We start from the raw sequence: 57,671 nt of genomic DNA, 5'->3' as shown, positions 1-57,671 counted from the left end.
CATAGTTCCTAATCTCATCCTTCTCATTTTCCAGCAGGGAGTGAAGTCGTTTGTTCTATGTCAATGCCCGCGCCATCGTAGAGCGCGAACGGGACGGAATAACGGAAATTATTATTCAAACGCGGAAAAAGCCGAACCAGCCGAAGCAGTTCGAGCTGCCCGGAGGGGGCGTAGAGCTGTTCGAGTCGCTTACGGCCGCACTGCGCCGCGAGGTGAAGGAAGAAACCGGTCTTGAGGTGACCTGGATCGAAGGGGAAGAGACGCGGATCGATACGACGGGAATCAATCCGAATTTCGCGGTCGAATGCATCCGGCCTTTCGCCGCCTATCAGACGATATTGGGAGGAATCGATTCGGTCGGCTACTATTTCGTTTGCCGGGCGGAAGGCGAACTTGTGCAAGAGGGCGACCGCACGCAAAACCCCCACTGGATTAACGTGGACGAATTGTCCAAACGGATCCTGGAAGATCCGCTGCAGTTTATTAACATCGACTGTGCCGCGATCAAGTTTTATTTGAAGCACCGCATGAACTGGCCGGGGCATTGAGACACACGGCTCCTTCCGGCTTGCAACCGCAAAACGAAAGGACCTTGAGCTTCCGCTTCAGTGGGGGCCGAGGTCCTTTTTTCGAGTTACCGCGATCGCTACGCTCGCTCGGCAGACGGCTTTGGGCGACAATTTTGCCTTAAACGTTTTTTACATACTTCTAGCCGGGTTATCATGAGATACTGATGGAAATAAATACTGCGGCAGGAGGAAAAGCGATGGTAGACGTGTTTGCCGTTGCCGGTGTGATCGTCAAGCAGATTGAAGTCCGTTACCCGGAGGATATCGCCATTGTCGGTTATTACGGCTCGTACTTGCAAGGGAGAGCGACCGAACGCTCAGATTTGGATTTTTTCTTTATACCGTCTACGGAGAGAGGAAGGCAGGCGGAGCTGCAATTTCTAATCGGCGGCATCAGCTTTGATTTTTATCCCATCAGTTGGGAGCGGGCCGAACGGATGGCGCGCTTCGAGGATTGGAACACGACGATCATAGCGGATTGCGAGCTGTTGTATGTTCGCTCGGAGGAAGATCGCACAAGATTCATGCGGCTTCGTGACACGATAGCGGACATGAAGCACCCGTCCAAGATGCCGGCCATGATGAATAAAGCCGAGCTCGCGCTGCGTGAATGTTTTGCCGGCCTGGACCGATTCCGGCTTGCCGGGCTTCGATTAGATCTGTCCTATTGCCGGACCATTGGACAGGACATCGCCGGACATCTGTTCCGATGTCTCGGCTATTTGAACCAAACGTATTATACACGAAGCTGGGGCCATTACCGGGAGCAGGTCCGGAAGCTGCCGCTGAGTCCGGATACCCTCGAATCCTGCCTCGATACGATCATGTTCAGCCGTTCCGCGGACGAAATCCGGTCCGCTTGCGAGCGGGTGACGCTCGATACGCACAGGCTGATCTCGGAACGAAGAGAAGGCTTGGAAGGCCGCCGCTCTTATGCGGACCGTTTGAAAGGGTACTACGAAGAAGAACGGGGCATGCTGAACAAGCTATTGACCGCTTGCGAGACCGGACAGTACGAAACCGCCTTTTTCGTGGCCGTCGGCGTTCAGGACGACTTGAGCCGGATGCTGTATGCCGCTGAGAGGGGATATGGCCCCGGCTTCTTGGGTACGGGGGAATACCGGGACTATTATACGAAGTTCGGGTACCCGGATCTCGTCTCGCTGCTGGACCCGAACGATTTCGAGCCGCTTAGGTTAGCGGTTCTTCGCTTGATAGAACGGCTGGAGAAGCATTTGTCGTCGGAGGGCGTGCCTCTGAACCGATTCGATTCGGTAGCCGAATTCGAAGCGTTCTACAGCTTGCCGCGTTAACCGGATAACCCGCAAGCAACCGATCCCGAAGGGGGAGAACGTATGACTTACCGCAAGCCGGAAGCGGACCGCATTTCAAGGAGCGCCTAATCGGGCTACTTCTTTCAAGGGCGCAGACGCGCTGCGGTTTTATGCCAAAATGGGGCGCCGAAGCTCCTACGAATATTTGCGCAATTCGCTGCTGAGTCTCGTTCGGGGATAAAGCCTCTGCCGATGAAGGGCCCGTTATCATGATTTTATCAGCATAACATCACCGTCTGTGGAGGCGATTTGATGGTATATTCGGATTATCTTGGCTAAGGGGGCTTGCCGAACGGATGTCTTCTCCTTTTGACTGCATCAGCGATTTTATGTTTTTTGAAACGGAAGTGGAGCCGGCGGATGTCATTTTGATTCCGGGGGCGAGCCAGCCTCAACTGATGGAACAAGCTGCGCGGTTGTACCATCAAGGCATTGCGCCGTTCATTTTGCCCTCGGGCGGGTCCACGCCTTATGTGGAAACGACGGAATGGGAGTTTTTGCGGAATGTCGGGGTATCGCTGGGCGTTCCTGCGGAAGCGATCCTTCGCGAAGATACGGCAACCAACACGTTTGAGAACGCGCGCCTTTCTTGGGAAGTTTTGCAGAGCAAGCACATGCACCCGAAGAAGGCGGTGCTTGTCTGCAAAAACTACCATGCCCGAAGGGCGCTTTTGACCTATCAGCTTTTTTTTTCGCGCGAAACCGTGTTTTACGTAAGCCCGGTTATCGACCGATCGGGAACGACGAAGCTCAACTGGTGTCTGGACGAACGCAAAATCCATCTGGTCATGTCCGAGCTGGAAAAGGTCGGGACGTATTTCAGGCGACATATTTCAAACTGGAATCCGTAGTTGGTGCCGCTGTGATGGCGGCTTTTTTATTTGTTTTTTGAAAATGGGGGGATGAGCGGTGGATCGATTCCTGAGTTTTGTGGTTAAAGCGATAACGGAAAGTGTAAAGGACGTTAAGGGGATTGTGCTGAAGGGCTCAAGGCAGACAGAGGCTCTGGTCGACATATGGTCGGACTACGATCTGGAGGTTGTGCTGAAACCGGGGGCGGCGGTTTGCGAACAGGAGGCGCTTCGGGCCGCCGATCGGATTGGACTTGTTGTCGGGAGCGAGATTTACAGACATGGCGAGCATGCTTTTTTGTACCGAACGGCTATCGAATACGAATCGCAAATTTATTTGCTCGACATGCAGCTCAGTGCCTATACCGAATGGATAGCCCATCAAGAGGGTCCGTTTACTGTTCTATACGGGGAGCTCGAGCTTGGCGAAGCCGTGCAGCAGGGTGACGCCACCGGGCATGATCCCTTTGCTTCGTATGAGTATGAGGCCGTATGGTTCAAGTATTTCATCGCGATCAAGAGATTGGCTAGACATGATTATTTGATCGGGCTGCATTTGCTTTTGGATTTGGTTCGTGAATATTTAGTGGTCGTAATGATCGAAAGGGATGCAGAACGAGGGACTACGATCCACAGGCACGGTTATGGCGAACGGCTACCGGCTGCAATGGATCTGACCTTGCTGGATACCTCCGACCCGGTGAAAGTTTTTGACTTTATTGCGAATGTAGCGTATGAATACGATAACAAGCTGGTCCGTTATATAAAAGGATACGCCAGCCGATATGAGCAGGTGGCGGGGTATATCGAACAAACGAAGCGTTTCGCAGCGCGCAAGTAAAGGGAGGCAAACCGATGTATGGACAAACGGTATATTATCGCGAGTATGGAGAGCCTCATGAGGTGCTGACCGTGGAACGTCGGGAGGTTGCGGAGCCCGGGCCCGGGGAGATTGTGGCGGAGATGGCCTGCCGGCCGATCAATCCGTCCGATTGGATCCCGATTCGGGGCGCTTACCGGCACCGGACGAGCTTGCCCGGCATTCCCGGCTACGAGGGAGTCGGAACGGTAGTCCGGGTCGGACCGGACGTGCCGCCTGACATGCTCGGCAAGCGCGTACTGCCGCTTCGGGGCGAAGGGACGTGGCAGCAATATGTGAAAACATCCGCCTCCTTGGCCGTGCCTGTGCCGGATTTTGTCCCCGACAGCGACGCCAGTCGCTTATATATCAATCCGCTGACGGCATGGGTCGTCTGTAAAATGCTGCTTGGGAATGGCCGGCCTGACCGTTACTATTTGCTCGTCAATGCGTGCAGCTCTGCGATCGGGCGTATATTTGCGCAATGGGCCGCCGTATTCGGCTACAGGCTCATTGCCGTAATACGGAAGGCGGAGCATCGGCAGGAGCTGCTGCGATTGGGGGCGTGGCAGGTGGTCGACAGCTCGCAGACGGATCTGCGGGAGGCGGTGCTCGATCTGACGAACGGGCGCGGGGCCGACGCTGCGATCGATTCCATTGGCGGCAGTGACGGCTACCGGCTGGCGCAGGCTGTGCGGCGCTGCGGTCTTTTTTTGTCGATCGGGCTGTTGTCGGGGATACAAGTAGATTGGCAGCGCATCGGTACGAAGCTTGGGGTGGAGGGAAAGCTGTTTCATCTGCGGCATTGGGTCGCATCCGCTTCCGACGACGCTTGGCAGAGCGCCTTTACGCAGCTATTCGCGCTGTATCGCCAAAAGCAGCTGGATCTCGGAAAGCCGGCGGCGAGCTTCACCTTGAGCGAAGCGGCGCAAGCGGTCCGGGCGGCGGAGCAGTCGGGAGGTAAGGTGCTGCTTATATGAGGGAGGGCAGTTGCAACCTCTGGCCCGCCTAATCCGTTTTAAGGATGACCGCAATTGGGGGAGGGAAGTTTGTGTTTAAACGGATTTGGCTTGCGCTGCTCGTATCGATCGGCTGTTTTGTTGGCGTGTCATCCCAAGCGAACGCTTCATCGTGCGCCCCGCCGCAGCCGGTCAAGCAGGAGCTGGAGAGCAGCTCGATCGTGTTCAAAGGCAAGGCGACGGAGGTCAAAAAGGGCGGGCTAACCGTGTTTCAGGTCGAGGAGGCGTGGAAAGGGGTCAAAAGCACGGTAGTAGAGCTATACGACAACGGCTGGGACCCTTATACGCCGGGCAACGAATATTTGGTGTTTGGCGGCGAGCGCGACGGCGGCCTGCGAACGAACCTGTGCGGACGCTCGGGACTGTGGGATCAGGCGCGCGAGGACGCGATGAAGAAAGAGAATCTTCAATCCACCGTATTCAGTCCGGGTTCAGCGCCGGTTATTGCGAAAAGCGTGGAGCGTACCGGCACGCAGTCTATGGGAGTCGTCGTCGCAGGTGCGGTGATCGTATTGCTGGCGCTTGCGGCGGTTTCGATTGTACTGTGGCGAAACATGCGCCGCGGTGCGGATTGAGGCGTTGCCGTCCTTATATAAATTTCTCCAAAACTCCGTTCTAATAGTGACATCCAGTTGTCACGAATAGGCTGGTATACTGCTAGACAAGACGCTGCGAACAGGGGATGCGTCATTTGAAAAGAATGGACAGGCTTATGGCGATTATGATCGCCTTGCAGCAAAGAACGGAAACGGCACAAATGCTGGCCGACAAGCTCGAGGTGTCGAGGCGGACGATCATCCGCGACATGCAGTCGCTGGCGGAGATTGGGGTTCCCGTCTACTCCGTATCCGGACCGGCAGGGGGTTACCGGCTGATGGAAGGGTTCCGTTTGCCGCCGCTCCAGCTCGATCCCGAAGAGGCGCTAACCGTGCTGTTTGCGCTTCGGGCGATGACCCGTTTGTCCGATACCCCGTTTAATCAGGCGCGGTGGACGGCGATCGACAAGATCAAGGCGGTGCTGCCGCAGCAAACGCTGCAGCAAATCGAGCCGATGCTGGACTATGTCGAGCTGGAGGTGCCCGAGCGGCAGGTGAAGACGCCGTTTTTGTCTCCGCTGCTTGCTTATGCCGCCAAGGGGGCGACGATCCGGGCGCTTTACCGGTCCGAGCGGCACCGCCGCTGGCTAACGCTGAAGCCGCTCAAAGTGCAAACGTCCCGCGGCTTCTGGTACGTCTCCGCCTATTCGGACACCCACGGCGAGGAACGGACGTTTCGCGTCGACCGGTTCGAGGCGCTCGAACAATCCGAGCCTGGGGATAGCGCCGCGGCGGAAGGGCTGGAGGCTCCGAAGAAAAAACGGGCGGATGAGGCGAAGCCGCCTGTCCGGATCGTAGCCCGGCTCACGTACCGGGGAGCGCTGCTGGCCGAGCAGGACGAGCATATCGGCGAGATCGTCAAGATGACGGGCGAGGACGAGTGGGAGCTGGATTTTGCTTGCCCGTCGTCGGAATGGGCGTGGGCGGTCCGCTTTTTCTATACGCTCGGGATGGATGCGGAAGTGTTGTCGCCGCCGTCGCTTCGCGTGGAGCTGCGGCGAAAGGCGGAAGAAATGTCGAGCCGTTACGGCCCGGGCGAATCCCCTGTTTGACGCGCTGGAAGCAGGAACAAACGAGAGGAGTACGCCGGCATGGAAAGCAAATCGATATTGGAACGCGCAAGACGGTTCATTTACGGCAATGCCCGCTTGCTCGACAGAAAGCGGTACGAGTACCATTTCGAAGGCGGCTCGCGGGAGGAAGTCATAGAAGCGCTGCGCGCCTACCAAAACGCCGACGGCGGCTTCGGCAATACGCTGGAGCCGGATATTCGCTGCCCGTACAGCCAGCCCGTACCGACGGAGATGGCGCTGGCGATTATGGACGAGGTGGGGCTGTTCGATTCGCGCATTTTGGAAGGCATCAACCGGTATTTGCGGAGCGTAACGCTCCCGCAAGGCGGGGTTCCGCTCGTGATGCGGAACGCGAGCGAGTACCCCCATGCGCCTTGGTGGGCGGCCGATGAAGACCGCCAGCCTTCGATAAATCCGACAGGCGGAATCGTCGGGCTGCTGTATAAGCAGCAGGCGCTGCCGGACATAGTCCGGGAGGAGCATTTTGTGCGCTCGGTCCAATACGTATGGAGTTTCGTCGAGCGGGAGAAGCCGGACGGCTTTCACGACGGGGTTCATTGGATATCGTTTTTGCAGCATACGCCGGAACGCGAACGGGCGCAGGCGATATGGCCGGCCGTCGACGAATGGCTGCGTTCCCCGGGTACGATCGAGCGCGACCCGGATGCTGCCGGATACGTGCACAAGGTGCTGGATTGGGCGCCGTCCAAGGATAGCTATGCCCGCCGCATCATCGCGGGGGAGCTTGTAGAGCAGCATGTGCAGGCGCTGATCGCGCAGCAGCGGGAGGACGGCGGCTGGGCGATCAGTTTCCCGGCGGCCAGTCCGGCCGGCGAATTGGAGTGGCGCGGCAGCCTGACGGTCGACAGGTTAAAAACATTGCGATCGTACGGCGCGTTATAGACAACGGGCACTTGCTTTGATATACTTAACTATGGATACATTTTTTTCCTAAACAAATGAATAGATTGGTTTTAATAGCAGGCTGCCGAACTTGGTTCGGCGGCTTGTTTTGTTTTTTCACCAAAAAAATGAAGGAGGCAAACAAATTGGCAAAAACATCGTACAACAACGAAGCTGCTTTTCGAGTCGGGGACATTCGCGCGTACCGAAACGCGTGGCGTCTGATCGCGCTGCTGGGCAAGGAGCACAGGGGGCTTTCCGCGGCGATGGCGGTCGTGACGATCGCACTCGGGCTGATTCCAGCCGCCGAGCTTGCCGTAACCGGGCTTTTGGTGAATCGGATGGCGCGGCTGCTCACCGAGGGGGGCGCTTTAACGCCGCTCTACGGGTGGCTGCTGCTGTTTGTTGGGTTGGCGGCCTGCCGCAGCTGGCTTACGCTGCTGAACGACGGTCTGCACGATTACCTTCGGGACCGAGTCGCCGGCAGCCTGCAGCGGCAAATCGCCGAGAAGGCGTACGGTCTGGAGCTTGCTTTTTTTGAGAATGAGGATAGCTACGACCAACTGCAAAGGGCGAACGCCGGGCTCGGCATTCGGCTCGTCAATCTGCTGATGGCCTCATCGTTATTGTTCCAGCAGGCGATCACGGTGATCGGCTTTACGCTTGCGCTTTCGTCCGCCCATTGGGCGCTCGGCCTCATCGTTCTTACTGCGGCGGTTCCTTCCTTATACGTAAAGATCAAAACCGCGAGGCAAGGCTACATTCACGACTACAACACGCTTACGCCGACGCGCCGCCGGCTTGCTTATTTCGACCGCATCCTAACAGATCAAGCATTTGCCAAAGAAGTGCGCCTGTTCGGACTGAACGGGCATCTGCTCGGGCGCTGGGAGTTTTATCAGCGCTTGTGGATGAAGGAATCGTCCGCCGCCGTAAGGCGTGAAATCAAAGGCTCCGCTGTATGCGACATGGTGCTCAACGTCGTGTATGCCGGGGCCGCTTTATTTTTGGCGTATCAAATTACGGAAGGAGCGCTCAGTATAGGCGTCTACGTGATGCTGCTGCAAGCCGCGTCCCGGCTTCAAGACCAGATCGAAGCGATCATGAAAGGACTGCGGGGTGTGTACCAGGACGGGCTGTTCGCGCAAAACTTATTCGATTTCATCGACAGGCCGGTAAACCCCGTCGCATCCGGGTCCGAGCCTTTTCCGGCGTTGCTGAAGCAGGGCATCTCGTTCGAGGACGTATGGTTCCGCTACCCGGGGCAAAACGATTGGGTGCTGCAAGGGGTGACGTTCCATGCGAAAGCCGGGCAAACCGTATCCCTAGTAGGACGAAACGGGGCGGGTAAAACAACGCTCGTCAAGCTGCTGCTCGGCCTGTACAAGCCGGTGCGCGGGTGCATCCGGGTGGACGGCGTTCCGCTGGAGCAGTTTCGGGAGGAGGAGCTTCGCAGCCGGATGACCGCGGTGTTTCAGGACTACTGTCAATTCCGGCTGACGCTGCGCGAAAGCATCGGGTTCGGGGATGTGGCGCGGATCGGCGACGAAAGCCGGATTCGGGAGGCGGCCGAGAGGAGCGGCGCGAGCCGTATCGCGGAAAGGCTGGAGCAAGGGTACGAACAGCTGCTCAGCAAATCGTTCGGCGGTTGCGACTTGTCGGGCGGACAGTGGCAGAAGGTGGCGCTGGCGAGAGCGCTGATGCGGGAAGCGCCGGTTATGGTGCTCGACGAACCGACGGCGGCGCTCGATCCCCGCGCGGAGGTGGCCGTATTCGAGCAGTTCAGGCAGCTCGCGGCAGGGAGAACGACGTTTCTGATCTCGCACCGGATCGGAACCGCCCGTGTATCTGATGTCATCCTCGTGCTGAAGGACGGCCGGATTATGGAGCAAGGAAGTCACGACGAGCTTGTGAAGACGGGCGGGGAATACGGCGAGCTGTTCAACTTGCAGGCGCAATGGTACCGCTACGGTGAAGAGAAGGGAGCGAACCGAAATGAGTAGGAACGGATCAATGCGAAAAAGCTTGAACAAGGCAGCGGCCTCGATTTACGAGGGCCTGGGAAGGCTTATTCGGCTCGCCTCCTATTTTTGGCGCTCGGGCCGTCTTGCCGCCCTAGTCGTAATCGGGACGGCCATCCTGCAAGGCTTGGCTCCGGTTGTCGAGCTGTGGGCGCTCGGCCGGTTGGTCGACCGGTTATCCGCGTTCATCAGCGAAACAGGCGGTGCGTACTCTGGCGGCATCCTGTCCGGGCTGCGAGAAGTTCTTCCCTGGGTAGCGTTGATCGTTTTCTCGCGACTTGCGGCTCGTGCTCTCGCGCATCTGAACAGTTACGCGGGAACTATCATGCAAGAAACGATGACGCTCGTCATTCACAGCGAGATTTCGTCCAAAGCGGCTGCGGTTCCGCTCCGCGATTACGAGCTTCCCGAATTCCACGACAAGCTGTCCCGGGCCAAGTCTGGAATGGGGCTGAATTTTGCCAATTTGTTTGTGATGACGTTTATGCTTTTGCGTTCGATCGTAACGCTGGCCGGTCTTGTTGTCATTGCAACCCGGGGCCACTGGCTCATCCCTGTCCTGATCCTGGCCGCAGGGCTGCCGGTTCTGCGCTTGCAGAACAAGATGAACGACCAGCGGTATGCGCTTGTGCACGGGAACACTCTGCGAAACCGGATGAAAAGCTACGTCCTCAGACTGCTGACCGATCGCTCCAGCGCGAAGGAAGTCCGTTTGTTCGGCCTAGGTCCGTATTTGACTGAGCGCTGGTACTCCATCTTCGAGGAGGTGAGAAAGCGGACGTTCCGCCAAGCCGTAAGGCAAAGAACCCGGATGGCCCTCGCGCAAACGCTGCCGGTTATATCGTTTGGCGTATCGCTTGCGCTTTTGCTTGGTTCCATCGTTTCCGGGCGGCTTACTTTAGGGGCAGCGGTCTCTGTTATCGCGGCCGTGCTGTCGATGCAGAGCAATTGGGAAACGTGTATCCGCACGGCCGGCTATATTCACGAGCTGTTTTTGCGGTTTGTCAAAGACTTGCTCGGCTTTCTCGATATGCCGGAGCGGGAGGAGGAGGGACGGCAATTGCTCGAATCGTTCGAGCCCGGCGGTTGCGACATAACGGTCGATAACGTATCGTTTACTTATCCCGGTTCGTCGGAGCAGGCTGTTAAAGGGATTAAGCTTCGTTTGAAGCCCGGTGAGAAGGTAGCTTTGCTGGGCGAGAACGGAGCCGGTAAAAGCACGCTCGTCAAGCTGCTGCTCGGACTGTACGAGCCGAGTGAGGGGGCGATCCGCTATGGCTCCCAAAACATCGCGGAAGTGGAGCGCTCTGCGGTTTGGGGGCGGGTATCGGCGGTGTTTCAGGACTATGCGCAGTACCATTTGACCGTGCGGGACAATATCGGCTTCGGGCTGGTCGGGGCGATGAACGATCGGGCGTTGCTGCGCAAGGCGGCGAGAGGGGGCGGAGCGGCGGTATTCGTCGAGCGGTGGGAGCAAGAGTACGAGACGTATCTCGGGCCGACGTTCGGCGGGCGAGACTTGTCGGGCGGACAGTGGCAGAAGGTGGCTTCATCCAGAGGTTTTATGCGTGAACCGCTCTTTCTCGCACTCGACGAGCCGACGGCGGCGCTTGACCCGGAAGCCGAGGCGGACGTATACCGACGGTTTCGGGACATGGCGGGAGACCGTACGGCGCTGCTCGTCTCCCACCGGATCGGCTTCGCCCGGCTGGCCGACCGCATCCTGGTCATGAAGGACGGGGAGCTGATCGAATCCGGCACGCACGAAAGCTTGCTCGCTCATGGCGGCGAGTACGCCAAGCTGCTGAGTGCACAGTCGCAGTGGTACCGATAGGCGGAGATGGGGGGCGGGAGACAGTTGCGCTATCGAACGGAGTGGAAGCTCGGAGGGCCGTACCGCGAAAGGCTTTCCTATGCGAAGTAAAACCCGATTGGGCACGGCGATCCTTATCCATTAGGGGAAAAAATAATAGAATCGGACAGCCTCGTTTCCGCTGACCGCAAATGTCAGGGGAGCGACCCTATAATGGCTCTATCAAAGCTTATCGAGGGAAGCCAGGGGGGGACGCTAAAATGCAGGAGAAAGCGGGAGAGCAGGTCGGATTCGTTTTTATTCACGGTGCGGGCTTGAACAGCGGGATATGGAAGCAAGTGGCGGAGGGGATGGGGCACCCGTGCTTGCTCGTCAATTATCCGCAGCATCATGACGGCCATCAGTCGAGGCAAGGTTCCACCCTTCAAGATTATACTGCCTGATTGAACAAGCAGATCGAGGCGTGGCCCGTTCGCCGATTTATACTCGTTGCCCATTCGCTTGGCGGGCTGCTTGCCCTTCAGACGGCGGAGGCGTGGAAGGATCGGATCGTCGGCTTCGCGGCGATCGGGGCGGTTATTCCGGCCAAAGGCGGTTCGTTTCTGTCGGCCATGCCGTTTCCGAAGCGGCTGCTGCTGGGTGCCGTACTCCGCCTGGCGGGAACGAAGCCGCCGGAAGCGGCGATCCGCCAAAGCTTGTGCAGCGATCTGACGCCCGAGCAAACGGAGGCCGTCATACGCGAGTTTGTGGCGGAATCGGTTCGGGTGTATACGGATCGGATCGAAGCTCCCGCACCGGAGGTGCCCAAGCTGTATGTCAAGCTGGGGCAGGACCGGGAGCTGTCGCTAGCCATGCAAGAGAGGATGGCTGCAAATCTTGACGCGCATTACATAGAGCAGTTGGCAACCGGGCATTTGCCGATGCTGAGTAAGCCGGACGAGGTGCGGCGCGTTTTGAACGATTTTATGCACCGCATTCGGGAGGGTGGCTGATCTGGATCGTGTCTGTGCGGATGGTTATTCGCTAGTAGCCGCCTAGAGCGGTTTGAGAGGAAATAACTTCACCGTCGCAAGAGTGCAGGCCCGCAGCGGCCTGTTCTTTTTCTGGGAAAATGGCCCCAAGGATATGAGAGCTAGTATAATCATGGTGATACATATCCAGAAGTTGGAGCTGATCCGTTTGTCTAAAGTGGAAATGACGAATATGTGCATGATTCATGACCGTTCGACCGGCAAAGTATTAATGCAGGATCGAATCAAATCTTGGAAAGGACTTTCTTTTCCGGGAGGCCATGTCGAGGACGGGGAAAGTATAATCGATTCCACGATCCGGGAAATCAAGGAGGAGACCGGACTGACGATAGCCGATCTCGAACTGTGCGGTATCGTGAACTGGTACAATGATGTAACCGGGGACAAGTATCTCGTGTTCAGCTACCGGACCGAAACGTTTTCCGGGCAATTGCTGGAGCAAACCGAGGAAGGCCGCCTGCTCTGGGTGGACAAGAGCGAGCTGCCGTCGCTCCCGCTTGCGGAAGGTTTGAAGGGCCGCCTGCCGATGTTTCTGGACAAGGCGTACTCGGAAGGCTTCGGCGTATGGAACGAGCATCGCAAAAGCGAAATGAAGTGGCAGTAGCGCAGAATACTCAACAATTGCTAATGGCAAATGTTTGGCGGCGCTTCGCCTAGCCTCAAAAATATTTATGAAAAAAACTATTTAGCGATGATAGAATTTCGCTTCCGATGGTATCAGTAGTAAGCGAACAACGGGATGGGGTGCAATCGTGCAGCTAAGCCGGTCGGACAAACAAGATAGTATCCAGGCGGATGAGGACGTTTCCCAGCATGAGTTGGCGGAGCGGGCCCGTTCCGGCGACCGGGAAGCCTTCGGCGAATTGGTTCGCCGGCACCGGGCGCAGGCGCTCGGATGGGCCGCCTCTCTGACCCACGATGCAAGCCTGGCTGAGGACATCGTACAGGATGCTCTGATCCGTGCGTTCCTCCATATGGGGACGCTGCTAAATACGGACCGATTCGTGCCGTGGCTGAAGCGGATTGTTCGCAACCAAGCCAATTTGCGTCTCAGACGCGGCGGACCGTACGGCAAGGAACAGCCATTTACCCATTTGGAGGCGTCATCCGTTTCCCCCGATTGTTGGGAGGAGGTGGATTGGCGGAACATCGACAGCATCTTGCTGCATTTGAGTAAGTCGGTGTCGGAACGGAGACGTGAGCAGGATCCGTCCGAGGTCATGGTGCGCAAGGAGATCGTGGATAGTATACGCGTGCTGCTAAACTGTCTCAGTTCAAGGGAACGGGCTATTTTCGAGGCGCATTTTTTCCGTCATTTGTCCATTCCGGAGATCGCCGATCTCCTCGGTATGCCTAAAGCCGGCGTATATAACTTCCTCTCCCGTTCCCGCAAAAAGGTGCAGAAGGAGCGTATCCGTATTTACTTTACCGACTTTGCCGCCACTATTACGCGGCGGAAGCTTCCTGCCCGAAACGTGCTGGCTACTCCGTTCGAGCTTTGAGAAAAATAAAGGAAAAAGGGGGGGAGAAAGACATGGCTCCGAACGAACCGGGACCCGTGCGGCTGACTTGGACTCAAGCGGCTCAAACCGTTTATGGGATTTTGCGCTACACGGACAAGAAGGACGTGTTCAGTATGGCCGACGTTATGGGATACTCCGGGCACGCCTTCCGAATCACGATTCACCGGGAAACGGTAAGTCCTGCAGCGCCTACGGTATATTCGCCTTATGATTTAATGGGCAGAACGTTCGAATGGTTTGGATTTCATGTCGAAAAAATCGGGATTCCTACGCCGGCCTCCCCGGAGCAATTGGGGCAGTTTATTACGTTCATCCAAACGAGTATTGACGCAGGGATTCCGGTAGCCGGGTGGGACTTGTTCGTACCCGAATTCGGGATCATCTACGGTTATGATCATGAGCGGCAGGAGATATATGCCCGCGATACGGAAAAGGACGGCGTGATCAAGTACAGCGATTTGAACAACCGGAAGTATAACTTTCTTCATGCCACGGCGATCTCCGATTCTCGGCCAATCGATCTTCTTACCGTTCTCGGACAGTCTTTGGAGCGAGCGATCTCGTTCAGTAAAGGAAAGTACCAGAAGCCCGATCATGAACCGTTCCGAAACGGTTTGGATGGATACGATGCTTGGATCGAAGCTTTTGAGGGCGGCAACATTAATATACCGGGGAACGCTTACAACCTGGCCGTCATCGCTGACGCAAGAGAGTTCGCGGTCCGATTTTTCGATAGTTTTCGGGAGAAATGGACGGGACAATCCGCGCTTGTACGACGATTGCTTCCGCTGGCCCACCAAGCGGCTTTGCAATACGGGAAAGTTGCGGATGCGCTTGGCGAGATGAGATCGATGTTTCCTTTTCCGCATGGCGGCGAACCGAATCAACGCGATCAGGCTGAAAGGGCGATCGATCTCATACGTGCGGCTCAGGCGGAAGAAATACGGGGGATTGAAGTCATGGAACGAATGCTCACCCTATTGGAGGAGGAACAACATGCAGACCGTTCAATCTGTAATTGAAAACCGAATCGCCGAAATATGCATCGAGGTGAGAGACTATCCGAAGGTGGAGCCTTTCTACAAAGATTTTCTCGGACTGCCGCTAGCATGGGGGAACGGCAAATGTATCGGCTTCTTCGACATGCAGGGGACAGGGATTCTCCTCGTACAGAATGACCGGAGCTCGTCCAAGCCGAAAGAGTGCAATTTTGCGATTCTCGCCAAAAATATCGACGCAGCTTATGAAATTATGAGCGACGCGGGTGTCGCGGTAAGCGAAATCGTCACTCATGGCAACGGGCAGCGGCAGTTCGACATTGCGGACCCTGAAGGAAATATTTTATCCCTTATTCAATATAAATAGCCGAGGGGGAGACTGCCTGTGGAATACCAAAGAGTCAAGTACATTGAGAATGTGCAGATCCCCGTTGGCAACCTGGAGCAATCCATAGCATGGTATGAAGCCAACCTGGGGTGGCGGTTAAAGGGACGCGGGGACGAACGGCTTGCTTTTCTCGAATTAAATCAGAATAGCTACGTGAATTTATGGCAGACTGACGAAGAGACGAACATCAATTTTCACATAGACGGAGAGCCGATGCCGGCTTTCGTCATGGTGACCGAGCATATCGACAGGCTCCACGAGGATCTGAAGAGAACCGGTACGGAGATTGTTAAGTTTACGGACGAAGGGTTTGCCAAAGGACTCAAGTTCAAAGATCCGAGTGGCAATACGCTCCTCGTTCTGGAATATAAAAAATGACTGAAGAACACTGGCGTACCGGAAGTGTTCTTCGACCAGTCGATCAAATATAGTCGCTGCGCGTATCGAAAATGGCAGCGTCCAGCTTATCCCACGGCGTAAACGTCGTTGACAGGTCGTAGCGTCTGCCCGACTCGGCCGAGCGGTATGCGCCGAACATGATTTCGTGAACGTGCAGCTGCTGTCTGCCGGATTGAACGGGCTGTTTGCCGCTGCGGATACAGTCTGTGAAGTAGGTCATTGCGTCCTTTGCTTGGAACGAAGCGATGGCCTGCCTCGGTACATAGCAGTCGGGGAGACCGCGCCAGCTCACCGGTTCGGCATCCGGCAAAGCTTGCTTCGGGGAATGGATCACTAACGGATACCCGCTGTCGTTCAGCGCGATCGTACCGCTGCGGCCATAGATCAACGTATGGTTTTGCTTGAACGACATGCCCCAGAGCGTGCGGATGACAGCATGTTGTCCGCCTGCGAACCGGACGATGACGGTCACGTTGTCGTCTACGTCGCTGTTCACTTTTTTGCCGTCGCCGACGATCCGTTTCGGAATAAGCGTGCCGACTTCGGCCATAACGCTGACGGCTGGACCGAGCAGCGCAACGAGCCGGCTGACCGGGTAGACGAGACAATCGAGCACGGCTCCGCCATGAGCGACCGTTTTGTTGTAGTACCAGTTGTCCCGCCACGGTCCGGGTAGCGAAAGCTGCGCCTCGGCTCCCGTAATTTTGCCGATATATTGTTCATTCACATATTCGGCTGCGGCGAGGAGGATGGGATGAAGGTCGAAAGGCAGGCTCATGAAGATCGCGCCTTTCTGTTCCGCCAGCGTGACCATCCGTTTGCAATCGTCGAACGAGGTAGCCATCGGTTTTTCGTTCATGACGTGAAGCCCATGCTCGAGCGCCGCCATCACCGGCTCCGCGTGCGCGGAATGAGGCGTCGTGACGACAACGGCATCCAGTTCTTCCTTCTCCAGCATGACGTGATAATCGTCATACCACCGGGGCACGCCGTAGGCAGCCGCCTTTTGCTCCGCATGCTCCAGATGTCTCGCGCAGGTAGCGACAAATTCGACATTCTCCAGTTTGGCTACCTGCTCGAAGTAGCGGCTGCTCACATGTCCGCTTCCGATCATCCCCAGTTTGATAGGTTTCATCTTCATCCAGTATCTATCCCCCTTGGAATTAATTGTATCGACTATCTGTTTCATAGTAACGGTATTTCAAGGAATGTTTCCAAGCAGGCACCAACTGCCTGCCGAAGCCCTCAGCTTGTCCCGCTTCGGCCCTACTCGGCGGGAATCCGCACGGTCACTTTCGTACCGCGGCCGGGCGCGCTTTCCAGCTCCAGCTTCGTTCCGTACTTGTATTTCAGCCGCTTGTTGATGTTGAGTAGGCCAACGCCATTCTGCTCCTGCGACTCGTAGTCGAACAGTCTGCCGAGCTGTTCGCGATCCATGCCGACTCCATCGTCCTCGATCCTAAAGAGGTGATGTCCCTCGGCGGTATACGCCGACAGTTTGACCGTCCCGCCCTCTGGTTTTTGGCCGATGCCGTGGCGGACCGCATTTTCGATTAGCGGCTGAAGCAGCAGCGGAGGGATCGCGGCGTCCAGCATATCGGGCGCTATATCGGATTCGAACCGGATGCGGTCTTTAAACCGTGCCTGTTCGATATGGAGATATGTCTCGATCAAGTGAAGCTCTTCCCGGAACAGGACGGATATGTCCAGATTGCTGAAGCGGAAGCTGCCGCGCAAGTAGCTTGCCAGATCGGTAGTCAGCGTTCTCGACCGTTCCATATTCGTGTGGCTCAAGGCGACGATACTGTTAAGGACGTTATATAAAAAATGAGGCTTGATCTGCGATTGCAGAAACGCAACCTCGAGATCGACCGCTTTGCCGAGCAGCTCCTTCAGCGTAAGCAAACTGCTTACCCGCGCCCGCAGCTCCGACAGATCGAACGGCTTCGGCAAAAAGTCGTTTGCCCCCGCCTCGAAGGCGGCAACCTTGTCCTGCGGCTGAATCGCCGCGGTCACCATCAGAACGGGAAGCTCGAGCATCGAATATTTGCGGCGGATGCGCTGGCATACCTCATACCCGGACAGGCCCGGCATCATCAGATCGAGAATCGCCAGACGGATCGTGTTCGGCTGCTCGATCTGCTCGATCGCTTCGTAGCCGTTTTTGACGGCGATGACGCTGCAATCGAGCGGCTGCAGCGCGTCGATCAGCACCTTCAGATTGGAAAACTGATCGTCGGCGATCAGCACCGTATAGTTGCCCTTCCGCTCCGAATAGTACGGTGTCGGAAAGGTGTATTCCGCCGTCTTGACCGGCAAACGGCTTCCGCGATCGTCCGTCAGGGCCCGCTTGCTGCCCCGTTCGGCGGCCGGGAGCGTGAAGGTAAACGAGGTGCCCGCGCCGGGAGTCGATTGGACCGAGATGGTGCCGTTCTGAAGCTCGACGAGCTGCTTGACGATAGGCAAGCCGAGACCGAAGCCATGCTGCCCCGTATTCGTTTCGAACGTTCGGAACGGCTCGAAGATATGCGGGAGTTGCAGCTCATCCATGCCCTGACCCGTATCCCGTACGGTCACCTCGATCGTCCCGCCCCGTTCGGCCGCCGTCACCGTAACATTCCCCTGCCTCGTGTACTTGACCGCGTTGTCCAGCAAATTGCCTATAATCTGGCTGAGACGGCTTTCATCGGCAAGGGCGTAAGGGAGCTGCTCGGGAACGAGGTTCTCGATACCGATGCTCCGGTCGGCGGACAAATAGGCGTACATCCTCATCTGCACGTCGACGACAGAGCGGGTATCTACCGGCACGGGATGGATCACGAGCTCGCCCTGCTTCAGCTTGGACAAGTCCAAAATATCGTAGACGAGCTGGGACAGCCTTTCCGTAATGTTCGTAATCAGCCGCAGCCGCTCTTCCTGCTGCGCGTCCAGCCGGTGAACCGGATCGGCCAGCATCGCCTTGGAAATGTTCATAACGCCGTGCAGCGGCGTCTTGAATTCGTGGGACGTTCGGGCGAGAAACTCATCCTTCAGCTTATCCGCCTTCAGCAGCTGCACGGAAAGCTCTTCAACTTTGCGGAAGGCGTTCGAGAACCGGAGCGACATGAGCAGAGAGAGCATCAGCAGGAAGAGGAACGACTCGAGTGGAGCGGACATGTAGATCGGCACCGCAAAATACACATTCATGTTTTGCACGAGCGAATGGACGTGCAGGGCGATCGCCCCGATGACCAGATAAAGGCTTCCTTCAACCTTATGAAACGACGCCAGCACAAAAATATAGGTCGCGTATAAAAGGGGGAGCGTCGCATAAACCGTGGTCAACTGGCGGTACAGCCCGTTATTCAACTCGACGACGAACCCGAGCGACAGGACGATCAGAATGACGCCGAGAACAACGCCAAACCGGATCAGCCGTTTGGAGCAGTAAGGGCGAAACGCCGTATACACGTACAGCAAAAAACCGAGGCCGATGCTCTGCGCAGAGAAAATCTGGATACGAAGAAAAAGCCAGAACGGGACCGGGCCGAATAAGGAGAACAAAATCCGTTCGCCCCGCGTGCTGGAAAAGACCGCAATGAGCACGCACAGCAAACCGAAGGCAAGCAGGGAATAGTCGTTTTTGCGCAGTGCGAAGAAGCCGATAAAGTAAAGACCGATAATAAGAAAGATCGAGACCGTAATCCAGTCGTGTGCAAGCGCCTTCTCGCGGAGAGCGGAGATTTGATCGGCATGCCCGAGAAAGATCGATTCGGTGATGCCGCTTCCCGCTTTTAATTCGTAGTTGGCGACGTGCACGATAATGTCGTTCCAGCCCGGCTCCAGCCGAAAATAACTGACATACGCCGCGTTTTTCGCCGTGTACTGCGACTTGTCCGCAGCGGGGCTGCCGCTCGCCCCGATCTCTTCCCCGTTCACGAAAATCCGGTTGGCGATTTGTATCGTCGACGTTTTGAGTCCGAAGATAGGTGCGTCGTCGTCCACCTTCAGGCGCAGGCGGTAGGAGCCCATCCCGTATATATCCATCTGATCGGACCAGGACCCGGGGACCTTGATCGTTTGGTCGGCAGGCGGAGCAAAGGCGGAAACGTCATACCCGGAAACAAGCCGGTTCGGATAAAAATCCCACTCCCCGTCCAGGGCGACGACGCCTTTGCGGTCAAAGCTCCACTGCGTCAAATCGAGCAGGCCGCCCGACGCTTCCGGGGACCGTTCCGTGTTCGCGGACACGTACAGGAAAAATAGTCCGTACGTTGCAACCATAATGGCAAGCGTCACGAGCGCCGCCGCAATTTTTTTCTTCATCGGTCTCCCTCATCTATGTTTGGCTGGCCTGCCGGCTGAACGGCCGTTTCGTTTTGTATGTTCGGACGGGAGCCCCGGCGGTTGCAAGTGTTTCACTCTCATCGCGCTTGTCCGCCATGCTCAGGCTGCGAGCAGGCTCCCGGTAAGTAACGCTTGTCCGCCGCGACCAGCCGGGCAACCGTAAGCCGCAGCCGCTCGGCTGTAATCGGCTTTACCAAATAGTCGATCGACTTGATGTCGAACGCTTCCACGGCGTATTTGGCAAAAGCCGTCGTAAACACAATGTGAGCGCGGGGCAGGGCCGAGCTGAAGCATCTGGCGGTGTCCGTACCGAGCATGCCCGGCATGTGGATATCTAGGAAAACGGCGTCCGGCTGCAGGCCGCAGGCGTCTTCCAGCGCCCGGCAGGGGTCCGTATACCGACCGACCACATCGACGCCTCCGATCTGGCGCAGCAAAATATCCAGTAAGTCCAGCGCGTTCTCTTCATCGTCGATCAAGATGGCGCGAACCATAACGATCACCTCTTGTCATTTACGATTATAGAGAACTCCGCGCCCTATGCGCAATGAGCAATTGAGTTTACAAGAGCGCCCAGGGAACGGGTTGTTCCGTGTCAACGAAGCGGCGTGTAAAATTGTACAAAACGAATTCAGATTGTGCATGTTCGCCGGGCGGAACGTTCCGTTAAGCTGATGGAGTAAGGAAACGGCATCTTCATCTAATCGATACTGACTATCAGGGGGGACTTACGTTGACCGATTTTACCAATTTGCGTTATTACACGCCGGCTGAGAAGCTGGAGCGGCCTGAGCTGGTGAGCGCAGATTTGTGTATATACGGCGGGACGCCGGCAGGCATTGCCGCCGCCGTACAAGCGAGCCGCATGGGACTTTCCGTCGTAATCGCCGAATTCGGCCGCCATCTGGGCGGACTGACGGCAAGCGGACTCGGCCGGACCGATTTCGGCCGCAAATATTCGATCGGGGGCATCGCCCGCGAGTTTTACCAGGAGCTCGGACGCCATTACGGAACCGACGAGGAAGACGGGACCGCCTGGTTCATGGAGCCGCATGTGGCGGAAGCGATTTTTAACGGGTGGATGGAGAAGGCGGGCGTTCCGGTTTACTTCGGGCAGCATCTCGCGCAGGTGGAGAAGCGGGACGGACGGATCGAGCAGATTACGATGGAAAACGGCAACGTGTTCCGCGCCGGAGCTTTTATCGACGCTACCTACGAAGGGGATTTGTTCGCTCGCGCAGGCGTCTCGTACCATGTCGGCCGCGAAGCGAACACCGTTTACCGGGAAACGTGGAACGGCATCCAGTTCGGTTCGCCGCACCATACGTTCCGGGCTTGGGTTGATCCGTTCGTCTTGGAAGGGAAGCCCGACAGCGGACTGCTGCACGGGATTTCGGCCGAAGCGCCGGGCGTGCAGGGACAGGGAGACCGGTCCATTCAGGCGTACAATTTCCGCATCTGCCTGACCGACCGCGAAGACAACAAGGTCGCATTTCCCGCGCCGCCCAACTACGATCCGGCCAAATTCACGCTTTTGTCGCGTTATTTGCGCGCCGGCGTCTGGGACGCCCTGACGCTGCACAAGCCGATGCCGAATGCGAAGACGGACCTAAACAACTTCGGCGGGGTCAGCACCGACCATATCGGCATGAACCACGAATGGCCGGAAGGCGACTATTCGACGCGCGAACGCATCTTCCAGGAGCATGTCCACCACAATCTTGGGCTGCTGTATTTTTTAGCGAACGATGAAAGCGTTCCCCGTCATATTCGCGACGAGGCTCGCAAGTGGGGGCTGCCGGCGGATGAATTCACGAGCACGGCAAACTGGCCGCATTACTTGTACGTGCGGGAAGGGAGACGGATGATCGGCGACGTGGTGATGAATCAGAACCACTGTCTCGGCTATCACGTCGCGGATGATTCGATCGGGCTCGCTTCGTACGGGATGGATTCGCATAACTGCCGCAGGCTTGTCATGGACGGCCGCTGTGTGAACGAGGGCGATGTGGAGATCGGGGTACCGGGTCCGTATCCGGTCTCGTATCGGGCGATCGTACCGAAGGGGGACGAATGCACGAACCTGCTGGTCCCCGTATGCTTGTCCTCGTCGCATATCGCCTACGGCTCGATCCGGATGGAGCCGGTGTTTATGGTGCTCGGTCAATCCGCCGCCACGGCTGCCGCGATCGCGCTGGCGGAAGGGCGCGCGGTGCAGGATGTCGATTACGCCGTATTGCGGCAGCGGCTATTGCAGGACGGTCAAGCTTTGACGGTTTGACGAGGCGATACTATTAACGATTAGGGGTGTCTATATGCGCAAAACAATAATCAAGGCAGGATCGCTTACGCTTGCCCTTTGCCTCACGGCCGCATCGCTTGCGGCCTGTTCCAAAGGCTCCGAAACTACAGAGAGCGCAGGCCAGCCGGGGCAAGCGAAGCCTCCAGCAGCACCGAAGGAGCCGGTAGAGCTCGTATTTTACGCGATCAACGGCGATTCCGAGGAAAGCTTTAATTTCCGCTTCGGGGACATGATCCGCAAGAAGTTCCCGGACTACACGATCAAGTACATTTTCAACCAGAAGGGCATGACGCTTCAGGATCTGGTCACGTCGGGAACCCGCTTCGACATTACGTATCACGCGGTCGGCTTTTATGAGAACTTTTTGACCCCGCTCGGGCTGCTCTATGATATGACCGATCTGATGAAGGCGCAGAAGGTCGATGTGAGCCGTTTCGAATCGACGACGATCGATGCGATCAAACAGCTGTCCGGCGGCAAAATGTACAGCTTGCCCGTATACGGCAACAACCTCGTGTTATATTACAACAAGTCGATCTTCGATAAGTTCGGCGTAGCTTACCCGACCAGCAATATGACCTGGAACCAAATGTCCGAGACGGCGAAAAAGCTGACCCGCGAAGACGGTGGCGTGCAATATTACGGCTTCGGCATGAACCCGCAGCTCGTGACGCGGATGAATCCGCTGTCGATTCCGAACGCCGATCTGGCCAGCAACTCGCCGACGATCAACAAAAACGATCTGTGGAAGCAATTTTTCCAAACGTTCTTCCTCGATCCGCAGTCGTCGCCCGGCTCGCTCAAGACGATCCCTGACAGCAATACGTTCCTGAAAGAGAAAAATGTCGCGATGATGGCGTATATCTCAAGCGCCATCTCGATTTCGGGCGACCAGTTCAGGCAGGTCGACTGGGATCTGGTGCCGCTGCCGAGCTTTAGCGACAAGCCTGGCGTCGGCTCGCAGATCAATTCGATCAACTTCGGCATTACGAGCATCGCCAAAAACAAGGAAGCGGCGATGGAAGTGCTCGCGTATATGACGAGCGACGAATTCCAAACGAGCTTGGCCAAGAAAGGCATCATGCCGGTGCTGAAAAGCGACGCCGTGCGAAACGCAATCGGTCAGGAATCCGAATTCAAGGCCAAAAACTTCAAGGCGATTCTCCAAAACGCCCCGGCCCCGATTCCGCCAAAGGCGCTGTACGACGCCGAGCTTGTCAATATTTATGCCAAATACGGCACACAAATCTGGCAGGGCGCGGTCGATATCAATACGGCCATGCGGCAGGCGGAAGAGGAATCGAAGAAAAAAATCGAGGAATATTTGAACCAGAACAAGAAATAAGCCGGTCTGGGCGAAAATACGGCGGGCTGGTGGCCGTCAAAAGGCAGAGAAAACCGTCCGAAGCGCGACTTCGGGCGGTTTTCGTGCAAAGATAAGAAAGTATATATCCTGCCGGGATTCAGGGGCAGGGGAGCGGAAGCGGAAGTGAAAGTTCCGCTATAGCTGGCGAAGCGGCGCCGACAGGGCGATAACGGAAGTAAAAGTTCCGTTAAAACAAGGGAAAACGCGAAACCGGTGAGATAACGGAACACCTTTTCCGTTATTTTGGGAAAAGGCGCCGGATCCCGCAGAAATCTGCGTACTTGGGAGGGGATAGCGGAAAACGAGTTCCGTTATCCGTCAAAATGCCGCAAGGACGAGCAAATAGCGGAAAATCGGCTCCGCTATATTTTGCTTTTCCACCGGCTAACTTGCTGCTGGTCATGCAGGGACCCTCCGATCGACATACCGGCGCAGGTGAAGCAAAAAGCCTTTCCGTGAGCGGAAGGCTTTTTTAGTCGGACGGGGGCTTCGTCCGAAGGTGACTTCGGGCGGTTTTTCCGTCGCAAAGATGAATAGGGGCTCCTCCACCCGTCAGGGGGCCTTGTCCAGGTCGTACCACCAGTACCCGCGCCGGAACCGGGAAGCGGCACTAAGGGTGATACCTTCCTTTTCGTACACGATCCGGCCCTCCAGCGTCTCCTTATACGTCCAGCCGCGCTGCCCCAGAAAAGAGGTCAACTGCTGCTCGGACGGCCCTCTTCTGGCTACCAGCTTGACGGCGTCGGGCGTAAGCGGCACCACCCGCGCTTGCCCGGCTTCTATGGCAAGTAACGCGCGCGGTACCGTTAGAGGGTATGAAGTGCCGAACGTTAAGGCGAGCCCTATTATGGCTGCAAGGCAACAGGCTGCGGTCCATATCCATATTTTCACTTTACGCTTTGGGCGATGCTCCCCGCTCGGCTGTTATCATCCAGGTCACTCCGTATTTGTCGGTAAGTTCCCCATAGTACATACCGAAAGGCTGCATGTCCAGCGGAGCGATCACACGGCCGCCTACCGCAAGGCCCGCGAACGCTTCTCTCGCAGCGGACTCTGTCTGGAATGCCATATTGAGGGCTATGCCGGGCCCGGGAGGCGCCGGCTCGAACGAATCGGCCATAAAGATATAATTGCTGCCGGCCACCGACAAGCACATATGCATCACTTTGTCCTTCAAGTTATGCTGGGCGCCCATCGCTTGTTCGTGAGTAAGCACGGAAACAATCTCCCCGCCGAAACACTGTACGTAAAAATCGGCCTGACTCCTTGCATCTTCCGAGCGGATAAAAGGCTTCAGCGTTCCCGTCATGAAACTCATCCCTTCGATTCGTCATTTGTTAACGATACAGAAAGTTAACTTCGCTAAAACGCGGTCGTTCATCTTTGAATTACGTCGATAGACGTTTTTGTTAGGTACAAGCTGATTGTACAACAAGGATTACCCTCGCGTTACTTACAAATTGCTATTTTTCCCCACAACGGGCAAGTGTATATCGAATTCCATGATTTACAAAACGATTTAATTTCTTTATGATTAAATTAATTCGGGCGGGCAACTGGATAAGTTGAACCACGGATCATCATGGAACGGACTTGCCAAACATCGGTTCACTTATTTGCATATTCCGCAGCAAAGGAAGGATACCGCAAATGAAGACGCTAACAAGCACGAACACGATGACGAAACGAAGCCCGGCTTATACGCTGGACCGTTATCCGCAGTGGGAGAAGCGGTTTTATACCTCATCCGACGGGCTGCCGTCCGATCGCGTAACCCATCTGATCGTCTCGGCGAAAGGCGAGGTATGGGCCGGAACTCCGGCCGGATTGGCGCGTTTTGACGGAGAGCGGTGGGAGGCAGCCGCACACGGCCCTCCGGCAGAGCCGGTCTCGATGCTGTTTGCGGACCGGCAGGAAGGCGTTTGGGCTGCTGTTGGCGGCGAGCTCTACCGCCTGGAAAGCGGGCGCTGGCGCCACCAAGAGCCGTTCGGCGCACCGGTGCAGGCGCTGGCGCAGGACGAGGACGGCACATTATTCGCCGCCTCCGGAGGGATGCTGTACAGCCTGACATCCGGCGGCTGGACGGAGGAGCGCGCATACGGGGAAGCCGGGGTGCGAGGCATGACCGCCTTCGGCAGCCGCAGGGTGTATCTCGCAACCGATCGGGGGCTGTATGCGCTGCTTGGCAAACGGCCGCGCTGGTACGATATCCCGGCGGGCGAGACGGGGATGATCAGCGACTGTACATCCTGCCTGCTGGCCGATCGATGGGGGCATGTTTGGATCGGCACGGACCGGGGCGTCTGCATCCACGACGATACCGACTTTTTTTACCGTCTCGACGGCTCGAAGGGGCTGCCGCAGGAAGACATCCGGGTTATGGCGGCGGGATCGGCCGGAGGTCGCTGGTTCGGAACGCCGGCCGGGGCCATCCGCCTACAGGACGGAGTCTGGTCCTACTTCGCCTCGAAGCGGTGGCTTCCCGATGACAACGTGAGGGCGATCGCGCTCGAATCGGACGATAACGTATGGATCGGCACGGAGGACGGAATCGCAAGGCTTACGGTGCGGCCGATGTCGCTGCAGGAGAAAGCCGATTACTACGACGGTCTGATCGAGAAATATCACAAGCGGTTCGGCTACGTGAACGGCGGCCGGCTGAAGGAGCCTTGCAAGCTGGACAGCATCGAGGTGGAAATATCCGATAACGACGGCTTGTGGGCGGGGGACTACGCAGCCGCCCAAACGTACAAATACGCCGTCACCGGGGATGCCGAGGCGCGGGAGCGCGCCAAGCGGACGGTTCACGCGATGCTGGACCTGCTCGCGGTTACGGGCCGCCCCGGCTTTATAGCCCGTTCGATCATTCATCGCTCGGAGCCGGAATTCGGCGTGAAAGGACCTCGCCACGAATGGCGCTTGTCGGCGGACGGCGAGTGGGAGTGGAAGGGCGATGCGTCCAGCGACGAGGCCGTGGGTCATTTTTACGCCTATGCGGTATTTTACGATCTAGCTGCGGATGACGACGATAAGGAGCGAATCCGCTCCGGCGTCCGGGCGATAGCGGATCATATTCTGGAGCATGACTTCTGCTTGACGGATATCGACGGCTTGCCGACGACATGGGGAGTCTGGTCACCGCACAGACTGAATCACGACGCCAAATGGTGGGAGCAGCGCGGCATCAACTCGCTCGAGCTGTTATCCTTCCTCAAGACGGCCGCCCACGTAACCGGCGACGAACGCTACGAGGCCGCGTACCGCGACCTCATCGTCCGGCATCATTATGCGCTCAACGTGCTGGACGAGAAAATTGCCAAACATCCGAGCTCAGGCAGCATCGACGACAATCTCGCCTTTCACGCGTATATACCGCTGCTCCTGTACGAAAACGATCCCGAGCTGCGCTCGATCTATACGATAAGTCTGGAGCGGCATTGGCAGATGGAGCGTCCCGAGCGATCCCCGCTCTGGAACGCCGTATATGGAGCACTGACCGGGCGCATGTGCGACATCGAGGCGGCGGTTCGAAGCCTTGCGGAGCTGCCGCTCGATCTGATCTGCTATAAGGTCGTCAACAGCAGCCGCGCCGATCTGCGCGGTGGAAGGGACTTGTCCCGCGGCCTGGCCGATTCGCCGCTTCCGGTGAACGAGCGGCCGCTGCTCAAGTCGGACAAATCGCCGTACCGGCTCGACGGGGGCAGCGACAAATGGGCCGAGGACGGCACGATGTTTCTGCACCCGTACTGGCTCGCCCGCTATTATAACCTGATCGCCGAGCCGCAGCAGTAAATACCGCATGCCGCGCGCATGCCACGATACCAGGAGGTGTTCGTATGGCCAGAGGACAGCTGTATTCCCCGGAGCGTAAATTTTTGACCGACAGCGAAACCGGCGTGAGCATTACGAAGCTGACTGCTTTTCCGACCGTCAACATGAAGCTTTACTTTCATGTTAATGCGTTTACGCCCGATTCCAAAACGCTCGTGTTCCACTCGTACAAGGCCTCGCACCGCGATTCCCAAATCGATATTTTCCGGGTCGATACGGACGGCATGAATTTGATCCAGGTGACCGACCGGCCGGGAATCGGCGGCGATATTTTATCGTACTGCGGCAAATGGCTGTATTTTATTGCGGAAGGAGCGTTCCGGCGGGTGTCGCTCGCCACGTTCGAGGAGGAAGTCATCGCCCCCATGGACGAGGTTGCCTCGGCGGGCCTCGGCAGCTTGACGTTCGACGACCGGTACTATGTGGCGGAAGTCGAGCTTCGCGGCGGCGGCAAAGGCATCGTGCGGATTTCCACGGACGGCAGGGAAGCGGATATCGTGTACAGGCAGTCGGATTCGATCAGCCATACGCAGGTGGAGCCGTCGGCAGGAGGCACGATCGCCTTCCAGCGCAAGGCGGACGGGCTGCAGCGGAACATCTGGCTGCTGAACGCGGACGGCAGCAACCTGCGTCCGCTGGAGCTGCCTCACGGCAACGGGCACTGGATGTGGCTCGGTTCGACGAAGCGGATCATGTCCAACCTGTCGAGCGAGCATCGCGGTATCGCGATTACGGCCGAGGGCGAAGAGAAGACGGAACTGTACACCGGGGAGCATTTTTGGCACGGCTCGTGCAGCATGGACGGTAAATGGATCGTATCGGATACAAACTGGCCCGATCACGGCATCCAACTGATGAACGTGGCGACGAAAAAGTACAAAATGCTGTGCCGCTCCGACAGCTCGTCGGGACATCCGCAGTGGAGTCACCCGCATCCGTCGTTCAGCCCGGACGGACGATGGGTCGCGTTCAACTCGGACCGCACCGGGATGCCGAATGTGTATTTGGCCGCCGTGCCGGAGGAGATGCTGGCGGAGCTTGCGGCAGAGTAGCGGCGGCTGCCGGGCGGCGGGCAGCTGGGTCATAACGAAGCGAGGCTGTGCTTTTTGCGGTACTGGGACGGGTTCATCTTGCTGTACGCAGTAAAGACGCGGCTGAAGTAGAAGCCGTTCTCGTACCCGCACAGTCTGGCGATATGATCGATCGTGTACTCGGACTGCACGAGCAAATTTTTCGCCTTCTCCATCCGCAGCGAGACGAGATAGCGGGAGGGCGACATGCCGAATACGTGCTGGAACCGCCGGCTGAGCTGAACGGGGTGAATATGCAGAAAGGCGGCCACGTCCTGCAGGCGGATGTCGCGGAACGCATGATGGTCGATCATCGCCCTCGCTTCCTTCATCAGCTTGTCCTCGGCGAGATTGTCGTACTGAGCGAGGCTTTCCGCTTCGATGCGGAACAGCAGCCAAATATCGTTGGCGAAATGCTGCAGCCACGTCTTGCTCTGCTCATCCTGAAGGCGCATAAGGCGGTGCAGCTGCCGGTACGTATTGTACAATCTTTCCTGTTCGCTTGCGGTATACTTGAACGCATACAGACGGCGGAGCAAATCGATCGTGCGCCGCTCCGCCTCCGTGTCGTTCTTGTCATAGCTGAAAATGAAATAGTGAAACGACAGCGGCGAAATCATTTCGCGGCGAAACGGCAGGTTCGGAGGGCAAACGACGATGTCGCCGCCTTCGGCTTCGCCCGCGTGGCCGTCGATTTCGTACGAGAAGCGCCCTTCCTCGACGGCGAACATGAGCCAGCGCGGTTCGTTGGCGGAATTCTTGATGAAATGCGGCTTTTCTTTCCAATACGCTTGATAGCTGACCGATATAGGGTATACCGCTCCCACCTGGCTTCATCCCCCGTAAACTCCGAATGTATCCCCTTTCATTCGACGAACCGATCCGAAATTCCTGCTTCCTATGTCACCCCTGCCGTTCCCCGCGAGCGCCTTGTTTACAATCCTGTCCTGTGCTTTCCCAGTGAGGCGATGCCAATCCGACTGTGCGTGTCTTTTGCACGGAGCCGCCGCATATTCGCCTTTTTTTTGCAGGGAATGGAGCCGGTCCGGCGAATTACAGATAAGTATTTGGGAATCAGAAGGCAACCACAGCTTCCATGAAGGAGACGAGAAGAAGCATGAAGCAACCATTCGATGCAGGCGAGCTGCTTGGCTTTTATGAGGATCATCTGAAACGGGTGCTGTTGACGTTCTGGCTGCGATCGACCGACCGGGAGGACGGCGGCTACTTCAACTGTTACGACAATACGGGAGCGACGCTCGTATCCACGGACAAATATACGTGGTCGCAGGGCCGGTTCGTCTGGATGTACGCGAAGCTGGCCGCCATGGATACGGATACGTTCGGCGAAGCCGAGAAGCGGGAGTTTCTCGAGCTGGCCGCGCACGGCGTGCGCTTTTTGATCGATCACGCCCTGCTGGAAAACGGCAACTGCACCTTTATTATGGACAAGCAGGGGCGGCCGAAGCGGAACGATCCGGCGGACCGGTTCGATTCGAGCATTTTCGCCGATTGCTTCGTGGTGGCGGGTCTTGCCAAATACGGCGCCGTGTCCGGCGACAAGGAGAGCGTCGGCTTCGCCCGCAAGCTGTACCGCTCGATTATGGGCCGGATCGACAGCGGCAGCTACCAGATGGCGCCGTATCCGACGCCGGAAGGGTACAAGTCGCACAACATTCCGATGATTTTGCTGAATGTGACCCAGGAGCTGCTGGAAGTCGAGGAAGCGCCGTGCGGCGATCCGTCCGAAGCCGCCGCCTTGCGCGTCAACATGCTGCGGTTTATGGACGAGATTACGGAGCGGTTTATCGACGACAGCGGGGTTCTAAACGAAATGATCGGGACCGATCTAGTGCGGGTCGATTCCTTGCTGGGGCGGTACTGCAATCCGGGACACTCGATCGAGGATATGTGGTTTATTATTCATGCCGCCCGGAAGCTGGGGCTTGAGCGGTATGTCGGGAAGGCCGCACGCACGACCCGGAAAATGGTCGAGATCGGCTGGGACGCCGAATACGGCGGGCTGCTTCTGTTCGTCGACCGCGACGGCGGCAAGCCGCACGGCGATACGGCCGGAACCGAGCAAACAGGCATGGTGCGGCAAATCCGCGACAATTGGGACAACAAGCTGTGGTGGCCGCACTCCGAGGCGCTTTACACGACGATGCTCTGTTACGGGATTACGAAGGACGAGGCGTTTCTGGACGATTACAGGCGCATTCACGAGTATACGTTCCGCACGTTTCCGAATCCGGACGAAACCGTCGGGGAGTGGATTCAGATCCGGATGAGAAACGGCGAGCCGATCCAGAAGGTTGTCGCCCTCCCGGTCAAAGACCCTTATCATATTATCCGCAACGTCATTTATTTGATCGAGCTGCTTGGAGCGATGAAACGCGCTTAAAGCCGACTACCGCTGGGGTACCGTTCATACAAGCCGCGCTTAAGAGAAGAGCCCTCTTCACCGAAGAGGACTCTTCTTTTTTGTGGTTCCATAATGATTTTATAAAGGAACCAGTAATAACATAATGTTTCGCGACTTAACAAGGTGTGATGCGAATAAAAGCTTGTATAATAAGGGTTTTTCAGATGATGGCAAAAATTTTGTTGGATTTTGGAAATAAACCAGTTGACAAAAATAAAAGCGCTTTCTACAATGGAGATGAAAAGTGTGAGGAACCAGACGGAACCAGTTGGCGTCTCATGCACGACCCCGAGTACTGGCGCTGGCAAGGGAGGTGAGCGGGCCGGAAACACGCACCGGCACGTTTTGAAAGCGCAATCATTTTCATTGGACTATCGGTATGAAAACAAGTGTTGGACATGGGGGGAAACGCGATGAAGGTAAAAGCAGGTTTGGTGGCGCTTACATTTTCGGTGCTGGTTACCGCATGCGGCGGCGGCCAGGGAGGAGGCTCGGCAAGCGGAAGCACGGATACGAAGAAGGAAGAGAAGCCGAAGGACCCGTACACGATGGTCATCTTTACTGCGGGCGTATCGGAGAAGGAATTCAACGATCGTTTCAGCGAAACGCTGAAGACGAAATTCCCGCACGTGACGATCGAGTACATTATGAGCGGCAAGGGGCAGACGATTGCCGATCTGGTTGCGGCGAACAAAATTCCGGACATTATCAGAACCGACGTCCCGACCCTGCAAACCGGGTATATGGACTACAAGATCCATTACGATATGTCCGAACTCGTCAAAAAATACAAGTATGACACGAACCGCTTCACCAAAGTATTCCTTGATGAAATCATCGATGCCGGCGGAACGGGCGCGCTGTACGGTTTGCCGGTGCCTCCGTACTTCCCGCAGGCGACTTATTACAATAAGGACTTGTTCGATAAATTCGGAGTCGCTTATCCGAAGAACGGCATGACTTGGGATGAACTCTACGAGTTGGCCAAAAAAATGACGCGCACGGACGGCGGAACGGTATACCGCGGCTTCAGCGCCAATCCGACCAATACGCTGCGGGATAACGTGCTGTCGCTGCCGATCCTAGATCCGAAAGGAACCGGACTCGCCGATTCGGCCAAATGGAGCACGCTGTACCAAAACCTGCTGCGCTTTTACCAAATTCCGAATAATACGATCGAAGCCAACCCGAGCCTCGAGGACAAAGCGTTCAACAAAGGCAACGTAGGGCTGATGACGAACCAGCATAACATTTATCTTGTCATTCCGCCGGAAGTGAACTGGGATCTCGTTTCTTATCCGAAGTTCAAGGACGGTCCCGATCTGATGCCGCAGCGCGGACCGGCGTACTGGTCGATTACGAACACGAGCAAGCACAAGGACGAAGCGTTCGAGATGATTATGGCGATGCTGTCCGACGAATCGCAGCTGGCCGACTCGAAGCGGGGCATTCCGACGACGCTGAACAATCCGGAGATCGCGAAGGTGCTTGGCCAGTCCGACCCGATCTACAGCAAGAAGAACATGAACGCCATCAACTATTACAAGCCTGCGAACTATACGCCGAAGCGCAAAATGGGCGAGGTCACCGTACCGGGAGCCACGCAGCAAGGCCTGATCGGCAACACGTTTGTAGAGGTCGCGCAAGGCAAAAAGGATATTAACACGGCGCTTCGCGAGATCGACGAGAAACTGAAGGCCGCCCTTGAAGAGGAAAAAGCGAAAGCCAAATAAACAGGCAAGAAAAAGCGGATAGGAGCTGGGGAACATCATGGGAATTACAATAGCCGTACTGCCGGACCCCGTCACACAGAAACGGATTTTCGGAGAAATGCAGTGGAAGCAATTGGAGGCCATCGGTACAGTTGTGCGTAACGACCTGGACGGTTATCCGACGCCGGAAACACTGGCGCGCTTCATCCGCGGCGCCGATTATGCGATCACGTCTTGGGGCTGCTCCAAATTGACTACGGACATTTTGCAGCAGGCTCCCAATTTGAAGGCGGTTTTTCATGCGGCGGGGACGGTGAAAGGAATCGTCACGCCGGAGCTGTGGCAGCGCGGCATTCGAGTGTCGAGCGGCAACGGGCCGCTCGGCAGAGGAGTTGCCGAGACGGCTCTGGGGCTCACGATCGCCTCGCTCAAAAATATGTGGCGGCTGACGCAGACGACGCGCGAAGGCGGCTGGAACGCGGGCAAGGAGCGGATTAGCGAGCTGTATCAGATTACGATCGGTGTGATCGGAGCAGGCAAGGCGGGCCGGCATTATATGGAGCTGCTGCGTTGCTTTGAAGTGTCGATCGTCGTCTACGATCCGGTTCTTACGACTGAGCAGGCGAAAGCGCTAGGTGTGACGAAGCTGGAGCTGGATGAGCTGCTCCGCCTAAGCGACGTCGTTTCCATCCATGCTCCGTCCATTCCGGAAACGTATAAAATGCTGAATGCCGCAAAGTTCGCGCTCATGAAGGACGACGCGATCCTGATCAATACGGCGCGAGGATCGATCGTGGACGAGGAAGCTCTGATCAAGGAGCTGCAGCAGGGAAGGCTGTTCGCCTGTCTGGACGTCACCGACCCGGAGCCGCCGGCGGCCGACTCCCCGCTGCGCAGCCTGCCGAACTGCATCCTGACGCCGCATATTGCCGGAGCCGTCAATAACGGCGTTCGCCGCTTGGGCCAGTTTGCGATCGATGAGCTGAGCCGGATGCTGTCCGGCGGCAGCCTCGAAGGCGAAGTGAAGGAAGAGCAGCTTGCCGTTTTGGCCTAAATTCATAAGAAGACTTCCGCATGAGCTTACATAAGAACCGCGGCAGTCTTCTTCTTTTTTGTCCGCGTATTCGGAAGTATCGATTTCGGGAGGGAGGTGAAGGAGAATTCGGCAGCTTGTGCGACTTGACGGGTGATGGATCATACTCGAATCTTATTAAGGAGGGATGAATTGTATGAAGCTCAGGGACGAACGGAGCAGCGTTCGACGCAAGCCGCTCACCATCCTGGCCCTGCTGCTGGCCTTTGCGGTCGTGTTCGCCGGTTTGGGCGGCGGACTATCTACAGAGAGGGCGGATGCCGCGGCAGGAGAGTTGTTTTACGATTTCGAAAATTTCAATCTCGGTTTGCTGAACGGACAGAACGGCTGGACGAACGGCACGCAGGGTGTCACGGTGACCGATCAGGTGTATGCGGTCGGAGGCGTCAAAGCGGTCAAAATCGTCGATAACGACAAAACGACCGCAGCGGGGGCGAGGCTGCCGTTTGCGCCGATCGTGAAGGGCAGTGTGGAATGGTGGGCGAGAGCGGATACGGCGGACCGTTTCGTCATGCTGCTGGAAAGCACGAGTCCGCAAGGCAGCAAGCCGGTGGAATGGATCGGCTTCCAGGCGAACCGGACGTTCGAATATTACGACGGGACTACCCGCGTCAGCTCGAGCGAGTTGTATGAGACGGGCAAATGGTACCGGTTCCGGGTCGATTTCGATGCGGCGGCGGGGAAAAAGTCGATCGCGATTTTCGACGGCGACGACGTGCTGCTGCTGCGCAAAAATACGGCGTTCCGGGATGCTTCGGCCACCTCGGTCAACCTGTTCCGCATCGCCACGATATCGACGAGCCTGGGGACCTTCTACATGGACAATGTCCGCGTTCGCGACGGGCTGCTGGCCGAACCGGGTGTTTTGCAGAGGATGGATTTTTATCCCGACGAGCTGACTTTAAACGTCGGCCAGACGAAGCCGACAACGGTGCTCGGCTATTACTCGAACGGAGATGTGCGGATCATGAATGACGGTGTGATAGGCTATAGCTCCCAGCAGCCGGGAGTGGCTTCCGTAGCGGCAAACGGGGAAGTAAGCGGTATAACGTCCGGTTCCACCGTAGTAACGGCTACTTACGGAAGTATTCAGGCTAGGCTGGACGTGAGCGTGTTCGGAGCCGGCGACATTCCGCCGTACTACAATTTACCATTACGTTCGCTTGACGGGGATACGAGCATTCAGGGCCTGCAAATCGCGGCGCCGGCAGACCCGTTGTGGCAAGCGCTCGGCCAGCGGCTTGCAGACGGGCTGCAAAGCCGCTGGAACGTCCAGGTTCAGGTTGTCGAGCCGTCTCGCGACAAATTCCGCGATGGTTGGTCGGGAAATACGATCGTGCTCGGCTCGCTTGGCAACAACGATCAACTGATGCGCCTCTACGGCCTGCGTTTGTCGTATGCCGACGCAATCTATCCCGGGGACGGCGGGTACCAGCTGCAAACGGTGATCGACCCGTTCGGGCTTGGCGGCAATACGATCGTTGTCGGCGCCAGCGATCTGGCCGGAGCCGGACTTGGCGTAGACCGGCTGCTGCAAATCAGCGGGGCGCTAAGCTCGCCGACGATTCCGTGGCAGTCGGAGGCGAAGCTGTCCGCGCAAGCGTCGTCGTATTTGCAGTACGGCGGCAAGCCGACCGCGGCCAACATTCAGACGATGCTTAGGTCGGCGGATACTTGGCTGTCGAAGCTTCAGCCGAACGCGAGCAGCGAAACGGACGCGGCTTCGCTCCATTACGTCCTGTCCCGGATTAAAATATTCGGCGAAAACCTGCTGCTGACCGGAGAGCCGGGCTTTGCGCAAGCTTACCAAAAGCTGCTGCTCGGCTACGCGGGTTATGTGAACCGGTACCCTGCTGCGGCCAAAACGCAGCTCAACGAGAGACAGAACATGTGGACGGATGGCGATACGATCATTCAGAACTGGGCGGTTCTGGAGGCATCGCCTATATTTACAGAGACCGACCGCAAGCAGATCGTATCCGCACTGAAGCTGACGTACGAAGCAAATGCGAACGACGGCTATTTGACGGGCGCCTCGGCGACCGGGCCGCGCTGGAACCATCAAATCTTCCCGGCTCTGTCGCTTATCGCCGGAAGCGACTACTTCGGGAAATATTACAGCTTGCCGGAGACGCAGGCTTGGAGACAGCTCGGGGAGCGCATTTTTATCGGCAACACGTCGCATATCAGCCTGGACGAAGGCCCCGATTATTTGATGCACGTACCGATGACGAACATCGACTACGGCATGGCAACCGGCAATCTTGATTTCATTACGCAAAGTCTTCGCCCGAGCGCCGATCTGAATGCGCTCATGATCGACAATCTCGGCACGATGGCGGGCGGCGGAGACACGTATCCCTTCGGCTACAGCAACGCCTACTCGTGGGGACATTCGCAGGTGATGAACGCGGCGACGCTGTTTTACGGCGATCCGCTTTACCGCTATTTGCTTCAGCGGACGAGAACGGGCCCGTTCCCAGGCCAGCGGATGTCGGATTTGAACTACCCGATTCATATGTATACGTCCGTGAAGCTGGACGAAGCTACGGAGCTGCAGGAGGAGCAATATCCGAAGCTTCAGGCGTTTCCGGTCGAGCAGGGCGTGTATGACGACTTGAAGGATACGGAGCAGACGGTGCTGGATGTAGCGCTGCCGGATGCGTTCCACAAAATGACGTTCCGCGAAGGGTTCGGAGCGGACGACAGCTTTTTGAGCGTGGACGGCTTCTCGGCCGGTACGCACGGACATCAGGACGGCAATGCGATTATCGGCTACAGCGCGAACGGCAGAGTGTTCCTGACCGACCGCGACTATATGGAGAATACGCCGGAGCATCATAACGGGCTTGTCGTGGTCAAGGACGGTCAGCAATCGAAGAAGCCGCCGCTCGCGAGACTGGACTGGTCGGCGGATATCGGGGGAACTGCGCTGAGCCGCAGCACCGTCCCGAATTATAACGGCACCGATTGGGAGCGCTCGATCGTCAGCCCAGACGGTTCGTTTTACCTGATCTATGACAGTGTCAAAGTAAAGGAAGCCGGAAGTTATGTACTCAAAAACAATTGGCAGACGCTCGGAGCGCCTATGCAGCTAAACGACAAATTCGAAGTCGAGCAGCAGGGCGTGACGATGACGATCGAAAGCTTCGACGATACCGAGCTGCTGACGCAAAACAGGTACGGGCATTTCCGCAAACATTGGAAGGCGGATTACCCGTATCCGTATGCGGACCAGGAAACAGTGCTGAGCGAAGTGCTGGAAGAGAGCGGTTATGCTGCGGGAGAGCAGATCGGCTTCGTAAACGTGCTGTCGAGCCGTAAAGATGGCGATCCTAAACTGAATGTGCGCCGCATGAACGAGACGACGCTTGAAATCAAGCGGCAGGGCAAGACGTGGTATGCTTCCGAAGCGCCACTGGATACGAGCGACTTCAGCTCGAACGGCAAGTTCCACCTGCTGGGCGAAGGGCGGCTGCTCGCAGCAGAAGCCACCCAGGTGCGCATCGGCTCGCAGACGCTGCAATTCGCGGAGCCTGTTATGTTCGCGATGAATACGGCGAGCGGACAGTGGGAGGCTTACTCGCTGCGCAAAGACCGGATTCGCTATGCCGCAAGTGGCGAGCAGGTCCGCGAAGGGGCGCTCGAATCTGCAACGGCTCCATGGAATCGGCAAATGGAGCAGCGGCTGGAGCGGGCGATCAAGGCCAAGGAACACCCGCATCCGTGGTCGAAGCCGCAACGGGCTTCCGGAGAAGATGACGTTGCGGATGGGGGGCTTCTTGCGAGCCGTGACGACGATCGTCAGGATCACGAGAATCGTTCCGGGAAGCCGCGCGACTGGGAGCGGGTATACCGCTTCGCCGAGCAAACGACGGACAGCGTCTGGGGCGATCTGGACGGCGATGGCCAGGAAGAACTCGTTCTGGGCGGAGTAAACGGCAAAGTGCAGGCCGTAGACGAGCAAGGCGGCGTCCGCTGGACATTCGCGGCCGCCGGCCGCGTCAATGAAGTGACGGTGCAGACATTAAACGGCAGCCCGGTCGTATTCGTCGCTACCGAAAACTGGTACGTATATGCGCTGAATGCGCAGGGTCAGGAACTGTGGCGTTATGTATTCCCAAGCGATTCGACGCACAGAGGAAGCAGGGGCAATCTGCTCGGCATCACGAATGTCAGAGTCGCCTATGTAAACGGGGCGGATCAGCCGCCGTGGGTGATGGTAGGCACACAGTACCGTTACATTTACGGTCTGGATGCCGCCGGTGCATTGAAGTACGAGGAACTGCTGTACTACTACGGCATCGAGGACATGGAATTTGCCGACTTCGACGGCGATGGCAAGGATGAAGGCATGATTGGCCTGGAGTACGCGTATTACGCTTATTGGAACGAGAAGCAGATCACCCGAGGGGGAAGCGGCGGCGGCCCCGGCTGGAAAGTAGCGACTGTGATCAGTCACCCGAGCTTCGGCGCGGCTCCGGTCCTCGCATTCGGCACGAAGCAAAACGAGGTTCGGCTGGTCGGTTACGACACCAAGCTGCGGGAGCTGTGGAAGCGGAACATGGGCGGGGAAGTGAATGATATCCGCTACGGCGACTATAACGGGGATGGTGTTCCGGAGCTGCTGGCGGGCTCCGACGGCTTCCAGTTTTATGCGCTGAACCCGGACGGATCGGTGCGGTTCCGGGCGGCATTGCCCGACAGGGTGCTTCAGGTGGACGGCTCGAATAAGGACGGAGTAGCGTCGTATTGGGCTGCCGCCGACCACGGCCTGCTCGTCAAGTTGAACGACCAAGGGGAGGTGGAGCGCAAAACCCGCTTTGCCGGCCCGATCGCCGCTTTGAAGTCGGGCGAGACGCAAGCCCGGCCCTGGGTTGTACTGGAGAATGGCGACGTGTACCGCTACCGTCGCTAAGGATTCCACATGATTAGGCCGACGCGCGCGACAATGGCGCGCGTCGGTTTATGATAGTTCCTTGAAGCCGCCCGCAACTTCTAGTATGCTAGTGTACATACTATATTTGGTAAATGGTGGCGCATACGATGCATGAATCGGAAAAACCGAGCCGCAAAACGTCTCAAGCGCGGCTCGAACGGATGATCGATACGATCCGCAGTGAAATCGGGAACGGAACTTATCGCGAAGGCGATTACTTGCCTTCGGAGAAGGCTTACGCCAAGGAGTATCATCTTAGCAACAAAACGGTGCGCCAAGGGCTCGAGGTGCTGGTAGCCGAGCGGCTGATCGAGAAAATTCCGCGCGTCGGCAACAAGGTCGCCCGCTTGTCCCGCTCCGATACAGTTGTTCTGAAGTTTGGCTGTCACACGACGCTGTTCCCGGAAGCGCAGATGAAAACGCTAATAGCGGAATTCCATAAGCGGTTTCCCGGCATCCGCGTCGAAGTCAGCACATTTCCCTCCGGGATGCATACGTACCAATCCGTGAAAACGAAAATCGAACAGGAAGGCATCGACGTCTTCTCGATGAATTACAACAGTATGGACGATTTTCGCCGAAACGGCGCTTTGGACGAATTGGAAACGCTTGAGCCGAATCCCGCCGTTTACCCGTTTTTGACCGAATCGGCCACGTTCGGAGGCGAACTGAAAATGCAGCCTTTCGTGTTTTCTCCACTGATCCTGTGTTACAACAAGGAGCATTTTCGCGAGAAGGACGTCATGGAGCCGGACAGCAGCTGGCGCTGGAACGTTTTGTTCGAGCAGGCGTCGAAGCTTGCTTCCGAGAACGAGCGGCTCGGCTTCTACTTCCATTTCCCTTCCAGCAACCGCTGGCCGGTATTTCTCCTCCAAAGCGGCATTTCCTTCGAACGCGATCCTTCGGGCCGGTTCGCCAGCCCCGAACAACTCGCGGACGGGCTGCGCGCTTGCCGGGAGCTGATTTATTTGCAGAAACGGTTTCCGCTCTTTTTGTCGGAGAAGGATGGGGATGCGGAGGAGCTGTTCTTCAGCGAGAAAGTATCGATGATTATGACGACGTATTTGGCTCTGAACCATCACGAGCGGCGTTCGGAGTTTGAATACGACATCGCTCCGCTTCCTTATTTGAAGAACGATCCGAAGACGCTGCTGCTCATGATCGGATTGTCCATCAGGGCTGATTCCGCCGTGAAAGAAAGTGCGCGGAAGTTCGTGGATTTTCTCGTGTCGTACGAGGCGCAGCTGCTCATTCGCCAGAAGACGCTCAGCATCCCGAGCGTCAAGCCGGCGGCGGAGTGGTCCGGGAAGGAGAGCCTATACCGGCCGTCGCGCTTCTCAATGTACCGGGATATTATCCCGACGTTCCGCCCCTTCACGGCGATGAATATGTCAACGTCGGAGCTGTACCGGTTTTACCGGGAGGCGAAGCTGTTCTGGTCCGGTCTGGAGACAGAGGAGGCGGCGGTGAAGCGGCTCGAGCAGCTGCTGTTCGAGCAGGAGGAGGGCTTGTTCGTGCGCGAGGGCGCCAAGGTGTGAGCGGCAGCGCGGGAAGCCGAAGCGGCGGGTTATGCGAGGCCAGGCTGCGAGAGCCTGGAAGCCGCGGAGAAGCGGCGAATATGAGGGTGAGTGGGTCAATACGATGAACCGCTTATCGCAAATGGGAGGCGCGCTTGCGTCTTCTTTTTTTGCGCCTGGCTAAACGAAAATAAGAGTCTTAGAGGACCGTTATTTTCATTTGCTTGCAGGGTGATTCTGAGATAACAGCCTTTGGGGACTCTTAATTTGTATCGAAATCGTCCTTCATGGCTGTTGTGCCAGGGATAAGAGGCCCAAAAGCATTCTAATTTTCCGAAAAGAGGATTTGAAAGCGAAATAAGAGTCCGTAACGTCTGCTATTTCCAAAAGCCCATCATAGAGCGGCAGCTAGTTATACCGCCGAACGAATCGCCGACAAGGAACGCTACTACATCGTCGACTTCTGCTCGGCAAGGCCCGATTCCGGGAGAGCCGATTTTGGATCGGATGAAGCTTTTCGCCGCCGCAGCACATTGTTGATCACGATAATGCCGATAATGACGCCCATTCCGCTCAAAGCCGACATGTCGCCGAGAGGGATCAGGATGCTGCCTATCCAGCCGATATACGCATACGATAGCGGAACGACCACCAGGCACAAAGCGCTTATAAACAGCGAAGCGAAATAAAAGAAACGGCAAAACAGGCGAAAAGCGAGCGGGTCCGCGCCGGTTCCCAGCTTCGTAAGATCGGATAGGGCAAAAAACATGCCGGCCAGCGAGAAGCTGGCGATGACGGGGGAATCGATGGCTATGACATCGGCAGATTTCAAAATGCCGAGCAGCAAATAGCTGATGGCGATGCCGAACAGGATGACGTCGCCTTGGCCGGCGATAGGACGGCTTATGCTCGTGAGCTTCGGTTTGACCGGCGTGCGCCGTCTTCTCGACAATTCACCCGAAACAGGGATATCTGGCACCGGGATTCCTCCTAATCTTGAAGGCTATCATTATTTTACCATGTAAAGGTAGGGGTGGGAACTATGCCGCACGGCTCCCTTCTTGTCGAGATTTGCAAGATTAGAGGGAAATTGCTGTCGGAAGCTGGTACAATGTAAGGAATAGATGGAAACCTTACGGTGCGGGCGTGCGCACGTCGCAGGAAAATGGCGGAGCAACGATACATAGAAAGGGTAGCTGAAGGCATGAAGATGAGTGTTATCCTGAAAACTATAAAATTTCTGCTGCCGGAAATCCAGTTAATCGATTTGGTGAGGCAGGAAGGATTTATTGCCCGGAGCAGACGCGCTCCAGAGGCGTACAGGGAGGAGACGTCCTACTACGAGGGAAATCAGCAGTCTGCTCCCATGCCGACGTATCAGACAGGGGGCGGGAATTTCGTTCCGAACGCCTCCGGACAGGCTGCGTTTGCAGGCACTTCCCAATCCTCCCCCCAACAGCGGCAACAATCGGCGGCCTACGGCGAAACGGAAAGCAGAACACGCAAGTTATCTACGAGGGAACTGGACGATATTTTCGAAGAGGTGGCAGCGTACCTCAACCGGCGTGTGATTGGCCAGCAATCTTTCGTAGCGGATTTAATCGCCGCTTACAAGCGAGGCTATCTGGATGATCGTACGGATGCGGCGCGGCAAACGATCTTGCTGGCGGGAGCAGCCGGTACCGGGAAGAAAACGGCGCTCGGCATCCTGAACGAACAGCTCCACCGCTATAAGCTGACGCTCTCTCCGCGATTTACGGAGATCCACTTGAACAGGTACGACGCGGATGAAATATCCGGGAACTTTATTGCCGATATGGCGGCGGCTTTTCAGGACGGGACCGGTACGGTGGCGTTCACTGGCATAAAGGAGGCCGATCCGGCAATAGCCTCTTATGTCGCGTCGCTTGCGGCGGAAGGCAGCTTTCGGACCAAAGAAGGCGTTCGTGTGGACGCCGCCGGCTATATTATCGTATTTTATGTCGACTATCCGGCGAAGGATGGGGCAGAACGCGGGCAGATTCCTCCCGAGCTGGCAAGCGCCATCCCGGTACCGGTGCTGCGCGGCATCAAAGCAGTCGCTATAACGGTCACTCTGGATACCGCAGCGCTTGTGCGTATAGCCGAGGAACTGCTGGAGAAAGAGCTGCGGCGTCTTAAGGGGACGATGCAGGTGAATATGTCGGTTAGCGACGCCGTATATGACGCCTTGGCGGGAATGGCAGCGGCGGACCGTACATACGGCGAATCGATCCAGCAATGGATCGAGAACGAGCTCATTCCCGTCGTGTCCGACATGCGGGCCCGGAACGAAGTGGAGCCGGGCGAGAAGGTGCGTATCGTTTTCGAGAACGATACGTTTTATGTCCGATCGCGGCGAATCGATCATCCGATTAAAGTGCGAACCTTCGTACGCGAGGAATCAATCGATGACGTGCTGAAGGAACTGACGAATTTGACCGGGCTCGCGTCGGTCAAGTCGTTCGTGAACGAATTGATGGAGACGGTGAAGCTCAATAAACGCAGGGCGCTTGAAGGCGGCGGAGCCGTTTCGATGGCGCTTCATATGGTGTTTACCGGCAACCCCGGAACAGGCAAAACGACCGTAGCCCGGCTGATTGCCCGCATTCTGAAAGCGATGGGCCTGCTCGCCCAAGGGCAGCTGGTCGAGACGGCCAGGCAGGATCTGGTCGGGCAATACGTAGGCTCCACCGCTCCGAAAACGATGGCCAAAATCGAAGAAGCGCTCGGCGGCGTGCTGTTCATCGACGAAGCGTACGCGCTTGCCCGTCACGATCACGATACGTTCGGCCTTGAAGCGATCGATACGATCGTCAAGGCGATGGAAGACCACCGCGGCAATCTGGTCGTTGTGCTGGCCGGCTACACGCAGGAGATGGAGGATTTCCTAAGAACCAATCCGGGGCTTCGCTCGCGGTTCCCGTTTATTGTGGAATTTCCCGATTATACGCCTGCCGATATGCTCGACATTTTACAACGGATGGCGAAGAGCAGCGGCTTCCGCATCGAACCGGGCGCCTATGACGGGCTCACGGAACTGTTTGCGCAGCGGCAGATCCCCGGTCGCAACGATAGCGGCAACGGCCGTCTCGTGCGCAATCTGTTTGAGGAAGCGGTGCGAAAGCAAGCGACTCGCCTCGGCGGTCAGGCGCCGGGAGCGGAGACCGATATGCAGCTGTTAACCGGAGCCGACTTCGGCATCGGCGAGAGGAAGGCGTTCGATATCGAGAGCGAGCTGGCGGCCATCGTCGGCCTCGATAAAGTGAAGGCGTTTGTCCGCACGCTGGAGAAGCAGCTGATCGTGGATCGCAGAAGGAAGGAAGCCGGCGTTCAGGTCGATACGGGACAGACGATCAATATGATTTTCTCCGGCAACCCGGGAACGGGCAAAACGACGATGGCGCGACTGCTCGCGGGGATGCTTAAATCGATGGGGTATTTGAAAAAGGGGCATCTGGTCGAGGTCGACCGTTCGAATCTCGTTGCCGAATACGTGGGCCAGACGGCGGTCAAAACGAAGCAGGTCGTCGATTCGGCGCTCGGCGGGGTGCTGTTTATCGACGAAGCATATGCGCTGGCCGAGGAAGGCGTGCAGGGCGGCGGCTTCGGCAAGGAAGCGATCGACACGCTCGTTCGCTTGATCGAGATGCACAAGAACAATCTGGTCGTTATACTCGCCGGATATACGGATGAAATGACGCGGTTCGTCCGCGTCAACCCGGGCATGTCCTCCCGCTTTCCGCTGCAGATCGAATTTCCCGATTATACGGCGGCGGAGATGGAGAGGATCGCCGGGATTATGGTGAAAGGCCGCGGCTTTTCGTGGGCGGACGACGTACCGGTGCCGCTGCGCGCCTATTTCGAGCGCAAGCAAATTCCCGGCAAGAAGGACGGCGGCAACGGCCGTCTCGTCCGCAACGTGCTGGAGGAAGCGATACGCCGGCAGGCGGAGCGGCTGGCCGACGGTCCGCAGGTACCGGTGGAGCGCTTGAACGAGCTGACGCTGGCCGACTTCGGCCTTGACGCGGATCGGGAAGCGGCTGGTCAAGCCGCGAATGCGCTGAGCGAGCTGGATGCGGTCGTCGGACTCAGCTCGGTGAAGGAGTTCGTCAGAAGCTTGTCGGCTCAGATCGAGGTAGCGGCGCGCCGCAAGGAAATGGGACTGCCTGCCGCTTCCGCGCAGACGCTGCATATGGTGTTCAAGGGGAACCCGGGCACGGGCAAAACGACGATCGCCCGCATTTTGGCCCGCAGATTGAAGGAACTGGGCGCCATCAAGGCGGATACGCTGGTCGAAACCGACCGTTCCGGGCTCGTGGCGGGTTATGTCGGCCAGACGGCGCTAAAAACGCGCGACGTGATCGAAAGGGCGCTTGGAGGCGTACTGTTCGTGGACGAGGCGTATGCGCTGGCGGAGGGCGATCAATTCGGCCAGGAAGCGATCGATACGCTGGTGAAGGCGATGGACGATTACCGGGACCGACTCGTTGTCGTGCTGGCTGGCTACGATCAGGATATGGAGCGGTTTCTTGACCGGAATGCCGGATTGCGCTCCAGATTTCCGAATATTATTACGTTTCCCGACTATACGGCGGACGAAATGCTGCAAATTGCCGGCCGTATTCTCGGTGCTCAAGGCTACCGGATGACCGAACGGACGGAAGTGCGGTTTATTGAAGCGGTCGGGCCGTACGTCGGCGAGTTGTCCGCAGGCAACGGGAGGCTCGTTCGGAACATGTGCGAGAAGGCGATCCGGAGCCATGCGCTGCGCGTAAGCGGCAAGGCGGATGCGACCGAGGACGATTTGTCGACACTGCTTCCGGAAGATTTCGCCGGGTAAGGGGGGATTCAGTTGAAATGGATTTTTGCGTTTTTTTACCACATGATGATGTTCGCCGTTATTTTATTTTCGCTGTTCCATCCCTTTATGCTTTTTGACTATATGAAGGAGGCGCTGAAGTACGAGGTGCCGCAAAGTGCTACTCCCTTCTTCGTAATCAGCTTCTTCATGTTATGGATCTACATTGCGATGAAAAGCGAATTTCTCGGAAAGCCGTACCGGAAGATTACGATCTTCCTGCCTTTGCTGCAAATGTTGGTGTATACGGCAATCGCTTTGAACGTCGGGCTTATGCTTTTGAACAAATGGGCGGAGGATGGCGCTTATTCCAAATGGGTGGCTATTGTTCTTACGATAGCGGGTGTCATCGCAGTTCGCCTGCTCATGTCGCTGCTGTACTGGAAATATCCGCTAGTCCGCAAATCGGATGGGAGATAGGAAATTAAGGGAGGTACAGTATGTCGGAAGACAATCGCCGCTTTACGAATCGACCTGGCCAGAGACGTTCGGAGGAATCCGGACGGCAAGAGGCCGGAGGCAGCGGATGGAACGGTGAATCGGCAGGACCCGAGTACGAGGCCGCCGTTTACGAGGATAACGTCAAACGCAAAGCATCCAAGAAAAATGTGCACCGGTTCTGGTTCGGCATCAGCGCACTCGCTCTAATCGGGGCATCGATCACGTTCGGAAACGCGAGCTCAGCCTCCATAAAAGATGTTAGGGCGAACGGAACCGGCGCGGCCAAAGCCGGCGCCGTGCTGCTTGCATCGGACGATGACGCCGGACTCGAGCCTCGGGATTTCGAGGTTGCGATGAAGCCGGGGATGCAAACAAGCCGCGCCCTTCTTTGGGACTTTGCGGCGGAGGATGGCGATGTCGTGACGGTGAAGGTAAACGGCAGCGTCATTGCCGAAAATGTTACGATTTTCCACAAGCCGTTCGTTTTGGACATTCCGATTCCGAGTACTGTGGAAATTGTCGGGGTGAAGGATGGCGGAGGCGGGATTACATACGCCGTCAAGTTCCCGGGAGCGGTAAGCGGCAGCGCTTATTTCAACGCGGCGGGCGTAGGCTCCTCCAATGTGTACACCATAACGGGGCAATAGGCCTGTCGTATTAATGTAACCCATACGGGCTTTTCGCCCGTATGGGTTTCTTGCTTTCTCCTCAAATGTGAGTCAGCTTCAGCCAGCTCCGTACTCAGCCGCAGGCTCGGGCAGCGGTCTGCCGATCGCTTCCACGTTATAGCCAAAGCCGAAGCCGCCGATCAGGCTGCTCAGGTCGATGCTTCCGCCCGTGCGGGCGTACAAGCCGGGATGGACGGCGGCCTCGCAGCGGGACGCCTCGGGGTAAAACTGCATGCTGTTCGTCTCCACGCCCATAATCGTTCCGGCGTGTTGGGCGAGCAGCACATGGGGGATTTGCGCCAGCATCGGGTTCGTCAAATCCTGCACCATCAGCGTCATTCCGTGCTCCTTCGCCCAGCAAAGGCTGAGAAGGGCGCCCGTCTGCGTCTTGCACGTCTTCAAGGCGACGGAGCTCCAGCCCAATTCGCGGCCGAGCTTCACAAGCTCCCAATCGTGGGCGCTCTCGTCCATGAACAGCGGCTTGCGGGCGCTGACGCTGCTCACGTCGATCGGGTTCGCCTCGAGATCGTATGGAAACGGCTGCTCGATATACAGGATCGATTTGTAAATATCAGGGTGCTCCAGCATCAGCCCATCGAGCAGATCAGTCACGTAGGCGCAGTCGGTCACCTGGCAGTTGAAGTCGGCGGACAGCCACACGACCCCGTTATCGAGCGCCAGACGTCCGGCTTGCCGCATGCGGTTGTAGTCCCAGGCGGCGTCGTTTCCGGTCAGCTTGATTTTGATGCAGGTTAGCCCGTCTTTTCGTATCCAATCCTCCAGCGCATACGGATAGCCGTCGTCCTTCTGATCGCCTGGAACTTCGTGACGGTACAAATAGTCTTTGCCCCCGAGCAGATGCCAGGCGACAAGCCGGGACGATTGCGGGCGAGTAAAGTAATGCTCCGGGTATTTTCCGGCGAACGGACTTGTCGTCCCGTCTGCCGCTGTCAGGTAGGCGGACAGATCGGCGTTCATATACCGCTCGTTATACGTGGCGTAGACCGGAACCCGGTTCGCCTGCCCGTAGGCGTCATGCAGCGCGATATCGAACGGCGAAAAGCAGACGAGCGCCGCGAGATAAGGCATATCCAGTCCGGACGACTGGCGAAACCGCTCCGCAAGCCCTGGCAGCACCTTTTTCTGGAACCGGTACCCGAGCTCGAAGGCATGCCCTTCGTCGTCCCAGTCGGACAAGCTAGCTGCGATCTGCAAGCAGAAGTCGCGCAGCGCCCGCTCCCGTACGTCGTACGGCAGGTCGCCGGGCCACACCCATTGGACGCTCAGCGGCGTTTCCCCCCAGCCGGTCGCCCGCGAACCGCTGCGGGTTTCCGCTTCGACGCGCACTCTCGCGCAGGTGACGTGAGTCAGCACTTCCGCGCCGAACTTAAGCGGGATGCGCGTTTCAACCGGCAGGAAATGCAGCTTTAACCCTTTGAGACGAATATCATGCTCGTTCATGTTCGCTGACAGCCTCCCCGAACGCCTGCCGAATGTAGGCGAATTCTTTGCTCAGAGCGGCGATGTGTTGCTCCTGGTTTTGCGGATGGTAGAATGGCTGCATATTGATGATCACGGGCCGGTCCAGCTTACTTACAGCCGCCCCGATATCGCGCCAGTTCAGCATTCCTTCGTCACACGGGGTCCAGGCGGCGGACCAGCCTTTGTCCGGCATATGCGAGCGGTTCGGGTCTCGTGACGGCATGACGTCTTTTACGCCGATGGCCGCGAAGTAGTCTCCGAGCAGCTCTATCGCTTTGCCCGTATGCTCCCGGCCTTCGTGGAACTGGTTGCCCGGATCGAGCATAAAGCCGATGTGCTCGGGAGGAAGACCCTGCGCGACAGCAAGCGCCGCGAACGAATGCTGAATCAGCTGCGAGTAGCCGTGGTGTACCTGGTAGATCGCCTTCATCCGGTACTTGGCGCACAGCTCCGCGAGCTGCTCCAGCTCCCCGCTCGCCTGCTCCAGCTGTTCGCGCAGCGGAACCGATTCCCGGTAGGCGAAATAGCCGGTGCGAAACGACTTGATGCCGATCTCGGACATAACGGCCAGCGGCGTAGCATCCTTCGCCAGTGCCTCCGGCGTGTAAGACGTCGTAGCCAGCTCGACGCGAATGCCGCGGGATTGCATGCCCCGAACGAAGGCGGGAGCTTCCCGGGTGAACCCGCCCGGGGTGACCCAATAGCCGTCGCGAACGACAAGGTCGACGCCGTCCAGCCCGATTTGCTGCATGGTGTCGGCTAAGCCCTCCATCGTCAGGCGGCCCAGCATTTTGGGAAACAAACTGAAAAAAGGTTTCATCCGGCTTACCTCCTAGGCCATCGTGGCCAGCATGCTCCAGTCGACGACCATAAGCGGCCGTTTCCCGCTAGCATAAGCTTCTATGTCGCTGACGGCCTGATCGCCGATATGGTAGCTCGTTCCCCCCGCGAGGTGGGACGTGTAGACGACGTTCGGGAGCGTGCGGATCGGATTGTCCAGATGCGCCGGCTCCGGGTCGGAGACGTCGAGGAAGGCGAACAACCGCCCCTTCTGCAGCTCGCGAATAAGCGCATTTTCGTCGATGCAGTCGCCGCGGGACGTATTGATGAAGATTGCATCGTCCTTCATCGCCGCAAACTCCGCTTCCTTCAGCAGATGATACGTTTCGTTCGTCTTCGGCGTATGCACCGTAATCGCATCGGAAGTGGCGCAAAGCTCAAGCAGCGAATCCACCTTCGTCATGCCGAGCTTCGCCGCGTTCTCCGCAGGCATATACGGATCGTACAGCAGGATGCGGGTGCCGAAGGGACGCAGCAGCCCTGCCACTTGGCGGCCGACCCAGGAAGCGCCGACGATGCCGACCGTCGCTTTAGCCAGATACAGCTTGTTTGCCGGTTTTTTGCCTTTCTCGGTCCGGTTTTGCTGCGAGTTGGGGATGATTTTGCGCAAGCCCACGATCAGCTCGCCGAGCACCATCTCCGCTACCGTCTTGGCGATAGCCGGCGCGCAGGAGGCGATCTGAAGCTGACGATCGCGCAAATCGTCAGTGAAAAAGTGCTTTACGCTGCCGGCCGCATGCTCCCACAGCTTCAGATTCCCGCAGCTGTCGAGTATACGCTTCGTCGGAATTGCTGTTTTCCACGAGCCGATCGCCACGTCGCAATCCCGCAAAAATGCCGCCGCCTCGTCTTCGTCCAGCTGTTTGTCCGAATCGTTCCATGTCACTTGAGCGATGCTCTCCAGCTTCGCCCGTCTTTCCTCCGAAAACAGCTCCGCGCACGCCATTTGCGGGATTAGTACGCCGACTTTTACCATATTAGGCCACATCCTTATGTTTGATTGGTCTCCCTAAACCTATCATGCACGGCAGTGAAAACGAATGGCGAAATAAGCGATTAACTTGTCATTATGTGTGATTGGCGATATACATAAATCCCGCAACATTCGGCATGCTATATAAGTTGAACCGGACATTCGGCGGTTAGGGACCTGAGCGTGTCTGTTCAGCCTATCTTGCAGCAGGGGGGTGAAAAGGTGGAACTGAACAAGCAGGAACGGGAGCAGGAGCAGGAGCAGGAGCCGACGATAGCGCCTGGGATGAACATGAGCGATCCGCTCGAGGAACAGGCGTCCGAGGAAGAAGTGGAGCGCGGAGAATACACGGAAGTTACCCGTTTGTTTGTGGACCGGACGCCGGAGGATTGAACCTTCGGACGATTTGAGGCCGCAGCCGCGGCGAGACGGTAAGTCCGCATGGGAAAAGCGCGACCCCGGCGCATGGCCTGTGCGGACTTTCTTTTTTTTTTTTTGTGCGCCAGCCCGGGACGCCCGGCTGAATGTTTACTTCTTTTGCACACGTGTAATATAATGAAGGTGCATTCCCGGGCTTCCGGGGGAAGGAGCCGTGCCGTAACCGATGACCGTTACGATCAAAGACATAGCCAGGCTGGCCGGCGTCAGTCATCCGACCGTATCCAGAGCGCTAAACGACGACCCCGGCGTGAACGAAGAGACGCGGCGGAAAATTATCAGGATTGCCAAGCAGCTCAATTACGTACCGAATTTGGCCGCCAAGCGGCTGGCCGAACGGAAGTCGAACTGCATCGGCATGATATGGCCCGCGTTCGAATCGATGTTTTTTTATAATCTATGCAAGGAAATCCAGCGGGAAGCCGCCAAAAAAGGAATGAACGTGCTGTTGTCGCTGGACGAGCCGGTAGAAGCGATGCGCACGCTGAACCAGCAGTTTGTCGACCACGTCATCTACTGGGCTGGGCCGGGTTGGAAGCCGCCCGCGGCTTTTTTGAAGGAGAAGGAATTATTCAAAGGCGATATGCTGCTCATGGGGGGCGGCTTGGTTCCGGAAGCTCACTGTCTTACGATCGACCGGAAGACCGGCATTTACGAGGCGGTGAAGCATCTGGCGGCTATGGGGCATACGAGGATCGGCTTCATCGGGGAAACGACGGACAAATTGGTCGGGTTTACACAAGGAATCGTCGACTGCAAGCTCGATTTTCGCAGCGATTTTCTCGTATCCGTCGGACATGCGCATACCGCCGAAGAGCCGTTCGACGAGGGGACCGTTACCGAGCTCCTGCTAAGCGCGCGCAGGCCGACGGCGCTGGTGCTGGATAGCCAGGTTGTGTTTTTCCAATTGACCAAGCTGCTGAGACGGCACAAAATCCGTGTCCCCGACGATTTGTCGCTGATCGTGTACGACGATGTCCCCGAGCTGCAGTTGTTCGAGGTTCCGCTGACGACGATCGGCCCGCCGATCCGATCGCTAGCCGAACGGGCCATAGCGCTGCTGACCGCGAAAACTTCGGAAGAAGAAAACGGATGGCAGGAGGAAGAAATTAAGACGCAACTTGTCGTCAGACAGTCGGTCGCTCGTCCCGTCCTGTAAAATTTTTACGGGCGGGTTTACATATCCTGAACACGTGTGCTATCATTATCACGTAATTACTTTATTTTTATTAGTACACGTGTGTTAAGTTTGTGCCGAAGGAAGTTCTGTATCGCTAAAGCGCTAAGCGAATGGGGCTTTCTTGGCAGGCTTTTCCTCATTACCCGTAAGGAGGGCAGAGAGCAGTCGGAACAGATGACGCCATAAGCCACGATAGCCGTTCGGAGGGAGGGAAGAGGCGTCGGTCGATCATAACTCTAAATTGACAACGCTTTCATTTCAATTCGCTTTGCCGATACTAGCCACACTGCGCGAATTCCCGACTACGACAGGAACCGAAACAACGGTAATCTGCTAACGCTATAGTTTCAATGATTCCGGTAAGCCGAAAAGAAAGAGGAAAAAGGAGCGGTCGGTATGAGATGGAACCAAAAAGCGATTATAGCCGCGGGGGCGATGGCCCTTCTGCTAACGGCATGCGGCGGGGGAACGAAGGAGCCCGAAGGCAGCGCGGCTAAAGGGGAAGAGGCCCCTTCGAACAAGCCGGTCACGCTGTATATGCTGCAGGACGGGGCGACTATTTCCGATGAAGAATTCGCCAACTTCATTGCAGCCCCGGTAAAGGCGAAATATCCGCATATTACCGTCGAGATGGTGCGCAACAAAAACGGCAACAACGGGCTGAGCGAGCTGATCTCCTCCGGGAGCTTCCCCGATCTGATGTTTATTACGATGCTCCAGATCAAGGCGCACCGCGATCTCGGCACAACGGAAAACCTGGACCCCTACATCAAGAAGTCCGGCATGAATCTCGCTCAGTTCGATCCCGGGGCGATGCAGACTTCGCGGGCGTTTGGTGGCGGCGAGAGCGTGTACGCCATTCCGTTTTCGCTTAATTTCCTCGCCACGTTTTACAACAAAGATTTGTTCGACCGGTTCGGCGTCTCGTATCCGAAGGAAGGCATGACATGGCAGGATATCATTCAGCTGTCGGCCAAATTTGCCAGAAACGAGAACGGCGCCGAGTACAGAGGATTGTTTGTGCCCAGCTTTGCGGAGATGGGGATGCAGCTGTCGCTCGGGCGCGTGGACCCTGCGACCAACAAAGCAACGATCAACAACGACGGCTGGAAAAAGGCAGCCGAGGTCATCAAAAACATCAATGCGATCCCCGGCAATAAAGGCGCGACTCTGGATCACTTCCTCAAAAACCAGACGCTGGCGATGGTCGCGAGCTACGACGCGAGATTTGCCGCGCTCGAGAAATTGCAGGGCACGCCGGAGCAGTTCAACTGGGACGTGACGCAGTTCCCGAGCTATCCCGACCGCCCGAATACGAGCCTTCAGTCGACGGGCCACTTCCTATCCGTATCGGCGCTCGGCAAAAACAAAAACGAGGCGTTTCAAGTCATCGAGTTGCTGACGGGCGAACCGATCCAGAGCCTCATGACCGAGAGCGGCCGCTTTACCGCGCTCAGCAACGAGACGATCAAGAACAAATACGGCGCGAAGATGAAGTCCATGCAGGGCAAAAACATCAAAGCCGTCTTCAAAAGCTCCTTTGCGCCCCCCTATCAACCGACATCGTACGATGCTCTCACGAACACGCCCTTGAACGATGCGGCCAAAAACTTCCTCGATAACGGCATGGACATCAATACGGCGCTGCGCCAAGCGGAAGAGGCGTCCAACAAGGCGATCGAAGCCGAGATCAACGCCAAAAAATAAGCGGCTCGCATAACAGCCGGACAACTGCGGGCGTGTTTGCAAACGCGCCCTAGATGAACTCCCCAGCTAGACTTCATTCCAACATTCCTGTTTTCGAATCGATATCGGATGAGGGAGAGTGTTTTCGGATGACCGTTCGCAAGTACAAAACGGGCTTATCTTTGCTTGTATCGGTTTGCCTCGCGTTCCAGGTTTGGATGACGGGAGGAAGTTCCGTTTCGGCGGATTCGCCCGCGTCTGCAACCAATATGCTCGTCAATCCCGGCTTTGAAACGGTAACAAGCGGTGCTCCGTCAGGATGGAAGGCGATCGGCAATACGTGGACGGGGCCGGCGGGGGTCGCAGCGGAAGCGGCCCGGACCGGCAGCTACGGCATCTCGATTCAAACGACGGCGGCCGATAATCCGTGGGTCCAGCAAGGTATTCTTGTGGAAGCGGAAGCGACGTACAGCATCTCGTCCTGGTTCAAGGCCATCGGCGTTAGCGGCGCGCCGGGTTACAAGGTCGAGTTTTACACCTCGCAGGTCGTATCGCCGCAGACGGCTCTGACCGGCTACTCGTACCGCAGTCCCGCATCCGGTCTTGACGGACAATGGCACGAACTGAACTACGAAATAAAAGCCCCGGTGGGGGCGAAATATATGCTGGTGTATTTGCGGCTGTATGGAACCGGCAAAGTGTATTTCGACGACGCTGCGGTAGTCAAAACGAAGGATGCGCCGCAAATCGTGCTTACACCGAATCAAATCTACTACTATCCGGATGTAACGACCGGCAGCATTGGCGTGGAGCTTAAGCCGCAAGATGGCGTTCTCGCGGGGAAAACGGCGGATATTAAGCTGGTTAAACAGTCCGGAGGCACGACCCTGTTTGCACAAACCGGTCTGGCTGCCGCCGCGCAGCTGAACGTTCCATTTCAACCGGCGGCTATGGAGATCGATCAGCCGTATGTGCTGTCGGTGGAATTGAAAGATGCAGCCGGGCAGGTCGTTTCGCGTGTGGAAAGAACGATCTACAGATGGAACCGCCCGACGGCGCTGCCCCAGAACGGTCCCGTTCAGGTTCAGGGCCAGCCGTTCTTCCCGGTGATCGCCTACCATGCGAATTTGGAAGACTATCCGTATTTGAGCCAGATCGGGGTCAACACAGTTCAGGGCGTCAACACGACGAGCGAAGCCGTGGTGCAGACACTGCTCGATACGGCGCAAGCGAACGGGCTGAAGGTGCTGCAGACGCTTTATCCGAACATGCAGGTCAAGGAAAACTTCGCGCTCACGGAGCAGATAGTGGCCAGGTTCAAAAGCCATCCCGCCCTGCTCGGCTGGATGATTATGGATGAGCCGTTCTTGAACGGCATCGCCCAGTCGGAAATTCTCGAAGCGTACAAACGGATTCGTACGATCGATCCCGATCACCCGACCTATATGGTCGAATCGGAACCGCACGCGTACCGCTCCACCGGGCAGGCGACGGATATTCTCGTGACGGACGTTTACCCGTACAACAGGTCGAATATGCAGCCGATCTCGGCGGTCGGCAGCGGCGTGCGCAAGGCGGTTCAGGATACGGACGGCGTGAAGCCGGTGTGGACCGTGCTGCAAACGTTCCGGTTTCCCGGCCCGTCTGCGTGGGACTATTTGCCGACGATCGGCCAGGTGCGCAATATGGCATACCAGTCCATACTGGCCGGAAGCAAGGGCCTTGCCTACTACTCGATCAACGACCCGGGCTGGAAGCTGCGCGAGTCGGTACTGTGGACGGGACTAACCGCTTTCAAAGACGAGCTGCAGCTGATCGGGGATTTGGTGAAGCAAGGCAGCAAGACGGCCGAGCAGACCGCCGGCGCGGTACAGTGGGGCGTATGGAGCAAAGGGCAGGAGCAGTATGCGATCGCGATCAATGTAACGCAAACGGCGCAGACGGCGGACATTCCGCTGACGAATGCGGGCAATCGAGTACAGCTGCTGTTCGGCGACGAGCCCCATTCGTGGGCTAGTTGGGATTCGCAGCTGGAGGTGAGCCTGGGTCCCGAGCAGGCGCTTGTGTACCGCATTACGCCATTTGCTTCGGAAGTCGAGGCGGCGATCGCCTCGATGCAAAATGCCGCAGCGCTGCTGCAAAACAACCATTGGCAGCAAAAAGCTAGCGATCTGACCGCGAAGCTGAACGACGTGCGGCAGGCTTTGACGGCCCCGGCGCCTGATGCCCAAAACGTCATGAACAAGGCGGACAAGGCAATCGATGACAACGACAAACTGACCGCCTGGGTAAATGGACAGAGCGATACCACCCTCGAAGGCAAAAGGCAAACGCTGCTTACGTTGCTGGAAGGTGTGTACAACCGGGTAGCACCAATTGTTCATTCGACGATCCGGCTTGATTTTCAACCGTTCCCGGACCGGCTGACGAACGGCGAGCAGGGGACCGCTAGCGTTCAAATCCGCAACACCGGCGACAAAACGCTCCATCCGTGGCTGCGCGTCGACTTGCCTGACGCCTTCGGACTGCCGCCGCTCGAGCGCGAGTTCGGTCCGGTCCAAAGCGGGGCGAGCGTGAGCGATTCCGCGAGCTTCACTGTGCCGTCCGCCGTTCCGCCCGGCCAATACACCGTCTCGGCATCAGTGTATTATTCCTACAAAGGCTCGGTGTTTCAGGTCACGTCCGCCCGCGAGCTTGAGGTGACCTCGCTGCTGCAAGCAAAACTGACGCCGGGAACGATTGACGTGACCAAGGCGGGTACATACCCGTTTGCCGTCGAGCTGACGAACGGCTCGGCGACGCCGCTTGTCGTCGAGCTGTCCCGGAACGTCCAGGGCGGCCTCACGGCGGAGCTGCCCGCTTACGCTGCACTTGCCGGGCGCGAGACGAAAACGGTGCAGGGCACTGTCACGGTTCCGCAATCGGTGACGCAGGGCGTTTATACGCTCACGGTAGTACCGCAAGTAAACGGGGTGGCCTACGCCTCGCTGCCGCTCACGGTCAAGGTCGATACGAACCTCGTCTTCAATGGGGGCTTCGAGACCGGCACAAGCGCACCCGAAGGATGGATGCTGCGTACGGGCGTATGGGATAAAACGACGGCCCATAGCGGCATAGCTTCGGCCAAGCTGAACCCGGACGCCGCCAATACGTGGAACGTCATCAATACGGTGGAGACGAAGGAAATCCCGGTCACGGCAGGCCGCTCGTATACGTTATCCGGCTGGGTGAAGAACGGTTCGACAACCGGCTCGGTCGCCCTCGGTATCCGGCAAATCGATGCAAGCGGCACATCCGTCCAGTACAATTGGGCGGAAGCGGCAAGGGGCGGCGACTGGACGAAGGTGCAGGTCACCTTCACTGCGCTGCCGCAAACGAAGCGGGTCGCCGTCTATTTCAAATTGGACCAAAGTGTAAATGGGCCGGCTTGGGTGGATGACTTAGACATGCGCGAGCTGCCATAGCGTAAGGGCATTTTGCAATCCCGTAATTGAACAAGCAGCAGTCGTATCGGATGCGCGTCAGGCGGGTCCGGCCGGCTGCTGCTTTTTATTCTAAAATAAGTAATGCGTTGCAAGCATGTCGGGCAGCTAAGCACGCATCTTCTATTCGGTGGATGTCTCGTGACCGCCGTATCCCTGTCTGAGCCTGCACGTTAAGGAATTTGTCCGGCTTTGCGCCTGATTTCCACAAGTTCCTCCGCTTCCCGGAAGGCGGTGTTCAAATCTTTTTGTCCGGCAAGAACATCGCCGAACTTGCTGCTCAGCTCGCCAAGCGCCACAGCTTCAAGCTTGGAACGGTTTAAAGCGTTGACTAAGCTCGCGACAACATACAAAGCTTCCTTCGGATGCCGGGACGTCTTCGGAACCGCGAAGAAGTATCCGCTCGGCAATCCCGCTCGGCTCACGGGCTCGCTAACGAAGCCAGGAAGCTGAATTCGGCCGACTCGCTGGTGCGGCTCCGCTAGAGGCGGGTAAATGAAGTTGCCGGCCCACATCGCGACATCCTGTTTTTGAATGAACCGGTTTTTACTAAATCCCCGGTCAGCCCCTTCGAACTCCATTCCGGGTACATCGTATACCGATTTCAGAGCCGCAAGCCAGGGATTCCACGTTTCCGTCATAAATTGGGTCCGTTCGGATTGCGGGTTGGTCAGCGGAGCCTGCTTCGACATGACGTTCAGCAGGAAGGAGCGGTCTGCTGCAAAACCGACGTACCGGATCTCCCGGTCTACCCGCGTCAATCGGGACGTCAGCTCTTTCGTCTCGCCCCAGGTTAGTCCTTCCGCGGGGTAAGGAATGCCGAATTTATCGAAGATGTCTTTGTTGAAATATAGGGAAGCGCCCTTGCCGGGAGGCAGCAGACCGTAGGTCCCCTCGGTGCTTCTAATTTTCTCTGCGCCGTTGAGCGGATCGGTGTCCTTCGGAAGCTGGCCGAGCTTGCGCGCTTCACTCGTCATCTCCTGAATGATGCCGGACAAATCGAGCCATTCGTTCGCAGCTTGGCCCGAATCGAGCTCGGACAGCGGAACAAGTGCGAGATCGGGAGATGCGCTGGCCAGAAGCGCTTTCCACTCGGTTCCTTCCGGATAGGCGACCGGCTCGATCGTAATCATTGGCTGGCGCTTTAGCAGCAGATCCGTTACGGCGCTCTTGAACGTATCGGCAGGCATCCGGCTCGCATCGAGCAGACGGAGCTTGACGGGCTGCTGGATCACAGGACCTGCGGAAACGGGAGCGGAGCCGGCCCCGTTGCCCCAGCTGCCCCGCGATGTTTGGATGCAGCTTGTCGTGAGCGTCCAGATCAGGCTGGCCGCTATGGCCGTCGCCAGAGAGCCTTTCATCTGTTTATTGATCATCCTTTTTTCCCCTCTAATGTCAAAGTTTATATACACAATTAGACGACTTGGGAAGGGAGGTAGTTTCGGACGACCGGCACCGTGGGAGGAAGAGAGCATAGTGAAAAGAGCAGCAGCTGCTCCCTTCTTCATTGAAGTAACGGGCAGTGCGCGCCTAGCCAAGCTAGGTACAACTTACTGATGAAAGTTCAGTCGGGGTAGGGACCAAGCCGCCCCGTAGCTAGCAGGCAGACGTCGGCGAAATCCGGCGGCTGAAGCCCTGCGAAAA

At 57.1% G+C, this 57,671-nt stretch carries 45 protein-coding genes; 33 read left to right on the top strand and 12 right to left on the bottom strand.

The window, feature by feature from the left end:
* The first annotated feature begins 50 nt into the window (after nucleotides 1-50).
* The 17 genes from D7M11_RS15255 to D7M11_RS15185 all read left to right on the top strand — a co-directional run bounded on the left by D7M11_RS15255 (nucleotide 51) and on the right by D7M11_RS15185 (nucleotide 15,356).
* Nucleotides 51-548: an NUDIX hydrolase gene (locus D7M11_RS15255; RefSeq protein WP_120748103.1), complete on the top strand. Its 498-nt coding sequence runs from the start codon at nucleotides 51-53 to the stop codon at nucleotides 546-548.
* Between the two features lie 218 nt (nucleotides 549-766).
* Entirely contained in the window at nucleotides 767-1,882 is a 1,116-nt protein-coding gene (locus D7M11_RS15250; protein WP_120748102.1) for a nucleotidyltransferase domain-containing protein, read from the top strand.
* A gap of 350 nt (nucleotides 1,883-2,232) precedes the next feature.
* Nucleotides 2,233-2,754: a YdcF family protein gene (locus tag D7M11_RS15245; RefSeq protein ID WP_420818336.1), complete on the top strand. Its 522-nt coding sequence runs from the start codon at nucleotides 2,233-2,235 to the stop codon at nucleotides 2,752-2,754.
* Between the two features lie 58 nt (nucleotides 2,755-2,812).
* Nucleotides 2,813-3,595: a hypothetical protein gene (locus D7M11_RS15240; protein WP_120748100.1), complete on the top strand. Its 783-nt coding sequence runs from the start codon at nucleotides 2,813-2,815 to the stop codon at nucleotides 3,593-3,595.
* A 14-nt stretch (nucleotides 3,596-3,609) separates the two neighbouring features.
* The gene (locus tag D7M11_RS15235; RefSeq protein ID WP_120748099.1) at nucleotides 3,610-4,593 is read left to right on the top strand and encodes a zinc-dependent alcohol dehydrogenase family protein; all 984 of its coding nucleotides are present in this window, start codon (nucleotides 3,610-3,612) and stop codon (nucleotides 4,591-4,593) included.
* 71 nt (nucleotides 4,594-4,664) lie between these two features.
* A complete protein-coding gene (locus D7M11_RS15230; RefSeq protein WP_120748098.1) occupies nucleotides 4,665-5,207 on the top strand; it encodes a hypothetical protein in 543 nt (180 codons plus the stop codon).
* Between the two features lie 125 nt (nucleotides 5,208-5,332).
* A complete protein-coding gene (locus D7M11_RS15225; protein WP_120748233.1) occupies nucleotides 5,333-6,280 on the top strand; it encodes a helix-turn-helix transcriptional regulator in 948 nt (315 codons plus the stop codon).
* Between the two features lie 39 nt (nucleotides 6,281-6,319).
* Nucleotides 6,320-7,204 carry a prenyltransferase/squalene oxidase repeat-containing protein gene (locus tag D7M11_RS15220; RefSeq protein ID WP_120748097.1) on the top strand — a complete coding sequence of 295 codons (885 nt, stop codon included), beginning with the start codon at nucleotides 6,320-6,322 and terminating at the stop codon, nucleotides 7,202-7,204.
* A gap of 146 nt (nucleotides 7,205-7,350) precedes the next feature.
* The gene (locus tag D7M11_RS15215) at nucleotides 7,351-9,207 is read left to right on the top strand and encodes an ABC transporter ATP-binding protein (RefSeq protein ID WP_158606629.1); all 1,857 of its coding nucleotides are present in this window, start codon (nucleotides 7,351-7,353) and stop codon (nucleotides 9,205-9,207) included.
* Between the two features lie 10 nt (nucleotides 9,208-9,217).
* Complete coding sequence (locus tag D7M11_RS15210; RefSeq protein WP_193556203.1) at nucleotides 9,218-11,059, top strand: ABC transporter ATP-binding protein; 1,842 nt, start codon at nucleotides 9,218-9,220, stop codon at nucleotides 11,057-11,059.
* 239 nt (nucleotides 11,060-11,298) lie between these two features.
* Entirely contained in the window at nucleotides 11,299-11,481 is a 183-nt protein-coding gene (locus tag D7M11_RS37355; RefSeq protein ID WP_240041127.1) for a hypothetical protein, read from the top strand.
* Complete coding sequence (locus tag D7M11_RS15205) at nucleotides 11,482-12,030, top strand: alpha/beta fold hydrolase (protein WP_240041126.1); 549 nt, start codon at nucleotides 11,482-11,484, stop codon at nucleotides 12,028-12,030.
* Nucleotides 12,031-12,181: 151 nt separating this feature from the next.
* On the top strand, nucleotides 12,182-12,673 hold the full coding sequence (locus D7M11_RS15200) for an 8-oxo-dGTP diphosphatase (protein WP_240041125.1): 492 nt from the start codon (nucleotides 12,182-12,184) through the stop codon (nucleotides 12,671-12,673).
* Between the two features lie 148 nt (nucleotides 12,674-12,821).
* Nucleotides 12,822-13,571 carry an RNA polymerase sigma factor gene (locus D7M11_RS15195; protein WP_158606628.1) on the top strand — a complete coding sequence of 250 codons (750 nt, stop codon included), beginning with the start codon at nucleotides 12,822-12,824 and terminating at the stop codon, nucleotides 13,569-13,571.
* Nucleotides 13,572-13,603: 32 nt separating this feature from the next.
* Complete coding sequence (locus D7M11_RS36420) at nucleotides 13,604-14,614, top strand: hypothetical protein (RefSeq protein WP_158606627.1); 1,011 nt, start codon at nucleotides 13,604-13,606, stop codon at nucleotides 14,612-14,614.
* Complete coding sequence (locus D7M11_RS15190; protein WP_158606626.1) at nucleotides 14,589-14,957, top strand: VOC family protein; 369 nt, start codon at nucleotides 14,589-14,591, stop codon at nucleotides 14,955-14,957. The genes D7M11_RS36420 and D7M11_RS15190 overlap by 26 nt, the downstream gene beginning before the upstream one ends.
* Before the next feature lie 18 nt (nucleotides 14,958-14,975).
* On the top strand, nucleotides 14,976-15,356 hold the full coding sequence (locus tag D7M11_RS15185) for a VOC family protein (protein ID WP_158606625.1): 381 nt from the start codon (nucleotides 14,976-14,978) through the stop codon (nucleotides 15,354-15,356).
* Nucleotides 15,357-15,399: 43 nt separating this feature from the next.
* Here the strand turns inward: D7M11_RS15185 and D7M11_RS15180 are convergent, their stop codons facing one another.
* From D7M11_RS15180 to D7M11_RS15170, 3 genes are all read right to left on the bottom strand, one after another.
* Nucleotides 15,400-16,512 (bottom strand): Gfo/Idh/MocA family protein, encoded by a 1,113-nt coding sequence (locus D7M11_RS15180; protein WP_205127059.1) that lies wholly within the window; start codon nucleotides 16,510-16,512, stop codon nucleotides 15,400-15,402.
* Nucleotides 16,513-16,643: 131 nt separating this feature from the next.
* On the bottom strand, nucleotides 16,644-19,682 hold the full coding sequence (locus D7M11_RS15175; protein WP_120748090.1) for an ATP-binding protein: 3,039 nt from the start codon (nucleotides 19,680-19,682) through the stop codon (nucleotides 16,644-16,646).
* A 98-nt stretch (nucleotides 19,683-19,780) separates the two neighbouring features.
* Entirely contained in the window at nucleotides 19,781-20,197 is a 417-nt protein-coding gene (locus D7M11_RS15170; RefSeq protein ID WP_120748089.1) for a LytR/AlgR family response regulator transcription factor, read from the bottom strand.
* Between the two features lie 239 nt (nucleotides 20,198-20,436).
* Here D7M11_RS15170 and D7M11_RS15165 point away from each other — a divergent pair, with 239 nt between their 5' ends.
* Nucleotides 20,437-21,984 carry an FAD-dependent oxidoreductase gene (locus D7M11_RS15165; protein ID WP_120748088.1) on the top strand — a complete coding sequence of 516 codons (1,548 nt, stop codon included), beginning with the start codon at nucleotides 20,437-20,439 and terminating at the stop codon, nucleotides 21,982-21,984.
* A gap of 34 nt (nucleotides 21,985-22,018) precedes the next feature.
* Entirely contained in the window at nucleotides 22,019-23,350 is a 1,332-nt protein-coding gene (locus D7M11_RS15160; RefSeq protein WP_120748087.1) for an ABC transporter substrate-binding protein, read from the top strand.
* 259 nt (nucleotides 23,351-23,609) lie between these two features.
* Here D7M11_RS15160 and D7M11_RS37105 read toward each other — a convergent pair whose 3' ends face one another.
* The 3 genes from D7M11_RS37105 to D7M11_RS15150 form a co-directional block, all read right to left on the bottom strand.
* Nucleotides 23,610-23,774: a hypothetical protein gene (locus tag D7M11_RS37105; RefSeq protein ID WP_158606623.1), complete on the bottom strand. Its 165-nt coding sequence runs from the start codon at nucleotides 23,772-23,774 to the stop codon at nucleotides 23,610-23,612.
* A gap of 149 nt (nucleotides 23,775-23,923) precedes the next feature.
* Complete coding sequence (locus D7M11_RS37100; protein ID WP_120748086.1) at nucleotides 23,924-24,262, bottom strand: hypothetical protein; 339 nt, start codon at nucleotides 24,260-24,262, stop codon at nucleotides 23,924-23,926.
* Nucleotide 24,263: 1 nt separating this feature from the next.
* Nucleotides 24,264-24,689 (bottom strand): VOC family protein, encoded by a 426-nt coding sequence (locus D7M11_RS15150; protein ID WP_338042492.1) that lies wholly within the window; start codon nucleotides 24,687-24,689, stop codon nucleotides 24,264-24,266.
* 332 nt (nucleotides 24,690-25,021) lie between these two features.
* Between D7M11_RS15150 and D7M11_RS15145 the strand changes: the two genes are divergently transcribed.
* Both D7M11_RS15145 and D7M11_RS15140 read left to right on the top strand, forming a co-directional pair.
* On the top strand, nucleotides 25,022-27,163 hold the full coding sequence (locus D7M11_RS15145; RefSeq protein WP_120748084.1) for a ligand-binding sensor domain-containing protein: 2,142 nt from the start codon (nucleotides 25,022-25,024) through the stop codon (nucleotides 27,161-27,163).
* A gap of 44 nt (nucleotides 27,164-27,207) precedes the next feature.
* Nucleotides 27,208-28,254: an oligogalacturonate lyase family protein gene (locus D7M11_RS15140; protein WP_120748083.1), complete on the top strand. Its 1,047-nt coding sequence runs from the start codon at nucleotides 27,208-27,210 to the stop codon at nucleotides 28,252-28,254.
* A 29-nt stretch (nucleotides 28,255-28,283) separates the two neighbouring features.
* Here the strand turns inward: D7M11_RS15140 and D7M11_RS15135 are convergent, their stop codons facing one another.
* Nucleotides 28,284-29,099 carry an AraC family transcriptional regulator gene (locus D7M11_RS15135; RefSeq protein WP_120748082.1) on the bottom strand — a complete coding sequence of 272 codons (816 nt, stop codon included), beginning with the start codon at nucleotides 29,097-29,099 and terminating at the stop codon, nucleotides 28,284-28,286.
* Nucleotides 29,100-29,389: 290 nt separating this feature from the next.
* Between D7M11_RS15135 and D7M11_RS15130 the strand changes: the two genes are divergently transcribed.
* From D7M11_RS15130 to D7M11_RS15110, 5 genes are all read left to right on the top strand, one after another.
* On the top strand, nucleotides 29,390-30,676 hold the full coding sequence (locus D7M11_RS15130; RefSeq protein ID WP_120748081.1) for an AGE family epimerase/isomerase: 1,287 nt from the start codon (nucleotides 29,390-29,392) through the stop codon (nucleotides 30,674-30,676).
* A gap of 434 nt (nucleotides 30,677-31,110) precedes the next feature.
* On the top strand, nucleotides 31,111-32,430 hold the full coding sequence (locus D7M11_RS15125) for an ABC transporter substrate-binding protein (RefSeq protein ID WP_158606622.1): 1,320 nt from the start codon (nucleotides 31,111-31,113) through the stop codon (nucleotides 32,428-32,430).
* A gap of 37 nt (nucleotides 32,431-32,467) precedes the next feature.
* Complete coding sequence (locus tag D7M11_RS15120) at nucleotides 32,468-33,463, top strand: hydroxyacid dehydrogenase (protein WP_120748079.1); 996 nt, start codon at nucleotides 32,468-32,470, stop codon at nucleotides 33,461-33,463.
* A gap of 175 nt (nucleotides 33,464-33,638) precedes the next feature.
* Nucleotides 33,639-38,420, top strand: coding sequence for an Ig-like domain-containing protein (locus tag D7M11_RS15115; protein WP_158606621.1), 4,782 nt, complete (start codon nucleotides 33,639-33,641; stop codon nucleotides 38,418-38,420).
* 128 nt (nucleotides 38,421-38,548) lie between these two features.
* Nucleotides 38,549-39,979: an extracellular solute-binding protein gene (locus tag D7M11_RS15110; RefSeq protein ID WP_158606620.1), complete on the top strand. Its 1,431-nt coding sequence runs from the start codon at nucleotides 38,549-38,551 to the stop codon at nucleotides 39,977-39,979.
* A 427-nt stretch (nucleotides 39,980-40,406) separates the two neighbouring features.
* On the opposite strand, the gene D7M11_RS15105 is transcribed toward D7M11_RS15110, so the two are convergent.
* Entirely contained in the window at nucleotides 40,407-40,937 is a 531-nt protein-coding gene (locus D7M11_RS15105) for a hypothetical protein (protein ID WP_120748076.1), read from the bottom strand.
* A gap of 231 nt (nucleotides 40,938-41,168) precedes the next feature.
* Here D7M11_RS15105 and D7M11_RS15100 point away from each other — a divergent pair, with 231 nt between their 5' ends.
* The 3 genes from D7M11_RS15100 to D7M11_RS15090 are packed head-to-tail and all read left to right on the top strand — an operon-like array spanning nucleotide 41,169 to nucleotide 45,925.
* Nucleotides 41,169-44,819, top strand: coding sequence for an AAA family ATPase (locus D7M11_RS15100; protein ID WP_120748075.1), 3,651 nt, complete (start codon nucleotides 41,169-41,171; stop codon nucleotides 44,817-44,819).
* A gap of 12 nt (nucleotides 44,820-44,831) precedes the next feature.
* A complete protein-coding gene (locus tag D7M11_RS15095) occupies nucleotides 44,832-45,257 on the top strand; it encodes a hypothetical protein (protein WP_240041124.1) in 426 nt (141 codons plus the stop codon).
* Nucleotides 45,258-45,277: 20 nt separating this feature from the next.
* Nucleotides 45,278-45,925 (top strand): hypothetical protein, encoded by a 648-nt coding sequence (locus D7M11_RS15090; RefSeq protein ID WP_120748074.1) that lies wholly within the window; start codon nucleotides 45,278-45,280, stop codon nucleotides 45,923-45,925.
* 78 nt (nucleotides 45,926-46,003) lie between these two features.
* Here the strand turns inward: D7M11_RS15090 and D7M11_RS15085 are convergent, their stop codons facing one another.
* Genes D7M11_RS15085 through D7M11_RS15075 form a run of 3 tightly spaced genes read right to left on the bottom strand, consistent with a single transcriptional unit; the run spans nucleotide 46,004 to nucleotide 49,244 of the window.
* A complete protein-coding gene (locus D7M11_RS15085; protein ID WP_120748073.1) occupies nucleotides 46,004-47,407 on the bottom strand; it encodes a mandelate racemase/muconate lactonizing enzyme family protein in 1,404 nt (467 codons plus the stop codon).
* Nucleotides 47,394-48,248, bottom strand: coding sequence for a sugar phosphate isomerase/epimerase family protein (locus D7M11_RS15080; protein WP_120748072.1), 855 nt, complete (start codon nucleotides 48,246-48,248; stop codon nucleotides 47,394-47,396). The genes D7M11_RS15085 and D7M11_RS15080 overlap by 14 nt, the downstream gene beginning before the upstream one ends.
* A 12-nt stretch (nucleotides 48,249-48,260) precedes the next feature.
* Nucleotides 48,261-49,244, bottom strand: a complete 984-nt coding sequence (locus tag D7M11_RS15075) for a hydroxyacid dehydrogenase (protein ID WP_158606619.1) — start codon at nucleotides 49,242-49,244, stop codon at nucleotides 48,261-48,263.
* 219 nt (nucleotides 49,245-49,463) lie between these two features.
* On the opposite strand from D7M11_RS15075, the gene D7M11_RS36410 reads away from it, so the two are divergent.
* The 4 genes from D7M11_RS36410 to D7M11_RS15060 all read left to right on the top strand — a co-directional run bounded on the left by D7M11_RS36410 (nucleotide 49,464) and on the right by D7M11_RS15060 (nucleotide 56,009).
* On the top strand, nucleotides 49,464-49,634 hold the full coding sequence (locus D7M11_RS36410) for a hypothetical protein (protein ID WP_158606618.1): 171 nt from the start codon (nucleotides 49,464-49,466) through the stop codon (nucleotides 49,632-49,634).
* 211 nt (nucleotides 49,635-49,845) lie between these two features.
* Nucleotides 49,846-50,838: a LacI family DNA-binding transcriptional regulator gene (locus D7M11_RS15070; RefSeq protein ID WP_120748070.1), complete on the top strand. Its 993-nt coding sequence runs from the start codon at nucleotides 49,846-49,848 to the stop codon at nucleotides 50,836-50,838.
* 417 nt (nucleotides 50,839-51,255) lie between these two features.
* Nucleotides 51,256-52,566 (top strand): ABC transporter substrate-binding protein, encoded by a 1,311-nt coding sequence (locus tag D7M11_RS15065; protein WP_120748069.1) that lies wholly within the window; start codon nucleotides 51,256-51,258, stop codon nucleotides 52,564-52,566.
* Nucleotides 52,567-52,694: 128 nt separating this feature from the next.
* Complete coding sequence (locus D7M11_RS15060) at nucleotides 52,695-56,009, top strand: carbohydrate binding domain-containing protein (protein WP_158606617.1); 3,315 nt, start codon at nucleotides 52,695-52,697, stop codon at nucleotides 56,007-56,009.
* Between the two features lie 191 nt (nucleotides 56,010-56,200).
* Here the strand turns inward: D7M11_RS15060 and D7M11_RS15055 are convergent, their stop codons facing one another.
* Entirely contained in the window at nucleotides 56,201-57,403 is a 1,203-nt protein-coding gene (locus D7M11_RS15055) for an ABC transporter substrate-binding protein (RefSeq protein WP_158606616.1), read from the bottom strand.
* Between the last annotated feature and the right edge of the window lie 268 nt (nucleotides 57,404-57,671).

The organism is Paenibacillus ginsengarvi, assembly GCF_003626695.1.
GTDB lineage: Bacteria > Bacillota > Bacilli > Paenibacillales > NBRC-103111 > Paenibacillus_AB > Paenibacillus_AB ginsengarvi.
Note: the sequence above shows the minus strand (reverse complement) of the source record. Positions and strands in the feature narration are given on the sequence as shown.

Bases quoted from the DNA above. Each gene is read 5' to 3' on its own strand.
- D7M11_RS15160 (WP_120748087.1), top strand. From the start codon at position 22,019: ATGCGCAAAACAATAATCAAGGCAGGATCGCTTACGCTTGCCCTTTGC.
- D7M11_RS15150 (WP_338042492.1), bottom strand. From the start codon at position 24,689: ATGAGTTTCATGACGGGAACGCTGAAGCCTTTTATCCGCTCGGAAGAT.
- D7M11_RS15085 (WP_120748073.1), bottom strand. From the start codon at position 47,407: ATGAACGAGCATGATATTCGTCTCAAAGGGTTAAAGCTGCATTTCCTG.
- D7M11_RS15180 (WP_205127059.1), bottom strand. From the start codon at position 16,512: ATGAAACCTATCAAACTGGGGATGATCGGAAGCGGACATGTGAGCAGC.
- D7M11_RS15250 (WP_120748102.1), top strand. From the start codon at position 767: ATGGTAGACGTGTTTGCCGTTGCCGGTGTGATCGTCAAGCAGATTGAA.
- D7M11_RS15175 (WP_120748090.1), bottom strand. From the start codon at position 19,682: ATGAAGAAAAAAATTGCGGCGGCGCTCGTGACGCTTGCCATTATGGTT.
- D7M11_RS15090 (WP_120748074.1), top strand. From the start codon at position 45,278: ATGTCGGAAGACAATCGCCGCTTTACGAATCGACCTGGCCAGAGACGT.
- D7M11_RS15100 (WP_120748075.1), top strand. From the start codon at position 41,169: ATGAGTGTTATCCTGAAAACTATAAAATTTCTGCTGCCGGAAATCCAG.
- D7M11_RS15140 (WP_120748083.1), top strand. From the start codon at position 27,208: ATGGCCAGAGGACAGCTGTATTCCCCGGAGCGTAAATTTTTGACCGAC.
- D7M11_RS37105 (WP_158606623.1), bottom strand. From the start codon at position 23,774: ATGACCAGCAGCAAGTTAGCCGGTGGAAAAGCAAAATATAGCGGAGCC.
- D7M11_RS15060 (WP_158606617.1), top strand. From the start codon at position 52,695: ATGACCGTTCGCAAGTACAAAACGGGCTTATCTTTGCTTGTATCGGTT.
- D7M11_RS37355 (WP_240041127.1), top strand. From the start codon at position 11,299: ATGCAGGAGAAAGCGGGAGAGCAGGTCGGATTCGTTTTTATTCACGGT.
- D7M11_RS15055 (WP_158606616.1), bottom strand. From the start codon at position 57,403: ATGATCAATAAACAGATGAAAGGCTCTCTGGCGACGGCCATAGCGGCC.
- D7M11_RS15145 (WP_120748084.1), top strand. From the start codon at position 25,022: ATGAAGACGCTAACAAGCACGAACACGATGACGAAACGAAGCCCGGCT.
- D7M11_RS15190 (WP_158606626.1), top strand. From the start codon at position 14,589: ATGCAGACCGTTCAATCTGTAATTGAAAACCGAATCGCCGAAATATGC.
- D7M11_RS15220 (WP_120748097.1), top strand. From the start codon at position 6,320: ATGGAAAGCAAATCGATATTGGAACGCGCAAGACGGTTCATTTACGGC.
- D7M11_RS15235 (WP_120748099.1), top strand. From the start codon at position 3,610: ATGTATGGACAAACGGTATATTATCGCGAGTATGGAGAGCCTCATGAG.
- D7M11_RS15080 (WP_120748072.1), bottom strand. From the start codon at position 48,248: ATGAAACCTTTTTTCAGTTTGTTTCCCAAAATGCTGGGCCGCCTGACG.
- D7M11_RS15210 (WP_193556203.1), top strand. From the start codon at position 9,218: ATGCGAAAAAGCTTGAACAAGGCAGCGGCCTCGATTTACGAGGGCCTG.
- D7M11_RS15075 (WP_158606619.1), bottom strand. From the start codon at position 49,244: ATGGTAAAAGTCGGCGTACTAATCCCGCAAATGGCGTGCGCGGAGCTG.
- D7M11_RS36420 (WP_158606627.1), top strand. From the start codon at position 13,604: ATGGCTCCGAACGAACCGGGACCCGTGCGGCTGACTTGGACTCAAGCG.
- D7M11_RS15130 (WP_120748081.1), top strand. From the start codon at position 29,390: ATGAAGCAACCATTCGATGCAGGCGAGCTGCTTGGCTTTTATGAGGAT.
- D7M11_RS15115 (WP_158606621.1), top strand. From the start codon at position 33,639: ATGAAGCTCAGGGACGAACGGAGCAGCGTTCGACGCAAGCCGCTCACC.
- D7M11_RS15245 (WP_420818336.1), top strand. From the start codon at position 2,233: ATGTTTTTTGAAACGGAAGTGGAGCCGGCGGATGTCATTTTGATTCCG.
- D7M11_RS15110 (WP_158606620.1), top strand. From the start codon at position 38,549: ATGCATGAATCGGAAAAACCGAGCCGCAAAACGTCTCAAGCGCGGCTC.
- D7M11_RS15200 (WP_240041125.1), top strand. From the start codon at position 12,182: ATGGTGATACATATCCAGAAGTTGGAGCTGATCCGTTTGTCTAAAGTG.
- D7M11_RS15120 (WP_120748079.1), top strand. From the start codon at position 32,468: ATGGGAATTACAATAGCCGTACTGCCGGACCCCGTCACACAGAAACGG.
- D7M11_RS15170 (WP_120748089.1), bottom strand. From the start codon at position 20,197: ATGGTTCGCGCCATCTTGATCGACGATGAAGAGAACGCGCTGGACTTA.
- D7M11_RS15065 (WP_120748069.1), top strand. From the start codon at position 51,256: ATGAGATGGAACCAAAAAGCGATTATAGCCGCGGGGGCGATGGCCCTT.
- D7M11_RS15125 (WP_158606622.1), top strand. From the start codon at position 31,111: ATGAAGGTAAAAGCAGGTTTGGTGGCGCTTACATTTTCGGTGCTGGTT.
- D7M11_RS15070 (WP_120748070.1), top strand. From the start codon at position 49,846: ATGACCGTTACGATCAAAGACATAGCCAGGCTGGCCGGCGTCAGTCAT.
- D7M11_RS15225 (WP_120748233.1), top strand. From the start codon at position 5,333: ATGGACAGGCTTATGGCGATTATGATCGCCTTGCAGCAAAGAACGGAA.